The organism is Streptomyces sp. NPDC087300, assembly GCF_044744425.1.
Taxonomy (GTDB): Bacteria; Actinomycetota; Actinomycetes; order Streptomycetales; family Streptomycetaceae; genus Streptomyces.
This window is the reverse complement of the sequence record NZ_JBIUYI010000012.1, coordinates 1-54,508: the sequence shown is the minus strand read 5'-3', so window position 1 is coordinate 54,508 and position 54,508 is coordinate 1. Positions and strand designations below refer to the sequence as shown.

Genomic DNA, 54,508 nt, shown 5'->3' with positions numbered 1-54,508 from the left:
CGCTCGACGCCTCGTCCGCGGCGTCGCCGCAGCTGACGGGGGCGCTCTCGCCGACGCCGCGCGGGTCGAAGGAGACCACGTCGTACCCCTTGCTGAGGTAGCCGAACTCCTTCTGCGAGCCGGCGAGCGCGGAGACGCCGGGTCCGCCGGGGCCGCCGAAGTTCAGGAGCAGGGAGCCGCGCGGCTTGCCGCTCGCGCTGGAGCGCAGCCGGATCATCGCCAGGTCGACGGTGCCCTTGGCGGGCTTGCCGTAGTCGAGCGGCACGGTCACGTGCCCGCACCGGACGTCCCCGGCATGGCCGGTGGCCTCCGCGACGGCGCCGGTCGAGCCCTTGCAGGCGGACCACTTGATCTTCTGCGTGTAGTACCGCGACAGATCGGGCCGCCCGCCGTCCTCGTCGGCGGAGGCGACCGGGACGAGGCCCGGCACTCCCGCTCCCACGACGATCAGCACGGTGACGCCGGCGAGTGCACAGGCTCCGCGCACGGCAACCTCCCAGGGTGTGCCCCTCGCTCACCCTAAGCGCCGGTTGGACACCCCGCCCGTTCACACCGGTCACCCTGCGCACACGCCGATCACCCTCCGCGACACACCCACCCCTCGACCCCGCCCCCTAGCCCCGCCCTTCAGTCCCGCCCTTCAGTCCCGCTCCAGGATCGCCGTGACCCCCTGCCCGCCCGCCGCGCAGACAGAGATGAGCCCGCGCCCAGGACGCCCCCGCTCCGCGAGCAGCCGGGCGAGCGTGGCGACGATCCGCGCCCCGGTGGCCGCGAAGGGGTGCCCGGTGGCGAGCGAGGACCCGGCGACGTTGAGCCGCTCCCTGGGCACCGTGCCGATGCCCCGCTTCTCCCATGCGGCGAGCGTCGCGAGGACCTGCGAGGCGAACGCCTCGTGGACCTCCACGAAGTCGAAGTCGCCGAGCCCGAGCCCGGCCCGCTCCAGCATCCTGGGCACCGCGTGGGCGGGCGCCATGAGCAGCCCGTCGTCGCCGCCCGCGACGTCGCCGCGCACGAAGTCCACGGCGGCCGTCTCGCACGCGGTGAGATAGGCGAGCGGTTCGGCGCAGCGCCGCTCTGCCCACTCCTCTCCGGCCAGGAGTACGACGGCCGCCCCGTCGGTCAGCGGCGTCGAATTGCCCGCCGTCATCGTCGGGTCGGGCCCGTCGAGCCCGAACACCGGCTTGAGCCTGGCGAGTTTCTCCACCGAGGACCCCGGCCGCAGGTTCTGGTCCCTGGCCAGGCCACGGAACGGTACGACGAGGTCCTGGAAGAACCCGCGCTCGTACGCCGCGGCGAGCCGCTGGTGACTCGCCGCGGCCAGCTCGTCCTGCGCCTCGCGCGTGATGCCCCAGGCGCGCGCGGTCACGGCGGCGTGCTCGCCCATGGAGAGCCCGGTGCGCGGCTCGGCGTTGCGCGGGATGTCCGGCACGAGGTGCCGGGGCCGCACCCGGCCCAGGGCGCGCAGCCGCCCGCCCACGGAGGTGGCGCGCCGGGTGGCGAGCAGGATCTTGCGCAGCTCGTCGTTGACGCCGAGCGGCGCGTCGCTCGCGGTGTCGGCGCCGCCCGCGATGCCGGAGTCCAACTGCCCGGGCATGATCTTGTTGGCGACGGCGACGACGGCCTGGAGTCCGGTGCCGCAGGCCTGCTGGATGTCGTACGCGGGCGTCCTGGCGTCGAGCGTCGAGCCGAGGACGACCTCCCTGGCCAGGTTGAAGTCCCTGCTGTGCTTGAGCACCGCCCCGGCAACCAACTCGCCCACGACGCCCTCTCCTTGGAGGGAGTGACGCGCCGCGAGACCGTCGACGGCCGTGGTGAGCATGTCCTGGTTGGACGCGGTCGCGTACGGACCGTCGGCGCGCGCGAAGGGGATGCGGCTGCCGCCGATGACGGCGACGCGTCGTACGGAAGGGGAACTCATGTCTCGACCAGCTCCTGACCCTTGAGTAACCTTACTCAGAAGTAAATTTAGGACTCAGCTGGGAGTTGGACAATGGCCGACCGCTATCTGAACTTCACCGCCACCGCGCCCGGCCGCTTCCTCACCCGCCGCCTGGGCCTGCCCCAACCGGCCGCCCTACGCCGCTGGACACCCGAACACCCCTTCCTGGACGGCGACTTGCTGCTCCTGACCACGGGCGGCTCTCGCCACACGGACGCCCTCGTCGAACTCCTCACCGCTCAGGGCCTGCCGCCCGCCACAAAGTCCGAGCGCCCCGCGGCAGTTGTCCTCGACGCGACCGCGGCGGCCTGCGTCGCCGACCTCACCGAGGTGCACACCGCGCTGCACCCCGTGGTGCGTTCGGTCGCGGACAACGGCCGGGTGATCGTACTCGGCTCACCGCCCGACCCCGACGACCACCACCAGGCGGCCGCGCAGCAGGCACTCGAAGGCTTCGTACGCTCGCTGGCCAAGGAACTGGGCCGCGGCCGCACCGCCACGCTGGTACGCGTACCGGGCCCGGTCGGCTCCGCCGCGTCGACCCTGCGCTTCCTCCTCTCCCCCAGATCCGCGTACGTCACGGGCCAGGTCATCGAGACCGGACCCGACGCGGCGGTCCGCGACCCCGACGACTGGGCACGCCCCCTCGCGGGCCGTACGGCACTGGTCACCGGCGCCGCGCGCGGCATCGGCGAGGCCGTGGCGGAGGTGCTCGCCCGCGACGGGGCGCGCGTGGTCCTCCTCGACGTGCCCGCGGCCCAGCAGGACCTCGTACGCGTCGCGGACCGCCTGGGCGGCACGGCGCTGCCCCTGGACATCACGGCGGACGACGCGGGCGAACGCGTCGTCGCTGCGCTGCCCACCGGCGGCCTCGACGTCCTCGTCCACAACGCGGGCATCACCCGCGACCGCAAACTGGCGAACATGGAGCGCGAGCGCTGGAACGCGGTGCTCGACGTGAATCTCGGCGCGGTCCTCACCACCACGGACACGCTCCTGCGGACCGGGGTGCTCCGCCCCGGCGGGCGGATCGTCGCCACCTCCTCGATCGCGGGGATCGCGGGCAACGCGGGCCAGACGAACTACGCCGCCAGCAAGGCGGGCATCATCGGCCTGACCCGTTCCCTCGCGCCGCGCGCGCTCGCGGAACACGGCGTCACGATGAACGCGGTGGCACCCGGCTTCATCGAGACGAAGATGACGGCGTCGGTCCCGCTCCTGATCCGCGAGGCGGGGCGCCGGATGAACTCCCTCGGGCAGGGGGGTCTGCCGGGGGATGTGGCGGAGGCGACGGCGTGGTTGGCGACGGGGGGTGTGAACGGGCAGGTGGTCCGGGTATGCGGCCAAAGCCTCCTGGGGGCGTAGCCCCGAGCCGCTCCTGTCGGCGCGGATGTCCCCCTGTAGGAACGTTTCCCACCCACCCACCCGTTTCTCCGCGCCGATGGGTGGCCAGTAGGGGCCGGTGGCTCCTGTCGCGCCTCGGCTGCGTCGTGGGGCGGGGCCGCGGCGGTATGTCCGTCCTCGCTATCCCGGTGAGCCGTCGTCGTCATGCACCTCGGTACGCGGCCACTTGTGCTCCGGGCAGACATACCGCCACGTCCCCTCGGGTCGCGCTCGCGGGTGCGGGACGGTGGGGCACCGGGTGAACTAAGGGCATCGGCGCAGTCCGGGGTGTAGGGAAAAGCCACCCGCACCGGGGCGCGGTCGCGGGGACCGGCCCGACCTACCGCTACGCCTTCTCCGGTCACGCTGTCCGGACGTGTGTGGGGCGACCCCCACCTGCGCGTGGTCGCGGGGCCGGCCCGGCATGCCGCCGCGTCCCCTCGGGAGCGCTCGCGGCTGCGGGTCGGTGGGGCGCCCAGTGGGACCGGGGCAGCGGCACGGTCCGGGTGTGTGGGCTGCCCCCCGCCGTGGCGTGGCCGCGGGACCGGCCCGGCACACCGCCGCGTCCCCTCGGGCCGATTCGCGGCTGCGGGCCGGTGGGACACCGAATGGGACCGGGGCAGCGGCGCGGTCCGGATGTATGGAGGTCGGCCCCCACCGGGCCGCGGTCGCGCAACCGTCCCGAGGGGACGTGGGGGTATGTGCGCACGGAGCACAAGTGGCCACCGAGGCAAGGAAGCAAGTCCAAGTAACTCCCGCCCCGGGATAGCGAGTACGCACATACCCCCGCGGCCCCGCCCCACAGACGAACGAAGCGCACTCGCCCCAGCCCAACCCAGCCGGCACCCACCAAACAAACCCCAACCGGGCCAGCCACGCACCCGCACCGGCAACCACCCCCAGCCACACACCCACGCGACCCCACACGACGAACCCCGAAAGGACCAGCCCCCATGTCCCTCCTCCGCGCCGCCCTCGCCTCCCCCTTCAAGCGCCCCTCCCCGGACGCCCAGCCCCCCACCACCCGCCTACGCCGAACCGTCCGCGCCGACCCCGCCCGCCTGACCGCCTACACACACCTCTGCGGATTCCCCGAACTCCCCGACGGCATCGGCTCCACCCTGCCCCCGACCTATCCGCACGTCCTCGCCTTCCCCCTCGCCATGCGCCTGATGTGCGACCCCGAGTTCCCGCTCCCGTTGCTCGGACTCGTGCACACCTCCATCGGGATCACCCAGCACCAGGCCATCCACCCCACCGAGGAGCTTCAACTGGACGTACACATAGCCCACTTGGGACCGCACCGGCGCGGCACCGAAGTCACCCTCGTCACCGAAGCCCGAGCCGCCGACGGGACCCTCCTCTGGGAGTCGCAGAGCACCTATCTGGCCCGCCACAAGACACCGACACCCGCCACCAGCCCCACGCAGCAGCCCACCCCGGCACCGGGCATCCCCGGTCCCGGGACCCCGTGGCGCCTCGCTCCCGACCTGGGGCGTCGCTACAGCGCCGTCAGCGGTGACCGCAACCCCATCCACCTGCACCCACTCACCGCCCGCCCCTTCGGCTTCCCCCGAGCCATCGCCCACGGCATGTGGACCGCGGCCCGCTGCCTGGCGGAGCACGACACGGCGGACGACATGAAGCACGGCGCGAAGCGCAAGATCCGCGTCGAGTTCAAGGCACCCGTCCCCCTCCCCTCCACCGTGACCTACGCCTCCCGAGGCCCCGCCTTCGAGCTCCGGAGTGCCACCGGCAAGCCGCACCTCACGGGATCCAGCGTTGTCCTTCCATGAGCGAACCCAGGCCCGCCCAGGCGAAGTTCATGAGCGTCGCGGCCGCCTCCTTCGCGGAGGCGGACTCGTCCGTGTTGGCCCAGTCGGCCAGTGACTCCGCCGCTCCGACCAGCGCCTGCGCGAGCCCCGCGACCTCCCGGTCGGGCAGCGCCGGATCGCGGTGGGCCTCCCGGGCCGCCTCGGCGATCAGGAGCGTCACGAACGCGAGGATCTCCTCCCGCATCCGGGCGACCTCCGCGGCGAACGGCTCCCCGTGCGTACGCGCCTGCGCGTGCAGCACCGCCCACCCGTCGGGCCGCGCCGCGGTGTGCTCGAAGAACGCCGTGAGCCCGGACCAGAGCTGCCGGTCGGCCGGCTCCGCCGCCGACACCCCGTTCCGCACCGCGGCGACGAGCGCGGCGGCCTCCCGCCGGATGCAGGCGGTGAAGAGCTCTTCCTTGGAGTTCAGGTAGAGATAGACCAACGGCTTGGAGACCCCGGCCAGTTCCGCTATCTCGTCCATGGACGCGGCCCGGTACCCCCGCTGTCCGAAGATCCGCACCGCGGCGTCCAGCATCTGCTGCTCGCGCACGGCACGCGGCATCCGCTTCTGCCGGGGCACCCGCGGCTGCGCCGATCCCCGCTGCGGCACCGTCTTCTGCCGCGGCACCGTCGTCTGCCGCTGCTTCTCGCCCACGCCGGCCCCCGCCTTCCCACGCAACCCGTTCAAGGTCAGCGTACGGTCAACGGAGGCCGGGCCACGATTACCGGAGGAGCGACTCCGGCGCGTTCACGTCACCGGGGCGATCAACACCCCCACCCGGTCGCCCAACTTGGCGGCGATGTCGTCCCGCAGGGGCCCGTACACCTCCTCGTTGAGGTGGAGCGTCTGGGCGCCGCGGTGGAAGACGTCACCGGCGTGGAAATCGGTCCGGGGCAGTCGCCCCCGCGCCGTCTCCTCGTCCGCGACACGGAAGCGGAACCGCCCGAGCCGTACGGCCACGAGAGCGTCCGCCTCCTCGACCAGGGCGACCTGGAAATTGCCGGATTCTTCGAATTGCCCGTATTCGTCGAAGAGTTCTACGGCGCGTTCTCCGTCGGGGAGTCCGGCCAGTGCTTTCAACGCGTCGGAGAGCACATTCGACCCGGCATCATCCACGAGCGGCGGCCTCAGCGCCGCAAGCACCAACGAATCGATCCGATAAGGGAATGCGCGGGGCCGGTGTCTGACGAAACCTTCGTGGTCCTTGACGATCCAGCCGAGGCTTTGCAGGGTTTCCCCGAAAACTCCGTACCAATGCTCCGTGGCGGCGAACCGGTTGAACTTCCTGTTGGCCACGAGTTGCGCGAGCAGAAGCGCGTACGAGGCGTCGGTCCGGTGCTGCGCGGAGACTCCGGGGCCGAAGGCGAGGAGCGCACCCCCGTCCACCGCGGCCGTGGCCGCGGTGGACGGGACGTCCATCTCAGATCTCCAGGTCGTCGATGAACTGACTCGCCTTGTCGCCGAGCTTCTTGATGACGGCCTCGCGGACCTGCGCGTACACGTCCTCGTTGAGCGTCATCGTCTGGCGGGCCTGCTGCATCGTCGTACCGGAGCGCGGGAAGCTGAAGAACAGCACGCGGGTGACGCGTTCGGTGGTGGTGAAGTAGAACATGCCGATCTTCATGACCACGGTGTCGCCCGAGGAGACGCCGCACGCCGCGATCTGGAAGTTGCCCATCTTGTCGCTGTGCGCGTTGCTCTCGAACAGCACCACCCTGCGGTCCTTGTCCTGCAAGGACTTCAGGGAGTCGATCGCGGCCTTGGCCACGGCGATCTCGCCGGGCGACGCGATGGCCTGGAGCAGCGCGATGACGGCGCGGTCGACGGTGAACCGCGATCCCGCGACGGTGAGCTTGGCGAAGCTGAAGGACGGTACGACCCAGCCGACCTGCTCCAGGACGGAGCGGTAGTAGTCGTACCACTTCTTGGTGTTCTCGTCGCGGTCGAACTTCTTGTTGGCGGCGAGCTGGGCGAGCAGCGTCGCGTTGAGCACGTCGGACTTCTGCTGCCCGTTCAGGCCGTCGGTGAAGGCGACGACGCTGCCCGCGACGACCGCCGCGGACTCCTCTTCCTGGAGCGCGACTCCGGGTGGAACATAGCGCAATTCGGGCTGATCGAGTTCCAGGTTTTCGATGAACTGGAGCGCATCCGCGGCTTTCTGTTTTGCCTCGACCTCGATGTCGGAAGACGTCATGACGCCCCCTCTGTCACATGCCGGGTAAAGGGCGGGGTGAACCCCGCTGGTGTTCCTGGGAATCAGGAACTGTTCCCCCATCGGCCAGCTGTGCCCGCTGATCCGGGCGCTGGTGAGGGCCATATTAAACCCGCCCAAGAAACCGTCAAGTCCGTGCACAGAAACGGCGGAGCCCCGCTCCGGAATTGTTCCGGGGCGGGGCTCCAGGGTCACGAAGCGACCCGGGGACTCAGGCGGCCGCAGGCACCGCGCGCGACGAAGGCGACTCGTCGAAGTCGTCGAGCGGGGACGCCGACGCGCTCTCGTACGCCTCGTGGTCGAGGATCTTCTCGCGGGCGGCGACGATCACCGGGACGAGTGCCTGTCCGGCCACGTTGGTGGCGGTGCGCATCATGTCGAGGACCGGGTCGATGGCGAGGAGCAGACCCACGCCCTCCATCGGCAGGCCGAGCGTCGACAGGGTCAGCGTCAGCATGACCGTGGCGCCGGTGAGACCGGCGGTGGCGGCGGAGCCGACGACCGACACGAACGCGATGAGCAGGTACTCCTTGATGCCCAGGTTCACGTCGAAGATCTGCGCGACGAAGATCGCGGCGATCGACGGGTAGATCGCGGCGCAGCCGTCCATCTTCGTGGTGGCGCCGAAGGGCACCGCGAAGGACGTGTACTCCTTCGGGACGCCGAGGCGCTCGGTGACCTTCTGGGTGATCGGCATGGTGCCGACCGAGGAGCGGGAGACGAAGGCCAGCTGGATCGCGGGCCAGGCGCCCTTGAAGAACTGGAGCGGGTTGACCTTGGCGACGAAGGCGAGCAGCAGCGGGTAGACGCCGAACATCACCAGGGCGCAGCCGATGTAGATGTCCGCGGTGAACGTCGCGTACTTGCTGATGAGGTTCCAGCCGTAGTCCGCGATGGCGAAGCCGATGAGGCCGATGGTGCCGATCGGGGAGAGCTTGATGACCCACCACAGGGCCTTCTGGAGGAGGGCGAGGACGGACTCGCTCAGTTCCAGGATCGGCTGGGCCTTGTCGCCGATCTTCAGTACGGCGATGCCGGCGACGGCGGCCATGAAGACGATCTGGAGGACGTTGAGCTGGGTGAAGGGCGTGATGACGTCCGTCGGGATGATCCCGGTGAGGAAGTCGATCCAGGAGCCCGCGTGGTCGGGGGCCTTGCCGTCCTTCGGGGTCAGGCCGGTACCGGAGCCCGGGTTGGTGATCAGGCCGATGGTGAGGCCGATGGCCACCGCGATCAGCGACGTGATCATGAACCAGAGCAGGGTGCGGCTGGCGAGCCGGGCGGCGTTGTTGACCTTCCGCAGGTTGGTGATCGACACCAGGATCGCGAAGAAGACGAGCGGGGCGACCGCCAGCTTCAGGAGCCCGATGAAGGTGTCGCCGACCTTGGAGAGGGTGGTGACGAGCCAGTCGACGTCCTGGTTGCGGGCGATCCAGCCGAGCAGGACGCCGAGGACGAGGCCGCCGAGGATCTGCGCCCAGAAGGGGATCTTGAGGAACTTGGGTATCCGGAAGCCGGACTGGGGCTTCTCGGGCTGCCCGGCCTGGTCGGCGGGGGTCGCGGAATTCGCGGACACGGACACACTCCGGTGAGGAAAGTCAGGGGGTTGGGGACGTACGGGAGCGACGACCGCGAAGGGTCAGCGGCGCCACTGCATCGGGGGTCACGTTCAGATGTGACAGGCCGCGGACATGCAGCGGCAGAGGTCGACATGCAGGCGCGCCACGAGCGGGACGCTCATGGCGTTGCGGTGCGCTGCTGCTGTCTTCATGTCGAACACGTTAACACTCGTACTTTGAGAACATCAAAGGTCTTGTTTGAGGTAACCGGAGGGGCCAGCCCCGTTTGACGGTCTCCCCGGGGGCCCCAACTGCCCCGTGACGCACGGAACCCCGGCCCCCGGAGCGATGTGCTCCGGGACCGGGGTCCTCTGGTCGCGTGTGACGAAGCTTACGAGCCCTGCGCCTGCGTGCGGGAGACGTCGTCGGCCTCGTCCTCCTGGGTGCGGTTCGCCTCCAGGTTGGCCTTGGTGCGGTCCACGCGCGCGACGACCGTGGCCGAGGCGCGGTCGCGCTCCTTGCGCAGGGCCACGAAGCTGATGGGCGCGGAGATGACCAGCGAGAGCAGCAGCACCCACAGCATGTTCGACTCGCCGAGACCGCGCGGCAGGATCTCGGAGTAGACCAGGCCCCAGACGACCACGAAGCAAGCCACGAAGATACCGAGGCGCATCAGTGTGTAGCGGAGCATGTCAATCCACTCTTCCGTTCCGAAATGGGCCCGAGCTGGACGAGCATCTCCCAGTGAAGCACGCGAGGGCCCGCGCCCGGCAAGGGGGTGCCCCGTCCTACGCCAGCGGCAGCAGCATCGTGATGTCGTCGCGGTCGTCGCCCGGAGCCACCCGGATCGCCCCGGGCACCCGCCCGACCTCCTTGTATCCGCAGCTCGCGTAGAAGCGGTCGACGCCGGTGCCGCCCCGGCAGGTGAGCCGGATCGCCTCGACGCCCTCGAAGGAGCGGGCGGCGTCCGCGGCGGCGGCCATCAGGTCGCGCCCGTACCCCTTGCCCTGGTGGCGCGGGTGCACCATCACGACGTACAGCCAGATCCAGTGCTTCATCAGGCGGTGCTGGTTGTACGCGAGGAAGGCGGTCGCGGCGACGGCGCCCTCCTCGTCGTACCCCACGAGCAGCCGGATGCGGCCCTCGCTCAGCTCGGCCAGGCGCTTGAGCCACTCCGGGCGGATCTCGTCGACGGTCACGGGCGGCACGAAGCCGACGGCCCCGCCCGCGTTGGACACGTCCGCCCAGAGCGCGAGTACTCCGTCGCGCAGGGCGGGGTCGATCTCCGGGTCCATGCGGAATGTAAGCGTCATAGCAGGAGAGTAACCATTACGCTCGGGGTGCCTCAAGCGCATTCCGCATCCCGGACAACGCGGTGAGCCCCGGCCGTGACGGCCGGGGCTCACCGAAGGTCGCGCGCGACGGGCGGGGTCAGACCCGCATCGCCTGCGGCGTCTCCCGCAGCGCGAGGTCCGGGCCCTCGTACTCACGGATCGACTCGTAACGGGTGTTGCGCTCGACGGGACGGAAGCCCGCCTCGCGGATGAGGTCGAGCAGGTCGTCCCGCGTCAGCTTGTTCGGCGTACCGAAGTTGTCCGCGTCGTGCGTGATCTTGTACTCGACGACCGAGCCGTCCATGTCGTCCGCGCCGTGCTGGAGCGCGAGCTGCGTGGTCTGCAGGCCGTGCATGACCCAGAAGACCTTGACGTGCGGGACGTTGTCGAAGAGGAGGCGCGAGACCGCGAAGGTCTTCAGGGCCTCGGCGCCGGACGCCATGGTGGTGCGCGCCTGGAGCTTGTTGCGGACCTTGCCGTCCTGCATGTCCACGAAGTCGTGCTGGTAGCGCAGCGGGATGAAGACCTGGAACCCGCCGGTCTCGTCCTGGAGTTCACGCAGCCGCAGCACGTGGTCGACCCGGTGCCTGGGCTCCTCGATGTGGCCGTACAGCATCGTGCACGGGGTCTTCAGACCCTTCTCGTGCGCGAGCCGGTGGATGCGCGACCAGTCCTCCCAGTGGGTGCGGTGGTCGACGATGTGCTGCCGCACCTCCCAGTCGAAGATCTCCGCGCCGCCGCCGGTGAGCGACTCCAGGCCCGCCTCGATCAGTTCGTCCAGGATGTCGGACGCCGACATGCCGGAGATCGTCTCGAAGTGGTGGATCTCGGTGGCCGTGAAGGCCTTCAGGGAGACGTTCGGCAGCGCCTTCTTCAACTCGCTGAGCGAGCGCGGGTAGTAGCGCCACGGCAGGTTGGGGTGCAGGCCGTTGACGATGTGCAGCTCGGTGAGGTTCTCGCCCTCCATCGCCTTGGCGAGACGGACGGCCTCCTCGATGCGCATCGTGTACGCGTCCTTCTCGCCCGGCTTGCGCTGGAACGAGCAGTACGCGCAGGACGCGGTGCACACGTTCGTCATGTTGAGGTGACGGTTGACGTTGAAGTGCACGACGTCGCCGTTCTTGCGCGTGCGCACCTCGTGGGCGAGGCCGCCGAGCCAGGCCAGGTCGTCCGACTCGTAGAGCGCGATGCCGTCCTCACGGGACAGCCGCTCTCCGGCCCGGACCTTCTCCTCAAGTTCGCGCTTGAGCCCTGCGTCCATGCCTTCGCCCTTACCTCTCACCTGCGGCCTGCCACAAAACTCCGGCCAACGGTACTCCCCCGCCCACCGGGCGGGCGGTGCGCCCTACACCTCTTCGGGAAGCTCCCCGACCCGGTTCTCCCACTTGGTCGAGAGCACGATCGTGGTGCGCGTACGGGAGACCCCGCGGGTGCCGCTGAGCCGGCGGATCGTCTTCTCCAGGCCGTCCACGTCGCTGGCCCTGACCTTGAGCATGTACGAGTCGTCGCCCGCGATGAACCAGCAGTCCTCGATCTCGTGCAGGTCCTTCAGGCGCCGGGCCACGTCCTCGTGGTCGGCGGCGTCGGAGAGCGAGATGCCGATGAGGGCGATGACGCCGAGACCGAGCGACGCGGAGTCGACGGTCGCGCGGTAACCGGTGATGACTCCGGCCGCTTCGAGGCGGTTGATCCGGTCCGTGACGCTGGGCCCTGAGAGGCCCACGAGCCGCCCGAGTTCGGCGTACGAGGCCCGGCCGTTCTCCCGCAGGGCCTGGATGAGCTGCCTGTCCACGGCGTCCATAGGTGCGATGCCTTTCATTATTCAGCGATACCGCGAGTCTATGTGTAGAATCTAAGGCGTAACAGGGTTTCGGCCCTGCGAATCTTTCACAATCTCAGCCGATCAACGACGATCCTTCAGGAGCGTGTCACCGTGTACTCGATCGAGATGGCCTACGCCCGCATGCGCGAGCTTCAGGACCTGGCCAACCGCTCGCGTGCCCACCAGCCCACCGCGCGCAAGGCCGGCGCCCTCAGGAAGCGCGCCGCCAAGAAGCGCTAATCCCCCCGGGAGCCCGAGCCGCCTCCGGATCCGGAGCCGAGCTCGCCCTCCCATCGGCGGTACAGGCCGTGCGGCACCCCTGCCGCGTCGAGCACCCGCCCGGCGACGAAGTCCACCAGATCCTGGATGTGCGTCGCCCCCGCGTAGAACGCCGGAGAGGCGGGCAGCACGATCGCGCCCGCCTCGTCCAGGCTCACCAAGTGCTTCAGCGTCTGCCCGTTCAGCGGCGTCTCGCGTACGCAGACCACGAGCCGTCGGCCTTCCTTGAGCGTCACGCTCGCCGACCGCTGGAGCAGATCCTTCGAGAGTCCGAGCGCCACCCCGGCCACGCACGCCGTGGACGCCGGGACGATCAGCATCCCCTTCGTCGCGTACGACCCCGAAGAGGGCCCCGCCGCCAGATCACCGGCGGCCCAGTACCGCACCCCGTCCAGGGACTCCGGCCGCACGTCGAACGTGCCCGGCTTCCCGTCCGCGCCGCGCGAGAGCCAGGCCGCCAGGTCCTCGCGCCAGTGCGCGTCCCGGAAGGAGATGCCGGTCTCGTCGAGCAGCGTGAGCCGTGAGGCGCGCGAGACCACGAGGTCCACGCTCTCCCCCGCCGCGAGCAGCGCACGCAGCGCGGCAGCGGCGTACGGGGTACCCGAGGCGCCCGACACCCCCACGATCCAAGGCCTACGCTGCGTATCTCCTGGGTTCACGCTGTGAAGCCTATCCCCGGGCCGTTCAGACGGTGAGCCCGCGTACGAGCAGATCGAGCAGCGCACAGACGAACAGGGCGATTCCGATGAAACCGTTCACCTGGAAGAAGGCGCGGTTCAGCCGGGACAGGTCGTTCGGCTTCACGATCGAGTGCTCGTACACGAAGGCACCCGCGACGATCGCGAGCCCGAACCAGAAGAACCCGCCCGCGTCGCTGGCCGCGGCGTACCAGACGAGCAGCGCCGTGGTCACCAGGTGGCAGGCGCGCGCGCCCCAGATGGAGGCCGGGATGCCGAACCGCGCGGGCACCGACATCACGCCGACCTCGCGGTCCGTCTCCACGTCCTGGCAGGCGTAGATCAGGTCGAAGCCGCCGATCCAGACACCGACCGCGAGCCCGAGGATCACCGCCTGCCCCGACCACTCGCCGGTGATCGCGATCCACGCGCCGACCGGGCCCATCGCCTGCGCGATGCCGAGGATCGCCTGCGGGAAGTTCGTGAACCGCTTGCCGTACGGATAGACGACCATCGGGACCACCGCGACCGGCGCGAGCGCCAGGCACAGCGGATTGAGCAGCGCGGCCGAGCCGAGGAAGATGACCAGCGCGATCAGCGCGCCGGTCCACGCGGACTTCACCGACACCGCGCCCGTGACGAGCTCGCGGTGGGCCGTCCTCGGGTTACGGGCGTCGATCTCGCGGTCGATGATCCGGTTCGCCGCCATCGCGAACGTCCGCAGCCCCACCATGCAGATGGTGACCAGGAGCAGCCGCCCCCAGTGGATGTTCTCGTCCAGCTGGAACATGGCGGTGAGCGCGGCGATGTACGCGAAGGGCAGCGCGAAGACCGAGTGCTCGATCATCACGAGGCGCAGGAAGGCCTTGGTGCGCCCCGGCTGCGGGATCGCGGCTGATGCTGAACTCACGAGAGTCCGTACTCCTTCCAGCGGCGGTCGACCTTCGCCGCCGTGTCCGGGTCGGACTCGACCATGTTCGGCCAGCCGCCGTCCCGTACGTAGCCCTCTTCGGGCAGCTTCCTCGTCGCGTCGATGCCCGCCTTGCCGCCCCAGAACTGCTGGTAGGAGGCGTGGTCGAGGTGGTCGACCGGGCCCTCCACGACGGTCAGGTCGCGCGCGTAGTCGGTGTTGCCGAGCGCGCGCCAGGACACCTCGTGCAGGTTGTGCACGTCGCAGTCCTTGTCCACCACGATGATCAGCTTCGTCAGGGACATCATGTGCGCGCCCCAGATGGCGTGCATCACCTTCTGCGCGTGCTTCGGGTACTTCTTGTCGATCGAGACGATCGCACAGTTGTGGAAGCCGCCCGACTCCGGCAGGTGGTAGTCGACGATGTCCGGGACGATCACCTTGAGGAGCGGGAGGAAGAACCTCTCCGTCGCGCGGCCCAGCGGGCCGTCCTCCGTCGGCGGGCGGCCCACCACGATCGACTGGAGCAGCGGCCGCCGCCGCATCGTCACGCAGTCGATCTTCAGCGCGGGGAACGGTTCCTGCGGCGTGTAGAAGCCCGTGTGGTCGCCGAAGGGACCCTCCGGGAGCATCTCGCCCGGCTCCAGCCAGCCCTCGATGACGACCTCGGCGTGCGCGGGCACCTGGAGCGGCACCGTCTTGCAGTCGACCATCTCGACGCGCTTGCCCTGGATGAACCCGGCCAGCATGTACTCGTCCATGTCGCCGGGCAGCGGCGCCGTCGAGGCGTACGTCACGGCGGGCGGGCAGCCGAAGGCGATCGCGACGGGCAGCTTCTCGCCCCTGCGCGCGGCCACCTGGTAGTGGTTGCGGCTGTCCTTGTGGATCTGCCAGTGCATGCCGATGGTGCGCTTGTCGTGGCGCTGGAGGCGGTACAGGCCGAGGTTGCGCACCCCGGAGTCCGGGTCCTTGGTGTGGGTCAGGCCCAGGTTGAAGAACGAGCCGCCGTCCTCGGGCCAGGTGAAGAGCGCGGGCAGCTGCTCCAGGTCCACGTCGTCGCCGGTGAGGACGACCTCCTGGACGGGCGCGCTGTCGGACTTCACCTTCTTCGGCGGTACGTGCGTCATCGCGCCGAGCTTCCCGAACGCCTCGCGCACCCCGACGAAGCCGTGCGGCAGCTCCGGCTTGAGCAGGCCGCCGATCTTCTCGCTGATCTCGCCGTACGACTTCAGTCCGAGCGCCTTGAGCAGGCGCCGGTCCGTGCCGTACACGTTCATCGCGAGGGGCATCGCCGAGCCGCGCACGTTCTCGAACAGGAGCGCGGGGCCGCCGGCCTTCTGGACGCGGTCGGTGATCTCGCCGACCTCCAGGTAAGGGTCGACCTCGGCCTTGATGCGCTTGAGATCGCCCTCGCGCTCCAGTGCCCGGAGCAGGGAGCGAAGATCGTCATAAGCCATGCGTTCCAGTATCCGGCACCGGCTACCCTGGCCCCGTCACCGGGGGCTCGCACGCCTCTTGCCGCCACCGCTTGGGGGATCGCACCACCATGCTCAGGTATCTGCCGTTCCTGCTGGTCCTGGCGGTGTGGATCTATGCCTTCATCGATGTCCTGAACACCCCGGAGAAGGAAGTCAGGCACTTCCCCAAGGTGGTGTGGGTCATCCTCGTGCTGCTCTTCGGCGAGGTGCTGCTCGGCCCGATCGCCTGGTTCGTCACGGGCAAGAAGCGCCGGGCGCCCGGCGCGGGCGCCGCCGGAAGGGGACGTACCCAGTGGGTGGCGCCCGACGACAACCCCGAGTTCCTGAAGTCCCTCAGGGACGAGCGCCCCGACAAGGGCGACGACGACAACGACGGTGACGGCGGGAAGAAGCGCGACCGGGGCAGCGAGAGCTGATGGAGCTCCGGCTGCTCGTGACGTTCGAGAAGGTCGCCACCGTCCTCAGCTTCACCCGCGCCGCCACCGAGCTGAAGTACGCCCAGTCCAGCGTGACCAGCCAGATCCGCGCCCTGGAGACGTCCCTCGACACCGAGCTCTTCGACCGGCTCGGCAGCCGCATCCGGCTGACCGAGGCGGGCGAGCGGCTGCTGCCCTACGCCCGCCGGCTCATCGAACTCGCCGACGAGGCACGCGCCGCGGTCGTCGGCGCCGGCGAACCGTCCGGCGCGATCACGGTCGGCACCATGGAGTCGCTGACCTCCTACCGGCTCCCGCCGCTCCTCGAACTCTTCCACCACCGCTACCCCGGCGTACGGCTCTCGCTGCGTACGACGATCGGTGACGCCACCAAGGAGGCGCTGCGCCAGGGCACCTACGACGTGGGCTTCCTCATGGAGCGCGAGCGTGAACACGCTGGCCTGGAGACCGAGGTGCTCGGCGCCGAGCCGCTCGCCCTGGTCGCCGCGCCCGGACACCCGCTGGCCGCCGAGGACGCCGTGGTGACGACGGCCGGGCTCCTCGACGCGGCGCTGCTCGCGACCGAACCGGGCTGTGCCTACCGGGACCTGTTCGAGCAGGAGCTCGGTTCGGTTTCTCCGCACGGGGTCTCCTTCATGGAGTTCGGCACGATCGAGGCGACGAAGCAGGGGGCGGCGGGCGGACTCGGTGTGGCGCTGCTGCCCGCCGTGACGGTCGCGCGCGAGCTGGCGGACGGCACGCTCGTACGGCTGCCGTGGGAGCCGCCGTTCACCTTGTGGACGCAGCTCGCGTGGCGGTCGGGGAAGCGCCTTCCCGCGCAGGTGCGGCTGTTCGTGGAGCAGGCCGTGCGGCTCGTGCGGGAGCAGGCCGCGCCGCCCGGCCGAGGGTGACCTTCAGGCTGGCGAGCACGATCAGCGGGACGCCGAGCGCCTGGACGAGCCCGATGTGGTGGCCGTAGACCGCCCAGTCGGCGACCATCGCGACGGCCGGGTAGGTGAAGGCGAGCACGGCGATCTTGGCGGTGGGCAGCTTGGCGTACGCCGCGTACATCAGGACGTACATGAGGCCGGTGTGGATCACGCCGAGCCCGGCGAGCCAGGCCCATCCCGTGCCGGTGCCGCGCATCGCGCCGAAGTCGGTGAAGGGCAGCAACAGCGGGATGCCGACGAGGACTTGGACCAGGGCGACGAGGTGCGGGCGGACGCCGGTGACGCGCTTGGTGACCAGCGTGGACAGGGCGTAGAGGACGGCGGCGAGCAGCGCGAGGCCGATGCCCGCGAGGGAACCGGTGTCGCCGGGGCGCACCCCGGAGACCAGCAGGAGTCCCCCGAACGCGGCGGCCAGCCAGCCCAGTTGGGAGCGGGACAGTCGTTCGCGCAGCACGAGGGCGCTGAGCAGCACGAGGAAGAACGGCTGGGTGTGGTAGACGACGGTCGCCAGGGAGATCGAGGTGGCCTCGTACGCCTTGAAGAGGAACACCCAGTTGAAGACGATGAACACGCCGCCGAGCGCGGCGAGTCCCAGCTTCTTGAGGGTGAGTCCGTGGTCGCGGAAGTAGCCGCGGGCGAAGGCGTAGCCGCCGAGGGCGAGGGCGCCGAACAGGACGCGGAAGAAGACGACGTTGAAGGCGCTCGCGCCGGATTCGACGACGAAGATCCCGAGGGTTCCGGAGAGCGTCATGGCGGCGGTGAGCTGGGCTGTGCCCCGGTTCTCCAGGGCGTTCCTTGTGGTCATGACAGGAACGTACGAGCGGACGTACGTGCTGGTCCACGCGCTGGTGGGGCGTCCTGCCGATGGGCCGATCGGCCCCGTCGATGAGGCCTGACAGGGGGCTCGCGCGGGCACGATGGGAGGCATGAGCAGCGCATCCCGCATCCCGGCCGTCGACCTCGCCGCCTGGCTCTCGGGCGATGCCGAGGCCCGCGCGCGTACGGCACGGACCGTCGACGAGGCCCTGCGCACCGCCGGGTTCCTCCTGGTGACCGGGCACGGTGTCGAGCCCGCTCTGCGCACCGCGATCCGCGAGTCGGCGCGCGCCTTCTTCCATCTGCCGGGCGACGCGAAGCGGCCCTACGCGGTGCGGGTCGGCGAGCGCGGCTGGCTGGGTCCTGGGGCCGAGGCCAACAGCTACGCGGAGGGCACGGCCGCGCCGCCCGACCTCAAGGAGTCGCTGTCCTTCGCGGCGGACGAGCCGACGGGGGACGCGGCGGTGGACGCCGAGTGGTTCGCGCCGAACACCTGGCCCGACCAGACCCCGGAGCTGCGGGCCTTGGTCGAGACGTACCTGCGGCGGATGCGGGCGCTCTCGGACCGTCTGCTCGAACTGCTCGCCGCCGCGCTCGGCGAGCCCGCGGACTTCTTCACCCGCCATACGGGGCACCCCACGTGGGGCTTCAACATCAACTGGTATCCGGGCCGGGAGACGGTGGGCGAGCCGGAGCCGGGGCAGTTCCGCATCGGCCCGCACACCGACTTCGGCACGGTCACGGTCCTCGACCGGCAGGCGGGCCGGGGCGGGCTCCAGGTGTTCACGGACGAGGGCGGCTGGGAGGACGCCCCGTTCGACGCGGCGGCGTTCACGGTCAACATCGGCGACCTGATGGCCCGTTGGACCTCCGGCCGCTGGCAGTCGGGCCGCCACCGCGTCCTGCCGCCTCCCGCGGAGGAGCCCGCGGAGGAGCTGATGTCCCTCGTCTACTTCTACGAGTGCGACCCGGGCACGGACGTCAGGGGCGTCGACTCGCACGTGTACCTGCGGGGACAGCTGGACGCGATCGCGGTGGCGGAGCCCGACGGGGACCCCGCGCACGGCGAAGGCCGGTTCCCGTGACCTGAGGCCACGGGAACCGGCCTCGCGGGACGGCGGTGGTACGCGGGGGTCAGACCCCGGCGTACGAGTGCTTGCCGGTCACGAAGATGTTCACGCCGTAGTAGTTGAACAGCCAGCAGCCGAAGGCGATCAGCGCCAGGTAGGCGGCCTTGCGGCCCTTCCAGCCCGCCGTCGCGCGGGCGTGCAGGTAGCAGGCGAACGCGACCCACGTGATGAACGACCAGACCTCCTTGGGGTCCCAGCCCCAGTAGCGGCCCCAGGCGTCGCCCGCCCAGATCGCGCCCGCGATGATCGTGAACGTCCACAGCGGGAAGACGGCCGCGTTCACGCGGTAGGAGAACTTGTCGAGCGAGGCCGCCGAGGGGAGCCGCTCCATGACGGAGGTGGCGAACTTGCCGGGCTGCCCGCCGCGGAGCAGCTTGGACTCGTAGCTGTCGCGGAAGAGGTAGAGCAGCGTCGCGACGAACCCGACGTAGAAGACCGCGCCGCAGAAGATCGCGGTGGAGACGTGGATCCACAGCCAGTACGAGTGCAGGGCGGGGACCAGCTGGTCGCTGGCGGTGTACAGGACGGTGACCGCGAGACCGAGGTCGAGCAGGACCGTGGTGACCAGCGGGAGGCCGAGCCAGGCGATGTTCTTCTTCAGCGCCATCAGCACCAGGTACACGGCGACGGCGACCGTGGAGAAGGTGATGCTGAACTCGTACATGTTGCCCCACGGCGCCCGCTGCACCGACAGGGCGCGGGTGAGCACACCGCCGAACTCCAGGAGGAACGCGAGGACGGTGAGGGACACCGCGATGCGGCCGTAGAGGTCGCCCTTCTCGTCGCCCGCGGCGGCGCCGGGCCCGTCGGGCACGTCACGCGAACCGGCGACGGACCGGGTGACGACCTGCGGCCGTTCCAGGGTGGCGGTGCCGCCCTTGGCCTTGGCGGTGACGGCGGGCGCCTCGGCGGCGGCCGTCGTGCCCGGGGTGAGCGCGGCGGCGGTGCGGGCGACCTTGCTGCGGCTGCCGAACAGCCACTCCGCCATGTGCGCGAAGAAGGCCAGGAGGTAGACGGCCATCGCGGAGTAGATCAGCACATTGCTGATGTGCGCGAGGTTCTCGTTGGGTTCGGCGGCCAGGGTGGTGGCGAGATTCACTTCTCAGCCCCTTCGGCAGGAACAACATCGGGGTCGGAGTCGGAGGCCGAAGAGGCTTCCGGGTCGGGTGCGGGCGCGCTCGGCGCCTTCTCGTGCAGCAGGGCGGCGAGCTCGGACAGTTCCTCGGGGACCTTGGCGGACTCGCTGCGGCCCAGGCCCGCCATCTCCACGACGGTCACGCCGTCGGCGCCCCGCACCGCCCGCACCCAGACGCGGCGGCGCTGGATGAACAGGGATCCCGCGAGGCCCGCGATGGCGGCGATCGCGGCACCGAGCGCCCAGCCGGAGCCGGGCTGCTGCGAGATCTGGAAGGTCGCCCACTCCTTCATGCCCTTCTCGAAGGTGATGGAGCCCTCGCCGTCGGGCAGCTTCATGGTCTCGCCGGGCAGCAGCCGCTTCTTGAACAGCTCGCCCTGGGCGTCCTTGAACTTGGTCATCTTCCGGGTGTCCAGCTGGTACACGTTCTGCGGGACGCCGGAGTCGACGCCCAGGCTGCCGTGGTACGCGGAGAGCGCGAGCACCGGGAAGTCGGGGGCGGGGAACTGCGAGAACATCTGGCCCTTGCCCTCGCCCGCGAACGTCGGGACGAAGAAGGCGTTGAAGCCGAGCTGCTCCTTCTTGCCGCTCTTGTTCTTGTAGCCGTCCAGGACCTTGATGGCGCCGGTCGCGGTGCCGTTCTGGTCGATGGGCAGCAGCGGCACGGAGGCCCGGTAGACGGTCTTGCCCTTGGCGTCGCGGACCGTGACGGTGGGGGCGTAGCCGTGACCGATGAGGTAGACCTTCGAGCCGTCGACCTCAAGGGGCTTGTTGACCTCGATGGCCTTCTTCTTCTCGGCCCCGTGGGCGCCCTCGGAGTAGGTGACGTTGGCCCGGTAGGTGCGCGGCGTGCCGCGGTTGGGGCCGGACTTCTGGTACGTCCCCTCGAAGTCGTCGAGCTTGAAGCTGAAGGGCGCGAGTTCGTCCGAGTCGAAGAGGCTGCCGGACTTGAAGTCGTCGTACTGCGAGAGCGTGTTGGCGAAGCCGTCGCCCTCCATGATCAGCTTGCCGCCCTCGGACTTGAAGAGCTGTCCGGCGGCGAAGGCGATCAGCATCACGATCAGCGCGACGTGGAAGAGCAGGTTGCCCGCCTCGCGCAGGTAGCCCTTCTCCGCGGCGACCGAGGTGCCCGCGCCGGAGCCGGAGTCCGAGCCCGCGGTGTGCACGCGGAAGCGGCGCTCCTTGAGGAGCGCGAGCGCGGTGGCGTGCACCTGCTCGGGCTCGGCGTCGGTGCGCCACGTCGCGTACGCGGGCAGCCGCGTCAGCTTCCTGGGAGCGCCCGGCGGGCGGCCGCGCAGCTGGCCGACGAACTGCCAGGTGCGGGGCACGATGCAGCCGATGAGGGAGACGAACAGCAGGATGTAGATCGCGGAGAACCACACCGAGCTGTAGACGTCGAAGAGCTGCAGCTTGTCGTAGAGCGGGCCGAGCGTGGTGTGCCGGTCCATGAAGTCCTGGACCTTGAGCTCGTCGACGTTGCTCTGCGGGATCAGCGAGCCGGGGATCGCGCCCAGGGAGAGCAGCAGGAGCAGGATCAGCGCGACCCGCATCGAGGTGAGCTGCCGCCAGAACCAGCGCAGCCAGCCGATGACGCCGAGCGCCGGGAGGTTCGGCGCGTCCTCCTTGGGTGCGGTGGACAGCTGTGCGCCCGCCGCGCCGAGGTCGTTCTGCTCGCTCTGTTCCTCGGGGACTTCGGTCTTGCTCATGGATCAGATCCCCACCGTGTAGCCGTTTGACCAGACCTGCATCTGCTGGATCATGCTGTCCCACACTCCGGTGACGAGCAGCAGGCCGGTCGCGATCATCATGATGCCGCCGACGCGCATCACCCACGCGTAGTGCCGCTTGATCCAGCCGAAGGCGCCGAGCGCCTTGCGGAAGGCGACGGCCGCGAGGATGAACGGGATGCCGAGCCCCAGGGAGTAGGCGACCCCCAGGATGGCACCGCGCTGCGGGTTGGCCCCGTCGGCGGCGAGGGCGAGGACGGAGGCGAGCGTCGGGCCGATGCACGGCGTCCAGCCGACGGCGAAGAGGGCACCCACTATCGGGGCGCCCGCGAGACCGATCGCGGGCCGCTTGTGGAAGCGGAACTCGCGCTGGGTCAGCCAGGGCATCAGGCCCATGAAGAAGACGCCGAGCACGATCATCACCGCGCCGAGCACGGTGTTGATGGTGCCCTGGTGTTCCTTCAGGGTGCGCCCGATGGCCCCGAAGAAGACGGTCGCCGAGACGAAGACCACCGTGAACCCGGCCACGAAGAGACCGGCTCCCGCGGCCATCCTGCCGCGCCGGGCCTCCGCCAGGTCCTGGCCGCCGACCCCGGTGACGTACGACAGATAGCCGGGCACGAGCGGCAGGACGCACGGGGAGAAGAAGGAGACGAGCCCGCCGAGTACGGCGACCGGCACGGCCAGGAGCAGCGCCCCGCTCATGACGGTCTGGTTCGGGCCCGTGATGGCCGCGAGGGTGGACATCACTTCTCCGCGAGCACGGGGTCGATCATCTTGCGCAGCTTCTCTTCGTTCAGCGGCTGCTGCGAACGGGCCGCGATCTTGCCGTCCCGGTCGACGACGAGCGTCGAGGGGATGAAGTTCGGGTTCATCGAGCCCTGTGGGAAGCGCAGGAGCAGCTTGCCCGTCGAGTCGTGCAGGCTCGGGTAGGTGATCTTGTGAGCCTTCTCGAACTCGATCGCCGGGCCGCGCTCGGGGTCACGGGTGTTGATGCCGACGAACTCGACGCCCTTGGCCTTGGTGTCGGCGGCGACCTTCACGAAGTTCGGCGCCTCGGCCCGGCACGGCGCGCACCAGGATCCCCAGACGTTGATGACGAGGACCTTGCCCTTGTACGCGTCGGTGAGGTTGAGGTGCTTGCCTTCGAGGGTCTCGCCGTCGAGTTCGGGCAGTGGCTTGCGGTCCGCCTTCGCGGCGGTGGCGATGCCGTCCGATCCGGCCACGAAGTTGGTGTTGCCCGAGCCGCCCGACGTGCCGCCCGAACCGCAGGCCGTGAGGGCCAGGGCTCCGGCCGCGGCCCCGGCGGCGAAGAGGACCGCTCGGCCGCGGCGGCCGCCGGGGCGGCGGCTACGGCTGCGGTTCGCGGTCTGGGGGGCGCGGCAGGCGGCACTCATGTGAAAAGTTTCGCATGCCCGTTTCGGGGATCTTCCGCACCCCCCGGGGTTGCGGAAAGTCCCATTTCAGGCGGCCTTTCCGAGCCCCTTCCAGCCACCGGAGGGCGCCTGGCCGACTTCGAGTCCCTGAAGGTCGCGCAGCACCTTGGGGTCCTGCACGTCCAGCCAGTCCACGAACTGCTTGAAGGAGACCAGGCGGACGTCCTTCTTGCCCGCGATGTGCTTCAGGGCGGCCTCCACGGCATCCATGTAGATGCCGCCGTTCCACTCCTCGAAGTGGTTGCCGATGAAGAACGGCGCGCGGTTGGACTCGTAGGCCCGCTTGAATCCGGCGATGTAGGACTCGGTGGCCTGCTTGCGCCAGCCCGGGTAGTTGTGGGCCGGTGCCTTCGTGGAGTTCTGCGACTGGTTGGCGAGGATGTTGTAGTCCATCGAGAGGACCTCGAAGGAGTGCCCGGGGAAGGGCATGGCCTGCAACGGCAGGTCCCAGACGCCCATCTTCTTCTCGGGCCAGCGCTGCCGGCCGCCGGGCGAGGACGCGTCGTAGCGCCAGCCGAGCTTCTTGGCCGTCGGCAGCAGATTGTTCTGGCCGAGCAGACAGGGGGTGCGGCCGCCGACGAGTTCCTTCTCGTAGTCGAAGGGCAGCGACGGCAGATCGGTCCAGCCGGTGTTCGTACGCCACTTCGTCACAAAGGACTTGGCCTGGTCGATCTCGTCCTGCCACTGCGCGGACGTCCAGTTGGCGACCGATCCGGTTCCCGCGCAGAAGTGCCCGTTGAAGTGCGTGCCGATTTCATGGCCGTCGAGCCAGGCCTGCCGGACGTACTTCAGCGTCTCCTTGACGTGACCGTCGGTGAGATAGCCGATGTCGGAGGCGCCGACCGCGTTGTTCGGCGGCCGGTACATGCGCTTCTTCGATTCGGGAAGCAGATAAAGCCCCGAGAGGAAGAACGTCATGCGTGCGTCGTGTTCCTCGGCGAGCTTCAAAAAGCGCGGGAAGAGACCGTTGCCGACCTCGCCCGCACCGTCCCAGGAGAAGATCACGAACTGAGGGGGCGTCTCGCCCGGCTGCAACGGCACGGGCTTGCCGGGCTGATTGGGCTGCTTTCCGGTGTAGGCGGTCGAACCGTCACCGATCGGCTTCGCGGGGTGCTTTTCCGCACCCGCCTGCCCGTCCTTGCCCTTTCCCGAACCGCCGGAGTTGCTTCCGCTTCCGCAGCCCGCAAGTCCGAGCGCGGCCACCGCACCGGCGCCGAGCCCCATCATTCCCCTGCGGCTGATGTCGCGCATTCCATCCCCATTCGTCGCGCCCTGGGTCCGTGCCTGCTGTATCTGCCATGCAAGACGGACAACCACTTAGAGGGCGCGACGAACACGAGGGTTCCGACAAGTCGCACATATTTATGGTGCTTTTGCCTTGAAGGGACCTACAGTCGCGACGCGATTACTCGACGTCGATCTCCCAGGGAATTTCAGGCGCCGAACGCCTTGGCCTTCCCCTTCACCGGCTTGGCGCCCGCGAGAAGGTGCGCGGGCACGAGATCCCGCGCGGGTTCGGTGTATCCCACCGAAACGATCTTGTCGCCGCGGTAGGTGAACGTCGTCAGCGAAGCGAGCGTGCACTGCCGCTTGCGCGGGTCGTGCCACAGCCGCCGCTTCTCCACGAAGCTGCGCACGATCCAGATCGGCAGCTGGTGGCTGACGCAGACCGCCTCGTGCCCGCGCGCCGCGTCCTTCGCCGCGTCCAGGGCGCCCATCATCCGCACGACCTGCTCGATGTACGGCTCGCCCCAGGAGGGCTTGAACGGGTTGACGAGGTGCTTCCAGTTGTCCGGGTTCTTCAGCGCGCCGTCGCCGACGCCGAAGGTCTTGCCCTCGAAGACGTTGCCCGCCTCGATGAGCCGCCCGTCCGTGGCCAGGTCGAGACCGTGCACCTTGGCGATCGGCGTGGCCGTCTCCTGGGCGCGGTCCAGCGGGGACGCCACCACGTGCGTGACGTCGCGCTGGGCGAGGTGCTCGGCGACCCGGTCGGCCATCCGCCGGCCCAGCTCGGACAGGTGGTAGTCGGGCAGGCGCCCGTAGAGGATGCCTTCGGGGTTGTGCACCTCGCCGTGGCGCATCAGGTGGACGACGGTCAGCTCGTCGCCCGCTGCCGTGCCGGTCATGCGGTGGCCTCCGTTGCTTCCGCGGCAGCGCGCGCGGCACCCGGCAGGGCGGCGGCGATCCGCTCGATCGCCCGCTCGTCGAGGGCGGTGGACACGAACCAGGACTCGAAGGACGAGGGCGGCAGATAGACGCCCTGCGACAGCATCGAGTGGAAGAACGGGGTGTAGCGGAAGGACTCCTGCGCCTTCGCCCCGTCGTAGTCACGGACCTCCGCGTCGGTGAAGAAGACGGAGAACATGTTGGAGGCGTTCTGCACCCGGTGCGCGACGCCCTCCTTGCTCAGCGCGTCCGACACCAGGGCGCGCACCCGCGCGGAGACGGCGTCGATCTTCTCGTACGCGGCGTCGTCCAGGAGCCGCAGCTGGGCGAGGCCCGCGGCCGTGGCGACCGGGTTACCGGAGAGCGTGCCCGCCTGGTAGACCGGACCGGCGGGGGCCAGGTGCGCCATGACGTCGGCGCGGCCGCCGAACGCCGCGGCGGGGAAGCCGCCGCCCATGACCTTGCCGAAGGTCATCAGGTCGGGCGTGACGCCGTCGACGCCGAACCAGCCCGCCTTCGACGTACGGAAGCCGGTCATCACCTCGTCGGAGATGTAGAGCGCGCCGTTCTCCCTGCAGAGGTCGGCGAGGGCCTGGTTGAAGCCCTCGCGCGGCGGCACGACGCCCATGTTGCCCGGCGAGGCCTCGGTGATCACACAGGCGATCTGCCCGGCGTTCGCGGCGAACGCGGCGCGCACGGCGTCCAGGTCGTTGTACGGCACGACGATGGTGTCGCCCGCCTGCGCACCGGTCACCCCGGGGGTGTCGGGCAGGCCGAGGGTGGCCACGCCCGAACCGGCGGCGGCCAGCAGGGCGTCGACGTGGCCGTGGTAGCAGCCGGCGAACTTGACCACCTTGGCGCGGCCGGTGAAACCGCGCGCCAGACGGATGGCCGACATGGTCGCCTCGGTGCCGCTGGAGACGAGCCGCACCTGCTCGACGGGGGCGACGCGGGCCACGATCTCCTCGGCGAGGGCGACCTCGCCCTCGCCCGGCGTACCGAAGGAGGTGCCGCGCGCGACGGCCTCCTGCACGGCGGCCGTCACCTCGGGGTGCGCGTGGCCGAGGATCATCGGACCCCACGAGCACACGAGGTCGACGTACTCGCGGCCGTCGGCGTCGGTCAGGTACGGACCGGTACCGGACACCATGAAACGGGGCGTACCACCCACAGCGCGGAACGCGCGCACGGGAGAGTTCACACCGCCGGGCGTCACGGCCGCCGCACGGTCGAAAAGAGTCTGCGAAACTGGGGCGCTATACGGGAAGCTCACACGAGCCATGGTGTCAGAGGGTTCGGAGATCCTGCGGACAGGTGTTTCACCCCACGTTTTAGCGGGTGACCGTGGGGGAGGTCACTGACACGATGATCGGGTTGCGTGGCGGGGTCCGCGGGGCCTAGAAAAGACAGGGCCGTGCCGCCCTGGCAAAGCAGTCGGGTGGAGATATGCATCGCGGTGGCGGACTGGGCGAGGGGACCGACGGCCTGGGCCCCCGGCGTGCCCGGCGTGGCAAACACCGGCGCGAGGCGGAACCGGCGCAGACGCCCGAACAGGCGCGGAGCGGGTCCGGCGGGACCGGGCGGGACGGGGCGAGCAGCAGGAGTGGCGGGGTGGGGGTGACCTACAAATACTTCGGCGCCCCGGACGGTGCGACGGCCGCCCGCGTGCCGATCTCGATGCGCCCCGAGGAGCTCGGCGGCGATGAGCTCGGCATGGGCGGCATGTTCACGAAGATCAAGCCGGAGACGGTGGCCGCGATGGTCCTCACCGGCATCGAGGGCATACCCCTGCACCGGGTCCCCCCGCTGGAACTGGTCGTCCTGCACCCCGACTACGCCGTGGTGAAGCTCCCCATGACCGTCGTCGACCCGCTGCGCGGCATCGGCGAGGAGTCGGTGGGCGCCGCGGCGTTCATCTGGTCCACGGTCCCCGACCGCGGCGGCCCGCGTGACGCGTTCAACGTCTACCAACTCCTGCACGAGTGGCAGGATTTCAGCCACCGTCTGCACGACGCGGGCCACCAGGCGTACTGCCTGGTCTGGCCCTGAGGCCCGCGCCTCGCCCCTGACCTCCCCTACTTCCCGCGCAGCGCGGCCAGTTGCTCCTCGAAGGGCACGACGGTCCCGAAGGCGCCCGGGGTCTCCTCGCGCGCGGGCCGCGCGGGCCGCACGATCCCGGCCAGCTCGGCCCCCGCCCGCCCGATCCGCTCCGCGAGCCCCTGCGCACCCCAGTCCTCCGAGGCCGCGTAGACGCCGGTGGGTACGACGACGGCGCGCAGGGCCGGGCCCGGGAACCCGGTGGTGAGGGACTGGGCGATCTCCACGGCGAGGTCGCGCAGTTCGACGAACTCCACCTCCGTGCCCGTACCCGCGTGCTCCCGCACCGCCGCGGCCAGCCGGTCGGCAAGGAGCCGGGTGGAGGAGGGCACGCTCAGCCCCGCCGGGACGACGACGAGCTTCATGCGGAGACTCCTTGCTGGGACGGGGACTGGGCCTGGGACCGTGCCTGGCTCTGGCCCTGCGCCTCGGCGACGCGGCGGGCGTGCGTCGGTGCCTCGGGAACGCCGGCCGGACGGTTCTTGGCGAACTCCTCGCGCAGCACGGGGACGACATCCTCGCCGAGGATGTCGAGCTGTTCGAGGACGGTCTTCAAGGGGAAGCCCCTCTATTCCCGGCCACGGCTCCCCCGCCGTCCCCGCCGTCCCCGCCGCTTACGTCACTCCCCACTCCCCCAGTACGGATCACGCCCCGTGGCCGCCAGCAGCCGCTCGAACCCCGAAGCGCCCTCCCGCACGGCCACCGGCTCCCCGAAGACGCCCATCTTGCGGGCCATCGGCGCCATCCCCTCGACGGCCTCCGCCAGCCGCCGCAGCACGCGCTCGTCCACGGCGGGGAGCTCCTGCCCTGTGGCGCGGGCCAGGTCCCAGGCGTGCACCGTCAGGTCGAGCAGCACCATGCAGCCGACGGTCGCGGCCGGCATGTCCATCGCCCCCGTGGTGCCCTCGTCGGCACCGGGCTCACCCCACGCCGCGACGAGCCGCCCCGCCTCACCCTCGAAGCGGGCCCGCCACTCACCACTCCCCTCGCCCACGTAGTCGGGCACGGCCGAGAAGTCGGAGTCGCGCTTGGCGGCGAGCTCCTGGAACTGCACGACGACCTGGAGGAGATGGTTGACCAGAGCGCGTACGTCGTAGTCGGCGCACGGCGTGGGAGCGCCGAGGCGGCCGTCGGGAATCGCGTGCACGACGGGGACGGCGCGCGCGGCGGCGACGGCGATCAGGTCACCGACCTTGTCCGCGTCGCCTGCGGCGTCCACGCCGCGTGTGGCGTCCACGCCGCCTGAGGTGTCTGAGCTGCCTGAGGTGTCTGAGCTGCCTGAAGTGTCCATATCCGAACGGTACGAAGCCGGCCCCCGCCCCGGCTTGAAGAAACGCGACACCGCGCGCGTCCACCGGCGCCGTCCTACGATCCCGGCATGGAGTCGGCCTACGATCCCGACATGGACACGCCGCCACCCGGGACGCCCCGCCGCGACACCCGGGGCATCGTGGACGCCGCCGGACTCCTCTCCCGGGTACGTTTCCGCCGCCACGCACCCGCCGAGGCGCTGCGCCCCTACCTGGAGCACTACTGGCTGATCGACTGGGACCTCCCCGAGCCGTACGCCTCCCACGTGGTCCCGCACCCGTCCGTGAACGTGGTCTTCGAGACGCCCGAACCCCCCGCGTCCCTGCCCACCGGCGAAGTGGCGGGCATCGGCCTCGGCCTCTTCACCAAGAAACTGACGGGACGGGGGCGGGTCTGCGGGGTGCAGTTCCGGCCGGGCGGCTTCCGCCCGTTCGCACCGCACCTGAAGGTGGCGTCGCTGACCGGCCACCGCCGCCCGCTGCCCGAGGTCTTCCCGCACCTGGCCGCTCCCCCCGACGAGACGGCACGGCGGATCGTCACCCCCGAGGACGAGCACGCGCGCGTGGCGGCGCTCGACGCGTTCCTCACGGCACTCTGCCCGGCCCCCGACCCACGGGCGGACCTCGCGATGACCCTGGTCGACCGCGTCCGCGAGGACCGCTCGGTGCGCCGCGTGGCCGCGCTCGCGGGAGCGGCGGGCCTCTCGGTCAGATCGCTCCAACGCCTCTTCGCCACGTACGTGGGGGTCGGGCCGAAGTGGATCATCCTGCGCTATCGGATCCACGAGGCCCTGGAACAGGCGGAGTCGGCGCCCCACGCCATCGACTGGGCCGACCTCGCCGCCTCGCTGGGCTACGCCGACCAGGCACATCTCGTACGGGACTTCACGGCGACGGTGGGAGTGCCGCCGACGGCGTACGCCCCGCACTGAACTCCCGTGCGGGGGCCCGATGTCAGACCCTCCCTCTACGGTGCCCCCATGGACGAACACCAGCGGATCCCGCACCCGCCCTCACCCGCCGTGACACTGGCCCCCTGGTCGGACGAGGGCGGCCTGGAGCTGCTGCTCGCGCTCAACACCCCCGAGCTGACCGAGCACTTGGGCGGCCCCGAGACCCACGAGAAGGTGGTGGACCGGCACCGCCGCTATCTCGCGCTCGACGGCCGGGGCCAGATGTTCCGCATCACCCTGGACGGCGAGGTCGCGGGCTCCATCGGCTACTGGGAGACGACCTGGCAGGGCGAACAGGTCTGGGAGACGGGCTGGGGCGTCCTGCCCGCGTTCCAGGGCAGGGGCCTGGCGGCGACGGCGGCACGCCTGATCGTCGCCGAGGCACGGGCGGCGGGACGCCACGCCTCCCTCCACGCGTTCCCCGCGACGGAGCACGGGGCGTCGAACGCGGTCTGCCGCAAGGCGGGCTTCACGCTGGTCGGCGAGGCGTCCATCGAATACCCGAAGGGCAACTGGCACCCCTGCAACGACTGGCGCGTCTCGCTGACCTCCGGGTAGCCGCCGCGCGCGGGAGGAGGAGACCGGCGCCTCACACTGCCCCACCCCACATAGCCCGGCGCTCACCGCTTCCGGGACCGCGCGTCAGAGAACCGCGAGCCGGTCCACCAGTACCTCCACCCGCACCGCGGTGTCCTCCGGCGGCAGCCGTCCCGCGCGGGTCAAGGTCGCCTGACCGTGCAGGGCGGCCCAGAACACCTCGGTGAACAGGCCGGGGTGGACGCCCTCCCCCGCCACCTCGCCGAGCGTCTCAAGCAGCGCGGCGAAGGCGTCCTTGAGGGGCTCGGGGGTGTCCTCCCGCGCATAGGCGAGGCCGCCGTCCAGCTGGAAGATGGCGTCGTAGACCGCCGGGTGGCGCGCGGCGAAGTCCAGGTAGGCGCGGGCGAGGGCGGCGACGCGCTCACGCGGTCCTTCCGCCGCCGCGGTCGCCGCCCGCATCGCGACGGCCATCTCGGTGGCGCCTTGGAGGGCAACGGCGCCGATGATCTCGCGCTTGCCGCGGAAGTGGCTGTAGAGGACGGGCTGGCTGTACTCGATGCGTTCGGCGAGCCGGCGGGTGGTGACCGCGTCCCAGCCCTGCTGCTCGGCGAGTTCGCGGGCCGTCGCCACGATGAGGCGTTCGCGGCTCGCCCGTTCGCGTTCCTTGCGTTCCTGTACCGACATGACTCGATGCTAGCACCGCTAGACATTCGAGCGCGGATAGGTCTAGCGTTGACCCGTCACCTAGCGGCGCTAGATTCGCAGCGCTGGATCCCAGAAGGAGTCCACCATGCTCACCACACTTGAGGTCCTCACCACCGTGGTCGTCGGCGTGATGGTGGGGGTGGAGTTCTCGGTCGCCTTCGTCATGAACCGGATCCTCGACGCCCTGCCGGAGGACAGCGGCCAGCTCGGCCACGCCCACGGAGGCCGGATGCTCGGCAGGGTCATGCCGTTCTGGTACATCGGCTCGCTCGTCCTCGCCGGCGCCTGGGCCACCGCCGGACGGCACGACGCAGGAACCGGCCTCGTCGTCACCGCCGCCGGACTGCTCATCCTCAGCGTCGTCATGTCGGTCCTGCTGCTCGTCCCGATCAACAACCGCAACAGGACCTGGACCCCCGAGAACCGCCCCGCCGACTGGAAGCGGCAACTGGACCGCTGGGGCCGCTTCCACTACGTCCGCCTCGCCGTCATCCTCGCCGCGTTCGCCTTCCTGGCCACGGCACTCACCCGCTAGCGGCGGCCCCCGCCCCCACTCCCCCCCCCATGCCACCCTGTTGACCATGGTCACCACCCGCTCCATCGCCCTCTTCCTCCTCGCCGCCCTCTTCGAGATCGGCGGCGCCTGGCTCGTCTGGCAAGGCGTCAGGGAGCACCGGGGCTGGGCCTGGATCGGAGCGGGCGTCATCGCACTCGGCGTCTACGGATTCGTGGCCACGCTCCAGCCCGACGCCGAGTTCGGCCGCATCCTCGCCGCGTACGGCGGCGTCTTCGTCGCCGGATCCCTCGCCTGGGGCATGGTCGCGGACGGCTACCGGCCCGACCGCTGGGACGTCCTCGGAGCGCTCGTCTGCCTCGCGGGCGTAGCCGTGATCATGTACGCCCCACGAGGCCGCTGAGACCGCCCGCCTATCCTGGCTGACGGACCGATCTCACCAGTACGGATACCGCACCGGATCCGCCTGCCCGAGGAGCGCACCATGACCGCCGTCGCCGCCACCCGCATCGCGATCGTCACCGGCGCGAGCAGCGGTATCGGTGCCGCCACCGCACGCGGCCTGGCCGCCGCCGGCTACCGCGTGGTCCTCACCGCGCGCCGCAAGGACCGCATCGAGGCGCTCGCCGCCGAGCTCACGGAAGCCGGGCACGACGCGATGGCGTACGCGCTCGACGTGACGGACCGCAAGGCCGTCGACACCTTCGCGACGGCGTTCAAGAAGATCGCCGTCCTGGTGAACAACGCGGGCGGCGCGCTCGGCGCGGACTCCATCGCCACCGGCGACCCGGCCGACTGGCGCCAGATGTACGAGACGAACGTCATCGGCACGCTGAACGTCACCCAGGCCCTGCTGCCCGCGCTCACCGCGAGCGGCGACGGCACGGTGGTGGTGCTTTCGTCGACCGCCGGCCACGGCACGTACGAGGGCGGCGGCGGCTACGTGGCCGCCAAGCACGCCGAGCACGTCCTCGCCGAGACGCTCCGCCTGGAGATCGTCGGCACGCCGGTCCGCGTCATCGAGATCGCGCCCGGCATGGTCAAGACGGACGGCTTCGCGCTGACCCGCTTCGGCGGCGACGCCGAGAAGGCCGAGAAGGTCTACGCGGGCGTCGCCGAGCCGCTCACCGCGGACGACGTCGCGGACACGATCACGTGGGCGGTCACGCGCCCGCCGCACGTGAACATCGACCTCCTGGTGGTCCGCCCGCGCGCCCAGGCGTCCAACACCAAGGTCCACCGGGACCTGTGACGATGCGCCTCCCCGGCGACGACCCCGGCACCCCCGCCTACTCCGCCGACGCCCCCGACCCCCTCCACCGCCTCACCCACGAACACGAGTCCCGCCGCCTCGCCGAGGAGAAGAAGAACGAGCGGATGGTGTGGTGGTACCTCGCGTACTTCCTCTTCGGCATCCACATCGTGGCGTTCGTGATGATCTACGCGGTGAAACACGCGAAGTAGGCGTCCCGCCTTGGGCGTTCACACACGCGAGTCACCCACATCGGTGAACGCGTCCTATCGCCATTCCTGTTGATGCCCGGTCTGCCTAGGCTCGGACCGACAACATCACATGAGACGGCCCCCGGCCGGGCGGCGGCCGCAAGTCCAAGACGGTCGCCCCACCGACCACCGACTTCTCTCGCCGTGACTACCTACGTGGGATCCTCGACGCCGACGGCTCTGTTGGCTACACGAGCCAGGGTTACCCCTTTGTCTCGCTGACCACTGCGAGCACTCCCCTCGGGTCCTACTTCAGCAGTTACGCACAGCAACTCACCGGTACGGAGCGCCTGATTCAGCGCAACACGCGCGATGAGGTCTACACCATCACCTACGAGAAGGAGACGGCCAAGTCGCTCACGGCAGACCTCTACCCCCCAGGCTGCCTCTCCCTGGGGCGCAAGCAGGTCAAAGCCGACTCCATCTCCTCGTGGTCTCGCCCAGCAGGGATGCGGGCCGCGCACTCCCAGCGCCGCTGGGAGGCGTGGGAAGACGAGGTCCTTCTCCAACTCGGCGACGCCGTAGCCACAGCCGAGAAGCTCGGCCGCCCCGAGAAGAGCTGCCACATGCGGCTGTGGCGACTCCGCACCGGCCGATTGTTGCTGCCGAACAATCGGTGAGGGGTTACTGGGGCCCGGCCGACAACAACCAGGCCCCATAACCACTTCAGCCCTTCACACAGACGACCTGCTTCAGCTTCGCCACGACCTCCACGAGGTCGCGCTGATGCTCCATCACCTGCTCGATCGGCTTGTAGGCGGCCGGGATCTCGTCCACGACGCCCGAGTCCTTGCGGCACTCGACGCCCCGCGTCTGCTCCTCCAGGTCCTTCGTCGAGAAGCGACGCTTCGCCGCGCCACGGCTCATGCGCCGACCGGCCCCGTGAGAAGCCGAGTTGAAGGACGCCGCGTTGCCGAGGCCCTTCACGATGTACGAACCGGTACCCATCGAGCCCGGGATGATCCCGTAGTCACCGCTGCCGGCACGGATCGCGCCCTTCCGGGTGACCAGCAGGTCCATGCCGTCGTAGCGCTCTTCGCTGACGTAGTTGTGATGGCAGGAAATGACCTCGCCAAAGGTCACCTTGGCCTTCTTGAACTCACGGCGGATCACGTCCTGCGACAGCGCCATCATCATGGCCCTGTTGTGCTTGGCGTACTCCTGCGCCCAGAACAGGTCGTGCCGGTATGCCGCCATCTGCGGGGTGTCCGCGACGAAAACAGCAAGGTCGCGATCCACGAGGCCTTGGTTGTGCGGCAACTTCTGCGCCTGGCCTATGTGGTGGTCAGCCAGCTCCTTGCCGATGTTCCGGGATCCGGAGTGCAGCATGACCCAGACCGAATTGTCTGAATCGAGGCATAGTTCCCAGAAGTGATTCCCAGAACCAAGTGTCCCCATTTGTGCAACGGCTCGCCCTCGACGGAACTTGACCGCCTCAGCAACCCCCTCGAACCGCCCCCAGAACTCCCCCCACCCAGCCGTAGCCATCCCATGGAAGCGCCCCGGCTCGACGGGGTTCTCATGCATGCCGCGCCCCACCGGAATCGCCTGCTCGATCTTCGAGCGCAGCCTCGACAGGTCACCCGGAAGGTCATTCGCGGTCAGTGACGTCTTGACGGCGCTCATTCCGCAGCCGATGTCGACCCCGACCGCCGCCGGACACACCGCACCCCGCATCGCGATGACCGAGCCGACCGTCGCGCCCTTGCCGAAGTGGACGTCCGGCATGACGGCCAGGCCCTTGATCCAGGGCAGCGTCGCCACGTTCTGGAGCTGGCGCATCGCCGCGTCCTCGACCGACGTCGGGTCCGTCCACATCCGGATAGGGACCTTCGCCCCGGGAACCTCTACGTACGACATATCGTCCTCATTACCCCGTAATCAACTACAAGCCTTGAAGCGCAAATACCGGAGCCAAGGTCAACGAAAGGGGTAACGGACCGGCATCCACGGCAGCGCGTGCGATAGACATTGTGTCCACCGGTCACTGATCGGCGGCAACCGAATATCCCGGCGGGACCAGCGGAACCAGCGAGAGGAGCCATCACGGTGCAGCGGAAGGCCAAGGCCTGTGTACCCGGTGCGGCCGCGCTCCTCGCGGCGCTGCTCGCCGGTTGCAGCGGCGGCTCCGGGATCGGCGACGGCGCGGACGACTCGAAGCCCGGCGACACCGGCAGCTCCAGCGCGCCCGCGCAGCCCGGCAAGTACCGCACGCTCCCCGAGCCCTGCGGCGAGGTCGACACCGGCACGCTCGACGCGATGCTGCCCGGTATCAAGGAGATGCCGGAGGAGGAGCAGCGCGAGAAGGCGTACGAGGGCACGCCCACGGTGACGTACGACACCGACCGGCGGGTGGGCTGCCGGTGGAAGGTCGAGTCGTCCAACGCCTCGCACCACCTCCTCGTCGACTTCGAGCGCGTGGTCTCGTACGACGGGGCGGTCAGCGACGACGAGCGCGCGGCCGCCCTGTACGCGCAGAAGCTGAAGGACGCCGATCTCCCGGAGCCGCCCGCCACGGAGGCCACCGAGTCGGAGGGCGCTGATCCGGAGGACGCCAGCGACGAGCCGTCCGGCAAGGGCGAGGACAAGGGCAAGGGTGTGGACAAGGGCTCCGAAGGGTCCGAGTCCGGTGACAAGGCCCAGGGCGCGGCGGCCGACGACCCCACCACCTCCGACGGGAAGGGTGGCGGCAAGAAGGGCGAAAAGGGCGGCAAGGGTGAGAAGGGGGCGGATGGCGCCAGTGATGGTTCCTCCCTGCCCGCCACTCCGCCCGCCGGCCTTGAGCCCCGCTCCCTCGACGACCTCGGCGACGAGGCCTTCATCGACGACGCCTTCACGACGGCCACATCGGCGACCCGGCACCGCACCGTGACTGTGGTGTTCCGCACGTCGAACGTCATCGTGACGATCGAGTACGACGAGCAGCCGGGGCGCCGCACGGACGTGCCCGACAGCAAGGAAATGCAGGACAAGGCACGGGATCTGGCCGACAGCCTCTCCGGGAAGTTCGACGAGTAGCGATCGCGAAGTGCGGGGGCGGCGGGGCCCTCGGGTCGGGTGAAGCGGAGCCGTCCGGCGTCCCGTACGCGTACCGTGGCCCCTCGGACCCGACGACGTCACGAGACGAACTGGACGTCACGAGACGAACTGAGTGAAGGAACCATGCACCGACCTGCACAGCGAAAGCGACAGCTCCGCAGCCGCCTCCTCGTCTGCGCGGCCGCCGTACCGGTGATCCTCGTCGCCTCCGGCTGCTCGTCCGACTCCGACTCCGGCTCCGGCTCCGACGGCGCCAAGAAGGACTCGGGCTCGAAGGCGTCGGCATCGGCGGAGGCCGGTGGCGACAAGGCCGCGGCGGTGGAGAAGGCCGTGTACGGCAAGCTCCCCGAGCCCTGCGAGGTCCTGTCGAAGAAGACGCTTGAGGAGCTCGTCCCGAAGGCCAAGGACAAGTCGGGCAAGGCGGGCACGTCGAGCGACACCTCCACGCGGGGCAGCTGCTCGTGGGACAGCCTGGACAACAACGGCGTGGACGGCTCGCAGTTCCGCTGGCTGCGCGTCTCGACGCTGCGCTTCGAGTCGGACGCCTCGCTGGGCAGTGGTGCCAAGCGCGCGCAGGACAACTTCGCCAAGCAGGTCGCCGACGCGGAGGCGACCAAGGAGGCCAAGGGCGTCAAGACGGAGCCGGTGCAGGGCGTCGGCAACCAGGCGACCCTGGTGAAGTACGACCTGAAGAAGGACAAGGACACCTTCAAGCAGCAGACGTTCGTGACGCGCGTGGAGAACGCGGTCGTCACGGTCGACTACAACGGCGCGGGTCTGGCGGGCGACAAGTCCCCGGACGCGGGTGAGCTGGGCAAGGCCGCGCAGAAGGCCGCGAAGGAGGCCGCCGAGGCGGTCGTCGCGGCCAACGAGGGCGGCGGCAAGCCGGCGGGTTCGGGCGAGAAGCCCAAGGACGACGGCAAGAAGGACGACAGCAAGAAGGACGACGAGAAGAAGTCGGACGACAAGAAGTCCGACGACAAGGGCTCCTCGGACGACAAGAAGTCCGATGACAAGAAGGCTTCCGACAAGTCCTAGGACGTGTGCGGCGGTTGATGTCGCGAAGGCCCGGCCCTGTGGGGCCGGGCCTTTCGCGTTCCGGTGGCCGCGTTACGCGGGGCGTCCGGCCCCGCTCCCCTCGGCCACCGACTCCCAGAGCCGTACGGTGGCCTCTTCCAGCTGCTCGAAGCGCTGCCCGATGCGCTTGAGCACCGCGGGCGAGGACGTCGCCTCGTAGCGCAGTGCGAGGACGCCCATGGCCTCCCAGTGCCGCACGGTCTCGTCGTGCAGGGCGAGGCTGCGCTCGGTGGCTCCGGAGGCGTGCAGGGAGCGGGCGAGGAGCTTGAGGCTGGGCACCGCGTAGAGGACCGACGCGTGGTGGAAGAGGCGGCGGGCGCCGTGGGTGGCGCGCTCGGGGGGTCCGGCGAAGCACTCCTCGCACAGGGTCCGGTAGCGGCGGATGGCCTCGCGGAAGCGGGGTTCGGCGAAGAAGCGCTCGGCCTGGCGGGTCAGGGCGTCGCCGAGTCCGCTCTCGTCGGAGGTTCCGCGCCCGTCGGAGTGTCCGGCGTCGGGCTGTCCGGCGTCGGGTCCGGTGGCCAGGTCGTCGGTGACGGCGTAGAAGAAGCCCATCGCGTCGTGGGCCTCGCTCCTGATCCGGTCCGACGCGGCGCCGACGAGGTCGTCGAGGGTGACGAGGGCCCGGCAGCTGAAGGGCTTCATGTCGACGACGAGGGTGTCGTGGACCTTGACGTGGCGGTGGTCGTCGGCGATGCCTTCGACGACGACGGCGTGCAGGTAGGGCGCGTTGTCGCGGTACACGTCGGCGTAGTTGAGGTGGGCGGTGTTGACCCACACGATGACCGCGCGGTGGCGTTCCAGGAGCGTGGCGAGCTGGGGTCCTGGCGCCTGGAAGTCGATGGGGTCCTTGTGCACGGTGAAGGCGGAGCGGGTCATGCCGAGGGCGCCCGCCTCCTCCACCGGGAAGATGTACTCGGGGTAGCCCGACTCGTCCAGGCCTGCCTGGAAGAGGTAGCCGTCGCCGCGTTCGAAGACGGCCTGTTCCTCGACGGGCCGGCCCGCGATGCCCGCGAGGACGGAGTAGCTGCCGGTGAGGCAGTTGACGGCGGTGTCGTCGTAGCGCTCGACGATGTGGCTTTCCATCCGGGTCCCCCTGTGGTTCTCCATCGGTGTCAGCTCCGCAGTTCGAGCGTGCAGCACTTCACGCTGCCGCCGGCCTTGAGGAGTTCGGTCAGGTCGACGCCGATCGGCTCGAAGCCGCGCTCGGAGAGCTTGCGCGCGAGGTCCGTGGCGGCCTTGGGGAGCAGGACGTGGCGGCCGTCGGAGAGCATGTTGAGGCCGAACACGGCGGCGTCCTCGTCGGTGGCGAGGATCGCGTCGGGGAACATCTCGCGCAGTACGGCCTGGCTGCCTTCGGAGAACGCGGCGGGGTAGTACGCCACTTCGTCGTCGGAGAGGACGGCGAGGGCGGTGTCCAGGTGGTAGTACGAGGGGTTGACCAGGCGCAGGCTGGTGACGGGCAGGCCGAAGAACTCCTGGGCCTCGAAGTGCGAGCGCGGGTCGGTGCGGAAGCCGGTGCCCGCGAGGAGGCGGCGGCCGACGGTCAGGTAGTCGCCCTCGCCTTCGTTGATGTGCTCGGGCCAGTAGAGCTCGTCGAATCCCTGGCGCTGGAACCACTCCAGGTAGGCGGGTCCTTCGGCGGTGCGCTCGACGTGGCGGAAGCGGGCGCCGAAGACCTTGCCGTCGACGACGGTGGCGCCGTTGGCGGCGAAGACCATGTCGGGCAGGCCGGGTATCGGGTCGATGTCGAGGACGGTGTGGCCGAGTTCCCGGTAGAGGTCGCGCAGGCCTTCCCACTGGCGCAGCGCGAGCGGGCCGTCGACGGGCTTGGAGGGGTACATCCAGGGGTTGATGGAGTAGGTGACGTCGAAGTGGCGCGGGGCGCACATCAGGAACCGGCGCGGGATCGCCGTGCGGGTCCTGTGCGGTGCGGTGGACTGGTTCGCAGTCATGCGTGCTGTTCTCCTGGGTGAGTGGTACGGGTCCGGCCGGAGCTGTCGGCGGTGATGGTGCGGGTGACGGCGGCGGCGACGAGGCGGTCGTCGTGACCGGTGGTGGCGTGGAATCTGGTGCCGGGCGGCGGCGCGGGGCCGGTGAGGTCGAGTTCGCGGAGTCGGCCGAGCGTGCCGAGGCCGACTTTGACGAGCGCCTCCTTGCGCACCCACAGGCGCAGGAAGGCGCGTGCGGGGTCGGGGTCGGCGCGGACCGCGGTGAGTTCGGCGGGGGTGAGGACGCGGGCGGCGATTGCCGGGTCGAATACGGCGGCGGAGGCGTCCTCGACGTCCACGCCGACGGGTTCGGGTCCCGCGGCGGCGGCGACGGCGCCGGTGGTGTGGGAGAGGCTGACGTGGAGGTCGGGGTGGCCGGGCAGGAAGGGTCTGCCGTGGTCGTCGCGGCCGCAGTCGTCGCAGTGCTGTGCGAGGACGAGGGTGTCGGCGTGGGTGCCGGTGAGCCGTGCCGCGCAGAGCCGGACGAGGACGTGTGCGGCCAGGTAGTCCTGGCGACGGGGTCCCGCGGGCAGCCGGGCCGCGCGCCGTCTCTCGTACGGGGCGAGTCGGCTCTCGTCGACGTAGGGCAGGAGGTCCGCGGTGGGGCGGACCAGGACGAGCGGGTCGGGTACGGGCGGGTGGAACGGGTCGGGTACGGGCGGGGCGAACTGTCTGGCGCGCGCGGCCTGTTGGTGTCGCATGGGTGCGTCAGTGGCCCATGCCGAGGCCGCCGTCGACCCGGAGCACGGTGCCGGTCACGTAGCCGGCGTCTTCGCCGGTGAGGTAGCCGACGGCTCCGGCGATCTCCTCGGAGGTGGCCATGCGGCGCATCGGCACGGTGGTCAGCAGGTTCTCGCGCTGTGGTCCTGGCATGGCGGCGACCATGTCGGTGTCCGTGTAGCCGGGTGCGACGACGTTGACGGTGATGCCGTACCCGGCGACTTCGAGGGCGAGTGATCGGGCGAGGCCGATGAGTCCGGCCTTGGACGCGGCGTAGTTGGTCTGTCCGACGGCGCCGGAGAGGGCGACGGTGGAGGACATCAGGACGATCCGCCCCCACTTGGCGCGCATCATGCCGCGCAGGACCGGCCTGATGCCGTGGAAGGCGCCGATGAGGTTGGTGTGCAGCGGGGCCGTGAAGTCGTCGGCGGTCATGGCGGCGAGGGGCCGGTCGCGGGTGATGCCCGCGTTGAAGACGAGCACCTCGACGGGTCCGAGTCCTTCCTTGACCCGGGCGCAGGCGGCGCTCACGGCGTCGGCGTCGGTGACGTCGCAGTGCACTCCGAAGAGCTCGTCGGGCGGGGTGCCCGTGCGGTGGCTGACCGCGACCCGGTCGCCGCGTGCGGCGAGGTGCCGGGCGACGGCGAGGCCGATGCCGCGGTTGCCGCCGAGGACCAGGGCGGTACGGGGCATGGGAGTTCCTTGTCGGTTCGGTGAGGGTGAAGTGCGAGGGAGGGAGGGAGGGAGGTCGAGGGCGTCGGGTTCAGTGCGCGTCGACGGCGTCGAGCGCCTTGCCCAGCAGGTCGCCGATCTCGCGGGCGGGGCGGGCCTTCATCATGTCCAGGTGGGCGCAGTCGACGCGGTGTTCCACGAGTCGTCCGTCCACGTGCGGCTGCCACGGTTCGCTGACGGATTCCGGCCGGCCTGGTTCGTTCGCGGCGGTGAAGTAGAGCAGGTCGCCGCGGTACGGCGCGGGGCGGAACTGGGCGCGCAGCCGGATCAGGTTCTCGACGACGGCGGTCAATCGTGTGCCGTCGGGGACGACTTGGCGTATGTCGGCGGTCTCGGTCTCGATGAGTGCGCGCGTCTCGTCGGGTGCCAGGTCTTCGTCGGTGCCCACGAGGACGGAGTCGAGCATGGCGAGGAGTTCGACGTCGTGGCCTTCGGCCTGGAGGCGGGCGGCCAGTGAGTGGGCGACGAGTCCGCCGAAGGACCAGCCGAGCAGCCGGTAGGGCCCTTCGGGCTGGATGGTGCGCACCTGTCGTGCGTAGTCGTCGAGCAACTCGTCGTAGGTTGCTGGGAGTTGTTCGTCGCGGCCGATGCCGCGCGCCTGGAGCGCGTACACGGGCTGGTCCTGGTCGAGCCTGCGGGTCAGGGCCGCGTAGCTCCAGCTGAGTCCGAATCCGGGGTGGAAGCAGAACAGCGGGGGCTTGTCGCCTCGGGTGCGCAGCGGCAGCAGGACGGCGAAGTCGTCGGTCTTGGCGGGGGCGGGCGCGTCTGCGGGCGTGGTGGCGTCGGGGCGCAGTCGTCTGGCGAGTCCTTCGACGGTGGGCGTCTCGAACAGGTCGCGCACGGTGAGTTCGGCGCGGAGTTCGGTGCTGACGCGGGCGGCGAGGCGCATCGCGAGCAGGGAGTGTCCGCCGAGGTCGAAGAAGCTGTCGGTGGCCGAGACGCGGTCGAGGCCGAGCGCGTCGGCGAAGAGCGCGGCGACGGCGATCTCGTCGGGGGTGTGGGGCGCGCGGCCTTCGGAGGTGCCGAAGCCGGGGTCGGGGAGCCGGGCGCGGTCGAGCTTTCCCGCGGGTGACAGGGGCAGTTCGTCCAGGAGTACGACGGCGGCGGGGACCATGTACGCGGGGAGCAGCCGGGCGGCGGCGGTGCGCAGTCGTGCCGGGTCGGGTGTGGTGCCGGGCGCGGCGGTGACGTAGGCGACGAGGCGGTGTTCGCCGTGCCGGTCCTCGTGCGGGACGACGACGGCCTGGGTCACGTCGGGCTGTTCGGCGACGACCGCTTCGATCTCGCTGGGTTCGACGCGGAAGCCGCGCAGTTTGACCTGGTCGTCGGAGCGGCCGACGTAGCGGAGTTGTCCGTCGGGGCGGCGCAGGACGATGTCTCCGGAGCGGTACATGCGCGCGGTGCCCGCGTCCTGGGCCGTGAACGGGTCGGGTACGAAGCGGGATTCGGTGAGGTCGGGGCGGTGCAGGTAGCCCTGGGTGACGCCCGCGCCCGCGATGTAGAGCTCGCCGGGTATGCCGACGGGGACCGGTCGCATCCGGTCGTCGAGGACGTAGAGGCGGGTGTTGCGCAGAGGTCCGCCGATGGGCGGGGTGTCCTCCTCGGTCCGGTCGTCGCCCTTGCCGCCGGTGGCGGAGGTGCTGGCGTAGACGGTGGTCTCGGTCGGTCCGTAGGCGTTGACGAGGCGGGCCCCGGGCACGGCGGCGCGCAGGCGCGCGGCGACGGGTGCGGTCAGGGCCTCGCCGGCGAGGACGAGGTGGTCGGCGCGCAGGTCGGGGGCGCCGTCGGCGACGAGTCTGGCGAGGACGGAGGGGACGCCGGAGACGAGGGTGCCGTGCCAGCCGCCGCGTTCGCCGATCTCCAGGAGGTCGCGGACGAGTTCGATGCTGCCGCCGTTGAGCAGTGGTCCGAGGATCTCGAAGACGGAGACGTCGAAGTTGAGGGAGGTCGCGGCGAGGACCCGGGCGAGTCCGTCGCCGAAGGCGTCGGCGGCCCAGGCGGCGAGGTTGGCGACGTTGCGGTGGGTGACGGGGACGCCTTTGGGGCGGCCGGTGGATCCCGAGGTGTAGATGACGTACGCGGTCTGGTCGGGTGTCACCGCGGGCGCGAAGGGGGTGTCGTCGTCCGTGTCGAGTGCGGCGGTGACGGCGGGGTCGTCGAGCAGGAGCCGGGGCGGCGTGCCGGGCCCTTCGGGCAGTCCGCCGACCGCTGCGGATTCGGTGAGCAGCAGGGCGGGGGCGGCGTCGGCGAGCATGTGGGCGAGCCGTTGGGCGGGGTAGGCCGGGTCGAGCGGTACGTAGGCGGCGCCTGTCCTGAGGACGGCGAGCAGGGCGACGACGGTGTCGGCGGTGCGGCGCAGGGAGAGGCCGACGAAGGTGCCGGGTGCCGCGCCGCGGGCGGCGAGCAGCCGGGCGAGGCGGGCCGAACGCCGTTCCAGTTCGCGGTAGTTGAGGCTCTGGTCGCCGCAGATGACGGCGGTCCGCTCGCCGTGCAGGGCGGCCTGGCGGGCGAAGAGGCTGGGGACGGTGTCGTCGGTGAGGGGCGCGGCGGTGTCGTTCCAGTGGTGCAGGACCCGCAGGCGTTCCGTCTCGTCCATCAGCTCGATGTCGGCGAGGGGGGTGCGGGGGTCGTCGGCGGCCGCGGTGAGGAGGTGGGCGAGGTGGCGGGCGAGGTCCTGGACGGTGTCCTGGCCGAAGCGCTGGGTGTCGTACTCGACGTAGACGCGGACGTCGTCCGCCGTCTCGACGAAGGTGAGCATGAGTTCGAAGGCGGCGGTCGCGTTGGCGACGGGCAGCGGTTCGACGCGCAGGTCGGTGCCGGGTGTCGGGGCGGGTTCGGCGCGCATGTGGTTGAGGCCGAGCTGGAACACCGGCTGGCGGCCCGCGGTGCGGGGCGGGTTGAGGGTGTGGACGAGTTCGTGGAAGGCCACGCCCTGGTGGCGCAGGGCCTGAAAGGTGCGGCCCTGAACGGTGTGCAGGAGGGTCAGGAAGTCCTGGTCGGGGGCCCAGTCGGCGCGCAGCGGCATGGTGTTGACGGTGAGCGCGACCAGTCCTTCGGAGCCCGGTGCGATGCGGGTGGACAGGGGGACGCCGAGGACGATGTCGCTCTCGCCGGTGTAGCGGCCGAAGAGCGCGAAGGCGCCGGCGGCGAGTACGGAGAAGAGGCTGGTGCGCTGGGCGTCGGCGAGGGCGCGCAGCCGGGCGACGGTGGGGCGCGGCAGGTCGTGGCGGTGGGTGGCGGCCTGTCTGCGGGTGGTGCCGCCCAGGTCTGCCATGGGCAGGTCGAGGGTGGCGGGGGCGCCGTCGAGGGTGGTGCGCCAGTACTCCAGGGCGCGGGTCCTGCGGCGTTCGGATCCGCCGGTGAGCGCGGCGTCGACGTGGTCGGTGTAGCGCAGGGCGGGTGGCCCGAGCGGGTCGGGCAGGCCCTGTGCCGCGGCTTCGTACAGCGTGGTGAGTTCGCGGGCGATGACGTCCATGGAGTGGCCGTCGGCGACGCTGTGGTGGACGACGAGCAGGAGTACGTGGTGGTCGTCGCCGAGCCGCAGGAGGCTGACGCGCAGGAGGGGTGCCGTGTCGAGGCGGAAGGGCTGGTCCTGGGCGCGGGTGAAGTGTGCGGCGAGGACGGCGTCGAGGGTGTCGTCGCCGGTGGCGGTGAGGTCGACGTCGGTGGCGGTGAGGTCGACGTCGGTGGCGGTGAGGTCGACGTCGGTGACGGTGACGTGGGCCTCGGCGGTGACGGTCTGGGTGCGCTCGCCCTGGTCGGTGTCCTCGGGTCCGGGTCCGGGTCCGGGTGCGGTGATGCGGACGCGCAACGCCTCGTGGCGCGCGAGGAGTTGGCGCAGCGCGGTGTCGAGTGCGGTCCTGTCGAGGGGGCCGGTGAGCCGCAGGGCCAGGGCCAGGTTGTGGGTGCCGGTCCTGCCGTGCGCCGTCTCGGCGAACAGCACGCTCTCCTGGGCGGGGAGCAGGGGGAGGTTCCTGACCTCGTGGTTCATGAGAAGTCCCGTCGGCGTGGGGCGGGCGGCGCGCAGGTCCTGGCGGCGCGGGGGCGGGCCGTGCCCCGGGGAGCACGGCCCGCGGGCGGACTAGGCCGGGGCGAGGGCCGGGGTGTTCGGGTCCGTGGCGAGGAGCGCGACGGCGCGGGCGGCGAAGTCCTCGAGGGTCTCGTCGGTCGTCTCGGCGGAGACGTACATCGGCTCCTCGATGTCGGGCGCGAGGTGGTATCCGGCCGTGCGCAGGCCCTTGTACATGGTGGTGTACGGCGACTCCGCCTGGGCGGCGACGTCCGCCTTGACGCGGACGGGAGCAGCCTGCGGGACGAAGATGAACGCGAAGATGCTGCCGGTCCTGGTGAAGGTGAAGTCGAGTCCCTTCGCGGCCCGGTGGCGTTCCACTTCGGCTTCCAGGAGGGCGCCCTTGCGTTCCAGTTCCTCGTAGAATCCGGGCTGTGCGAGGGCGTCGAGGGTGGCGAGTCCGGCTGCCATGGTGAGCGGGTTGCCGGCCAGGGTGCCGCCCTGGAGGACGCGCTCCTCGTCGAGCAGGCGCATGATGTCGCGGCGGCCGCCGAACGCGCCGACGGGCGTGCCACCGCCGATGATCTTGCCGAAGGCGGTGAGGTCGGGGCTGACGCCGAGCAGGTTGCTGGCGGGGCCGTAGGTGAGCCGGAAGCCGGTGATGACCTCGTCGAAGATGAGCACCGCGCCCTCGCGGTCGCAGATGCGCCGCAGGTCGGCGAGGAAGCCTTCCTCGGGCAGCACGAGGGACATGTTGCAGGCGATGGGCTCGACGACGACGGCCGCGATCTCGCCGGGGCTCTCGGCGAAGGCCCGCTCGACGCTGGCGGCGTCGTTGTACTCGGCGAAGACGTTGGAGCGCATGGCGGCCGGGTCGAGTCCGGCGTCGCGCATCCGCGTCTCGTCCTTGTTCTGGACCAGGTCGAAGTGGCCGTGGTAGCCGCCGTTGAAGCGCAGCACGCGGGTGCGGCCGGTGTAGGCGCGGGCCAGGCGCAGGGTGGACATGACGGCTTCGGTGCCGCTGCACACGAAGCGCAGCTGCTCCAGGTGGTCGGCGGTGGCGGTGATCCGCTCGGCGAGCTCGATCTCCTGGGTGCTGTACGTGCCGAACAGCGTGCCGTTGGCGGCCTGGGCGGCGATGGCGGTGCTGACGGCCTCGGGGGCGTGGCCGAGGATCAGCGGGCCGAAGCCGTACATGAAGTCGATGTAGCGGGTGCCGTCGACGTCGTGGAGGTACTGGCCGTGCGCCTCGGCGACGACCAGCGGGTCGGTGTCCACGTTGCGGCACGCGCGCAGCGGCGAGCTGGCGCCGACGGGGATGGTGTCCTGTGCACGCTTGATTTCCGGCCTCATGAGGTCTTTTCCGTTTCGGTGTCGATCGTGCAGTCGGTCATCAGGACGTCGAGGAGTGCCTCGGCCTCTTCGCGGGTGTCGCGGGCGAAGTAGGCGGTCAGGACCGTCTCGAAGTTGAGCGGCGGGGCGAGCACGAACTGGCCGTCGGCGCGGTGCAGGTGCACGGTGGTGACGTCGTTCTTGTGGCACACCTCGACCGCGCGCGCGGTGTTCTTGAGGAAGCCGCTGCGTTCGATGGGCGCGTCGTATTCGAGGGCGACCTTGTGGTGGGTGGGCTCGGGTGCGAGGGGTTCCCTGCCCAGCTGGTGGAGCAGGCCGTACGCGTCGAGGCCGGTGCAGATGCGCAGTTGCTGGTAGGTGGTGGTGCCGCCGCCGCAGAGCCGGGGCGCGAGTTCCAGGACGCGCAGGCCGCCCTGGCCGTCGTAGCGGAACTCGGCGTGGAAGGGCGAGTCGTCCAGGCCGACGCCGGGGATGACGCTCTCCAGGAGTGCGGTGAAGTCGCGGCCCTGTTCGGCGTCGAACGGCTCGGTCAGGTAGGCCACTTCGTGGAAGAGGGGGCCGACGAGCGGGGGCAGCTTGCGGTGGATCTGGAGGGGGATGACGCGGCCGCCGCTGACGAAGCCGTCGATGGCGTACTCGTTGCCGTCGAGGTATTCCTCGGCGAGCATCCGGGACTGGCCCGCGCCCTCGCGCAGGACGGTGCAGACCCGCTTGGTCTGGAGGAACGCCTTGGGGAATTCGGCGGGCGTCTCGGCCTTGACGACGCCCGCGCTGTAGAAGCCGTTGGACGGCTTGACCACGACGGGGAAGCTGAGGGCTTCGGTGACGGCGGCGAGCGCGGCGGGGGCCTTCGCGGAGGGGTCGAGCTCGATGTGGCGGGTGATGTGGTCGCGGACGGCGGGGTGTGCCTTGAAGCGGGTCTTGTCGGCGAGGCACAGCAGGGTGTCGATGTCGCGGGTGGGCATGCCCAGTTCGCCGCGGATCAGCTCCAGTTGGATCTGGTAGCTGTCGTGGAAGGAGATGGCGTCGTCGAGTCCTTCGAGGTCGACGGCGGCACGTGCGGCGTCGACGACGGTGGCGCGCCAGTTCTCCCGGTCGTCGGCGGCGAGTTGCGGCGGGTCGAAGAACCGCACGGTGAAGCCGTGCCCGTGCGCGTAGTCGAGGTAGTCGCGGCAGTCTTCCTCGCGGCCGAGGAGCAGTACGTTCACGGAAGGGGCCACACTCTCTGTCTGGCTGTCTGATGGTTCGGTCTGGCGGACCGCCGGACGTGCGCGGTCAGGCGGTCTGCTCGGCCTTTTCGGTGGTGTGGAGCCGGTTCTCCTGGTTGCTGACGGCCCGCTTGACGCGCCACAGGCAGACCGCGGCCATCACCGCCTCGAAGGCGGAGAAGATCACCCACATCGCCGGGAGCATGTCCGGGTCGTCGCGGTTGAGCAGCACGAACGCGATGATCGTGGGGACGCACAGGCACCACATGAGGACGATCCGCGCGACGAATCCGAAGCGCGCGAGGCCCAGGCATTCCAGGACGGCGGAGCCGACCATGGAGAACATGAAGGCCAGGGAGTACGTCCACAGGACGCGTGAGGCGTCCACGGCGTGGGAGGTCACGGCGGAGTCGGCGCCGTCGAGGCCGAAGGGGCTGAGGAGCAGCGTCGGGGTGGCGATCTGGAAGACGGCGATCACGGCCACGTAGACGCCGGAGATGGTCAGGGTGACGCGCATGATGTGCGGGATGTCGCGGTGCAGGCCTGCGCCGACGGCTTTGCCGCACAGGATGTTGCAGCCCATGCCCAGGCCGATCAGGGGAATGACGGCCGCGTAGTTGAGGGACAGCGCGACGTTGTTGGCGGCGAGCGCGACCGAGCCGAGCACGCCGGCCAGCCAGACGAACGCGGTCTGGCCGAGCTCCTCCAGGCTGAGGGAGCCGCCGGCGGGCCCGCCGCGCCGCAGCCGCAGCCACAGCACGTCGGCGATCCGTCGGCCGCCCTTGCGCCAGAGCCTGCCGAAGCCGGCGGCGTAGCCCTTGGGCAGGAAGACGGCGTAGCCGACGAACATGACGGACACGGCGCTGAGCGTGCCGAGCGCGGAGCCGCGCATGCCGAGCTCCGGGAGTCCGAAGCGGCCGAAGACCAGGCCGACCGTCATGACGACGCCGACGATCTGTCCCGCGATGCCGACGGCCATGGGCACACGGGTGCGGCCCATGCCGTTGAAGTACGAGGACAGCGCCATGTTGAGCGTCATGACGGTGCCGTAGAGCGTGGACAGGCCGAGGAACTGCGCTTCGAGTTCCTGGATGTGTTCGGGCTGTCCGCTGAGCGTCGGCACCCACATCAGGAGCGGGGTGGAGAGCAGGAGCAGGACGGACAGGAGCAGGCCGACGACGAAGCCGTTGGCGCCCTCGTCCATGGCGTCCCGCTCGTCGCCGCGGCCGTGTGCCTGGGCGACGTAGGAGCGGGTGATGCCGACCGCCCCCGTGGTCACCATGATCACCGTGGTGGCGGTGAAGACGGCGGGTCCCGACGCCTTGAGGGCGTCCTCCGAGTAGCGGGCCAGGCAGATCCGGTCGACCAGCATCAGGATCAGATTGCCGACCATGCCGAACATCAGCGGCACCGAGACGCGGACGACCTCGCGCACCGTGGCCAGGTCGAACAGCCGGGCCCGCTGGGTCACGGAGTCACCCCGGACTCGACGAGCAGGTCGTGGACGCTCTTGAGCAGCGCGTCGCGGCTGGACAGGTCGAAGGGCAGGACGTCGCCGACGTCGAGCATCACGTCGAGGCGCTCCTCGATGCCGACGAGGAACCGCATCTGGTCGAGCGAGCTGACGACGATCTCGGCGGGTTCGGCGTCGGCGGGTACGTCCCGCGCGGCGGCGAGCTGTTCGAGCAGCGCGTCGACGGTGTTCTTCAGGTCTTCCATGACTTCATCCCCCGGTGGGTGGTGTCGCGGGACCGGTGGGCCGGTCCTCGGTGCCGAGCAGTCCGTACGACAGCAGGGCGTAGGTGAGGCGGTCCAGGCCGATGCCCGCGCAGCAGGTCGCGTCGGCGCCGAGTCCGCGCAGGCCGAACGCGTCGGCGAACACCTCGCCGTGCGCGTTGACGCTGGCCACGGAGAGTTCGCCGTCGGCGAGCGGCACCCGCACCTCGAACTTGCTCTTGTTGAGCAGCTGGGCCTCGCGGGTCATCGTCGGCGCGTCCCCGAAGAACGCGTCGGATGCGCTGACGATGCGGTGCGGGACGCCGAGTTCGGCGAAGAAGGCGGTGAACGCCTTCAGCATCCGCTCGAAGTCGTGCGCGACCTCTTCGGCGCTGCCGAGCCTGACGAGTTCGAACATCCTGAACTCGCCGAGCCGGGTGGCGCTGTGGTTGCGCGACTCGTGCCGGAAGACCGGTCCGTCGATCGCGAACAGGCCGGTGCCGTAACGGCTGTTGAGCTCCGCCGCGTTCTCGTACACGTGGTAGCAGGTGACCGGGGTGAGGACGGTCTCCGCGGGGGCGTAGAACGAGTCGAGCGCCTCGGCCTGGTGGGGCCGCAGCTGGGCGACGGTGACGCCGTCCCAGTACTGGTCACGGATGCGGGCGACGGCGTTCACCAGGTTCGGGAACTTCTGGTAGTAGCCGGCCCGTACGAGTACGTCCCTGGAGATCTGGGCCGCACCGGCCAGGAGCGGCGCGCCGAAGGGTTCGGCGAGCCGTTCGCGGCACAGCCGGCGCACGTGGTCCATGGCCGCGGTCCACTCGGGTCCGTGCAGATAGGCGCCCCTGGCGACGGCGATCCTGTCGTCGTCGGGCAGGGTGCGGATAAGGCCGGGGTGGCCCGCGTGTTCGGTGATGACCGTGGCGGCCACCGCGCGGTGGCCGCGCAGGAAGTGCCGGACCATCTCCCCGAGTTCGGGCTCGGTGGGTCCGGCGGGGACGGCCACCTCGACCCCCTTGTCCAGGAGTTCCACGGTGACGCCGTCGTAGTGGAACCCGAGGGCCTTGCGCAGTTCGTCGGCGGTCCCGGCGTCCACCGGGCGCTCGTGGCGGTATCGCACGCCGTTCACCTCGTGCCCCATCTCAGATGCGGTGACGCATCGGGACCCAGTCGGCGAGCAGGATGGCCCGCTCGCCCGGCTCGGGGGCGCTGCCCTTGCGGATGGGGCCGACGTAGTGGCTGACCAGGTCGTCCGTGATGGCGTACGCCTCCAGGGGGCGCTCCATCTGGAACTCGGCGAGCCGGTCGGCGGGCGGCACGTCCTCGGGCTGCTTGCCCCGGTAGTCGGGCGTGGCGATGAGGTTGGCGCCGCCCTCGGCGTTGTGCCGGTAGATCATGTGGGCGAACACGTAGGGCTCGCCGTCCTGGTGCAGCTCGTTGGGCGAGGACACGGCCTCGTAGCCGTCCTCCGCGATGTGCAGCTTGATCAGGTGGACCCCTACGTAGAGGGGCCAGACCGAGTCGTCCTCGTTCCAGTGCGTCTGCGAGTAGTCGAACTGGATCATGTCGAGGAGAAGCTTGTTGTTGCACACCTCGTCGCTGATCGCGGGGAGGTCGCGGGTGACGTTCACATACTCGGGATTGTTGTCGCCCTGGTAGTAGCCATTCATGCCGTCGCGGGCCTGGCTCTCCGTGGCGGGCATCCAGAAGAATTCCTTGGACCACGGCAGGAATACACCGCGCGCATAGCGGCGGTAGCGGCCGGAGCCGGTCGCGTAAGGGTCTTCGGGGAGATCGTCGTAAGCCGCCCTGAGCGCCTTGTAGTCGGCGTCTTCCTCGCCTATTCCGAAATGGGAACCGAGGTCCCATCGGTCGTATCCCTGACGGGCGAGAGTAGAGATGTTTTCGGGCACAGCGAATATCCCCCGTGAATCGTTGAACGCTCCGATGCGGCAGACAGTAGCCGGGCGAACACGGCATCTCAACGTGATGCAGGTCACGGAAATCGCTCACTATCGATGCTGGTGACAGGAGGTGCGCGCCCGTTATGACCGCTATGCACGCCTTTTTTGGCGCGCCCGCCCTGGAAACACCGGGAAAAGTCGCCCGGAGTTCATGACGGCGACCGCGCGGACGGCATCTTTCAGCCCCTCCCGGAGGTGGTTGAAGATTGACCGATCGGCATGGGAAGAACCAGGGAAACTCTTGACCCTGGGTTTCGTTGACAGCCGGACCACCCCGTGATTACATCCGTGACCGACAAGCAGCCTGAAAACATGGGGGAATAATGTCGAGCATTGTCATCGACGGGCGCATTTCCGAGGTTCTCAAGGAGATCGCCGAACTTCCGGAATCCTTCGAGATTTCCGCCGAGCAGGACCTCAAGGCCGATCTGAACATCGACTCCCTCAAGCTGATCGACATCGTCGTTCAGGTGGAGGCCGTCCTCGACGTCGAACTCGGCGATGAATTCTCCCGTGATCTGGTCACGGTCGGAGATCTCCAGCGCCAGGTGAGCGAGCACGTCGGAGCCTGACGGTTCCGCACGTCGGAGCCTGACCGTTCCGCACGTCGGAGCCTGAGGTTCCGCGCGCCCGCCCACCCGATTCCAGCGCTACGGAGCATGCGTTGTTTGAGTTCACCCTGGGCCCGGTCGCGCTGTGCGCGCCGGGCCCCGCGGACGGCACGGACGAACACGAGGGCCTGCCCCCCGATCTGCACGAGGTCATCGGCACCGCCGGCGACAAGTTCCGCGACGCGTTCACGCGCGTCTGCCTCTACCTCGTCCTCGGCGGAGGCGGCAGCGACGGCCACGGCGACGGCGGCAGCGGCGCGGGGGGCGCCGCAGCGGAACCCGAGGAACGCACCGACGACACCATCGTGATCGGCACCGAGTACGGCAACACGGCCGCCCTCGCGGGCCTGCAACGCGCCGCGGCCGAGAAGGGGCGGCTCCTGTCCGCCCAGTACTTCCCCAACGCCACGTCCAGTTCGGCGTCGGCGTTCGTCAACATCCGCACCGGGGCGACCGGCCGCAGCATGACGATCAACGCGGGCGTGCTCACCCCGGTCGTGGCCCTCTGGCAGGCCCTCTCGACCCTGGACCAGGGCCGCTCCGACGTCGGCCGGCTCCTGATCGGCGACGTCTACGCGCCGGAGGCCGTCGCCGACGCGGCCCTCGACGCACCCGAAGCCCCCTGCCGCGACGGCATCACCCACGCCTTCCTGCACAGGGGCGCCGAGTTCACCGCCGAGTTCGCCTTCGGCGCGGCCGACGAGCCGGACAAGGGCGCGCTGCGCACGGTACGCAGGATCGCCGCCACCGGCACGGAAGACACCGGGAGCACGGGGAGCACAGGGAGCACGGGGAGCGCCGGGAGCACCGACACCGCCCCCGTCGCCTTCGCCGAGCGCAACAGCGCCTTCGCCACCCGCGCCTTCCTGGACCTGGCCCGTTCCCTGGCGCACGGCGAGCGCGCGGTCCTGGAGTGCCGCGCCCCCGACGGCAGGCACGCCACCGTGACGGTGACCCGGCAGCAGCAAGCGAACAGTACGAGCGGGAGGTCCCTGTGAGTCAGGTGGATCGGGGCGCGGCGCGGGTCTTCATCACCGGGCTCGGCGTCATCTCGCCCGCGGGCGCGGGCGTCGACCCCTTCTGGGCGGACCTGTGTGCGGGCCGCAGCCGCTTCGAGGAACTGCCGCCGCTGTACGCCGGGATGAAGCCCGGCATCCTCGGCGGGCGCGTGCCGCGGGAGGCCCGCGAGACCGCGCTCGCGCAGGTGGACGCCGTCACCAGGGAACAGCCGCGCGCCGCCTCCCTGTTCGCGGAGTTCGCCGCGCTTGAGGCGCTGCGGGACGCCGGGCTCACCCCCGGTGACGCCGCGCTGCGCGACGCCGTCGTCTGCGTCGGCAGCAGCGACGGCCAGGCCGAGGCGCTGGAGGACGTGGTCGCGGGGCGCAAGGACAACGCGGGCACCGGAGGCTTCGCCAGCTACTCCATCGCCCAGGGCGTGGCCCGCACCGTCGGCGCCTCGGGACCCGCCTATCTGCTCCAGAGCACCTGCGCGTCGGCGAACGTGGCGCTGTCCTGCGCCCTGGAGATGCTCCGCGCGGGCATCGCGGACACCGCCGTCGTCGGCGGCTGCGACCCGTACTCGGAGAAGAACATCATCGGGTTCAACACCCTCCAGGCCATCGGCCCCAAGCCCTGCAAGCCCTTCACCAAGGGGCGGCGCTTCGTCACGCCGTCCGAGGGCTCGGGCATGTTCGTGCTCCAGACCGAGCGCGCCCTGCGTCCAGGAGCGACCCCGTACGCCGAGGTGCTCGCCACCGCCATCAGTAACGACGCGAGCCACCCGACCGCACCCGACCGCGAGGGCGTCGCCGCCTGCCACCGGCGCTCGCTCGACGAGGCGGGGCTCACGGCGGACGACATCGACGTGATCTTCGCGCACGGCACGGGCAGCCGGGCCAACGACACCATCGAGGGCGGCATCTTCGCGGAGCGCTACCCGCGGGCGGCCGTCACCGCGATCAAGAGCACCATCGGGCATCTGATGGGCGCGGCGGGCGCGGCCGGTGTCGTGGCGGCCTGTCTGGCGCTGCGCCACCGCCAGGTGCCGCCGACCGCGGTCGACCCCGACGACATCGAACTGGACATCAACCTGGTCACCGGGGAGCCGCTCGCCGTACCGGACCTGCGGCACGTCCAGAACAACGCGTTCGGCTTCGGCGGCAACAACGCGATCAGCATCTTCCGGAGCGTGTCATGACGCTCCCCGCGCCCGACCCCTCGTCCCTCCCCGAACCCGACCCCTCATCCCTCCCCGCACCCCTCCCCCCTTCCCTCACCGGCGAGAAGGCGGTGCTGCGCCTCACCTTCGACGGGCCGCTCGCCGTCCTCACCATGGACAGCGCGCCGATGAACCTGTTCGACGAGGCGATGTGGGGGGCGTGGGCGGACGCGGTGGCGTGGCTGACCGCCCGTCCGCCCCGCGCGCTCCTGGTCCGCGCCGAGGGCCGGGTCGTCAGCGCGGGCGTCGACGTCCAGGTCTTCGCCGACCTGGATCCGGCGGACGCGGAGTCCTTCTGGCGTACGCAACTGGGCATCACCCGGGCGCTTGAGGCACTGCCCTGCCCCACCGTGTTCGCCGCGCACTCGCTGACCCTCACCGCCGCCTTCGAACTGGCCCTGGCCTGCGACCTGGTGGTGGCCACGGCGCAGGCCAGGTTCGGCCTGGTCGAGCGGAAGGTCGGGTTCACCCCGTCGATGGGCGGCACCCAGCGCCTCGCCCTGCGGGCGGGCCCGTCCCGCGCCCGCGAGCTCGTCATGACGGGCGACCTCTACCGGGGGTCCGTGCTCGCCGACTGGGGCGTCGTCAACGCCCTGCTGCCGCAGGCGACCTTCGACACCGACGCCCGCGCGTACGCGATGCGCCTGGCCACCGGGCCGACCCGCGCCCACCGGGCCACCAAGGAGATCGTGCGCAGGTACCTGGCCGACGGCCTCGCGGCGGCGGACGACGCGCTGCCCGGCATCGCAGCCGACGTCACGGGGAGCGCCGACCACCGGCGTGCCGTCGCGGCGTTCCTGACGGACGGTCCGGAACACCGAACGGAGTACGAGGGACGCTGAAAAACCCCTCGTCACCGCCCTCCGCACCGGCCCCGCGCCCCCCTTCCCGTACGCATGTGCCAGGCTGTCGCTCGCAACAACAGCCGATACAGGCCGTACAGGGAGGGGTTCGCGGGTGGCCGCGATGCAACTGACACGCACCCACCGGATACTCATCGGGGTGGTCGTAGCCGGTGCCGTCGTCATCGCCGGCATCGGTTTCGCGGGGTCGTACGCGGCCGTGCG

54 protein-coding genes and 3 pseudogenes (1 of these 57 cut by a window edge) are annotated in these 54,508 nt (G+C 70.4%); 20 read left to right on the top strand and 37 right to left on the bottom strand.

The features are described 5' to 3' along the window. Together ACIO9J_RS37525 and ACIO9J_RS37520 are read right to left on the bottom strand one after the other, a co-directional pair. Window positions 1-487, bottom strand: the 5' end (the start) of a protein-coding gene (locus ACIO9J_RS37525; protein ID WP_402009473.1) for an alpha/beta hydrolase. Its footprint begins 1,088 nt before the window's first position; the window shows 487 of its 1,575 coding nt (coding positions 1-487); its start codon is at window positions 485-487; its stop codon lies beyond the left edge, outside the window. 153 nt (window positions 488-640) lie between these two features. Continuing rightward, the gene (locus ACIO9J_RS37520; RefSeq protein ID WP_402009471.1) at window positions 641-1,918 is read right to left on the bottom strand and encodes an acetyl-CoA C-acetyltransferase; all 1,278 of its coding nucleotides are present in this window, start codon (window positions 1,916-1,918) and stop codon (window positions 641-643) included. A gap of 72 nt (window positions 1,919-1,990) precedes the next feature. Between ACIO9J_RS37520 and ACIO9J_RS37515 the strand changes: the two genes are divergently transcribed. Next, window positions 1,991-3,304 (top strand): 3-oxoacyl-ACP reductase, encoded by a 1,314-nt coding sequence (locus ACIO9J_RS37515; RefSeq protein WP_402009469.1) that lies wholly within the window; start codon window positions 1,991-1,993, stop codon window positions 3,302-3,304. A gap of 971 nt (window positions 3,305-4,275) precedes the next feature. Continuing rightward, entirely contained in the window at window positions 4,276-5,118 is an 843-nt protein-coding gene (locus tag ACIO9J_RS37510; RefSeq protein ID WP_402009468.1) for a MaoC/PaaZ C-terminal domain-containing protein, read from the top strand. Here the strand turns inward: ACIO9J_RS37510 and ACIO9J_RS37505 are convergent. The 8 genes from ACIO9J_RS37505 to ACIO9J_RS37470 form a co-directional block, all read right to left on the bottom strand. Continuing rightward, window positions 5,090-5,701: a TetR/AcrR family transcriptional regulator gene (locus ACIO9J_RS37505; RefSeq protein WP_402009763.1), complete on the bottom strand. Its 612-nt coding sequence runs from the start codon at window positions 5,699-5,701 to the stop codon at window positions 5,090-5,092. The genes ACIO9J_RS37510 and ACIO9J_RS37505 overlap by 29 nt on opposite strands. A gap of 186 nt (window positions 5,702-5,887) precedes the next feature. Then, window positions 5,888-6,559 (bottom strand): hypothetical protein, encoded by a 672-nt coding sequence (locus tag ACIO9J_RS37500; RefSeq protein ID WP_402009467.1) that lies wholly within the window; start codon window positions 6,557-6,559, stop codon window positions 5,888-5,890. A 1-nt stretch (window position 6,560) separates the two neighbouring features. Further along, the gene (locus tag ACIO9J_RS37495; RefSeq protein ID WP_402009465.1) at window positions 6,561-7,334 is read right to left on the bottom strand and encodes a hypothetical protein; all 774 of its coding nucleotides are present in this window, start codon (window positions 7,332-7,334) and stop codon (window positions 6,561-6,563) included. Window positions 7,335-7,563: 229 nt separating this feature from the next. Continuing rightward, window positions 7,564-8,928: a dicarboxylate/amino acid:cation symporter gene (locus ACIO9J_RS37490; protein WP_402009463.1), complete on the bottom strand. Its 1,365-nt coding sequence runs from the start codon at window positions 8,926-8,928 to the stop codon at window positions 7,564-7,566. Between the two features lie 374 nt (window positions 8,929-9,302). Then, a complete protein-coding gene (locus tag ACIO9J_RS37485) occupies window positions 9,303-9,602 on the bottom strand; it encodes a DUF4229 domain-containing protein (RefSeq protein ID WP_402009462.1) in 300 nt (99 codons plus the stop codon). 97 nt (window positions 9,603-9,699) lie between these two features. Further along, window positions 9,700-10,224: a GNAT family N-acetyltransferase gene (locus ACIO9J_RS37480; protein ID WP_402009460.1), complete on the bottom strand. Its 525-nt coding sequence runs from the start codon at window positions 10,222-10,224 to the stop codon at window positions 9,700-9,702. Between the two features lie 118 nt (window positions 10,225-10,342). Continuing rightward, complete coding sequence (gene mqnE, locus ACIO9J_RS37475) at window positions 10,343-11,506, bottom strand: aminofutalosine synthase MqnE (RefSeq protein WP_402009458.1); 1,164 nt, start codon at window positions 11,504-11,506, stop codon at window positions 10,343-10,345. An 84-nt stretch (window positions 11,507-11,590) separates the two neighbouring features. Further along, window positions 11,591-12,046: an Lrp/AsnC family transcriptional regulator gene (locus ACIO9J_RS37470; RefSeq protein WP_055549590.1), complete on the bottom strand. Its 456-nt coding sequence runs from the start codon at window positions 12,044-12,046 to the stop codon at window positions 11,591-11,593. Between the two features lie 132 nt (window positions 12,047-12,178). On the opposite strand from ACIO9J_RS37470, the gene ACIO9J_RS37465 reads away from it, so the two are divergent. Continuing rightward, window positions 12,179-12,307, top strand: coding sequence for a hypothetical protein (locus ACIO9J_RS37465; RefSeq protein WP_402009783.1), 129 nt, complete (start codon window positions 12,179-12,181; stop codon window positions 12,305-12,307). Here the strand turns inward: ACIO9J_RS37465 and ACIO9J_RS37460 are convergent. The 3 genes from ACIO9J_RS37460 to ACIO9J_RS37450 are packed head-to-tail and all read right to left on the bottom strand — an operon-like array spanning window position 12,304 to window position 15,390. Continuing rightward, window positions 12,304-13,005: a UbiX family flavin prenyltransferase gene (locus ACIO9J_RS37460; RefSeq protein WP_402009457.1), complete on the bottom strand. Its 702-nt coding sequence runs from the start codon at window positions 13,003-13,005 to the stop codon at window positions 12,304-12,306. The genes ACIO9J_RS37465 and ACIO9J_RS37460 overlap by 4 nt on opposite strands. Before the next feature lie 25 nt (window positions 13,006-13,030). After that, complete coding sequence (mqnP, locus tag ACIO9J_RS37455; RefSeq protein ID WP_055549594.1) at window positions 13,031-13,933, bottom strand: menaquinone biosynthesis prenyltransferase MqnP; 903 nt, start codon at window positions 13,931-13,933, stop codon at window positions 13,031-13,033. Then, window positions 13,930-15,390 (bottom strand): menaquinone biosynthesis decarboxylase, encoded by a 1,461-nt coding sequence (locus ACIO9J_RS37450; protein ID WP_402009455.1) that lies wholly within the window; start codon window positions 15,388-15,390, stop codon window positions 13,930-13,932. The genes mqnP and ACIO9J_RS37450 overlap by 4 nt, the downstream gene beginning before the upstream one ends. An 89-nt stretch (window positions 15,391-15,479) precedes the next feature. Here ACIO9J_RS37450 and ACIO9J_RS37445 point away from each other — a divergent pair, with 89 nt between their 5' ends. Both ACIO9J_RS37445 and ACIO9J_RS37440 read left to right on the top strand, forming a co-directional pair. Beyond that, window positions 15,480-15,827: a PLDc N-terminal domain-containing protein gene (locus ACIO9J_RS37445; RefSeq protein ID WP_402009453.1), complete on the top strand. Its 348-nt coding sequence runs from the start codon at window positions 15,480-15,482 to the stop codon at window positions 15,825-15,827. Continuing rightward, a pseudogene (locus tag ACIO9J_RS37440) lies at window positions 15,827-16,714 on the top strand (LysR family transcriptional regulator); the annotation flags it as partial. The gene ACIO9J_RS37445 and the pseudogene ACIO9J_RS37440, both read left to right, overlap by 1 nt. On the opposite strand, the gene ACIO9J_RS37435 reads toward ACIO9J_RS37440, so the two are convergent. After that, complete coding sequence (locus ACIO9J_RS37435; RefSeq protein WP_402009451.1) at window positions 16,617-17,582, bottom strand: DMT family transporter; 966 nt, start codon at window positions 17,580-17,582, stop codon at window positions 16,617-16,619. The pseudogene ACIO9J_RS37440 and the gene ACIO9J_RS37435 sit on opposite strands and share 98 nt — an antisense overlap. A 121-nt stretch (window positions 17,583-17,703) precedes the next feature. Here ACIO9J_RS37435 and ACIO9J_RS37430 point away from each other — a divergent pair, with 121 nt between their 5' ends. Further along, window positions 17,704-18,678: an isopenicillin N synthase family dioxygenase gene (locus ACIO9J_RS37430; protein WP_402009450.1), complete on the top strand. Its 975-nt coding sequence runs from the start codon at window positions 17,704-17,706 to the stop codon at window positions 18,676-18,678. Between the two features lie 49 nt (window positions 18,679-18,727). On the opposite strand, the gene ccsB is transcribed toward ACIO9J_RS37430, so the two are convergent. The 7 genes from ccsB to hemL form a co-directional block, all read right to left on the bottom strand. Then, window positions 18,728-19,822 carry a c-type cytochrome biogenesis protein CcsB gene (ccsB, locus tag ACIO9J_RS37425; protein WP_402009448.1) on the bottom strand — a complete coding sequence of 365 codons (1,095 nt, stop codon included), beginning with the start codon at window positions 19,820-19,822 and terminating at the stop codon, window positions 18,728-18,730. Further along, complete coding sequence (locus ACIO9J_RS37420; RefSeq protein ID WP_402009446.1) at window positions 19,819-21,564, bottom strand: cytochrome c biogenesis protein ResB; 1,746 nt, start codon at window positions 21,562-21,564, stop codon at window positions 19,819-19,821. The genes ccsB and ACIO9J_RS37420 overlap by 4 nt, the downstream gene beginning before the upstream one ends. 3 nt (window positions 21,565-21,567) lie before the next feature. Further along, on the bottom strand, window positions 21,568-22,332 hold the full coding sequence (locus ACIO9J_RS37415; protein WP_402009444.1) for a cytochrome c biogenesis CcdA family protein: 765 nt from the start codon (window positions 22,330-22,332) through the stop codon (window positions 21,568-21,570). After that, complete coding sequence (locus ACIO9J_RS37410) at window positions 22,332-22,982, bottom strand: TlpA family protein disulfide reductase (protein WP_402009442.1); 651 nt, start codon at window positions 22,980-22,982, stop codon at window positions 22,332-22,334. Before ACIO9J_RS37410 ends, ACIO9J_RS37415 begins: the two co-directional genes overlap by 1 nt. A 66-nt stretch (window positions 22,983-23,048) precedes the next feature. Then, window positions 23,049-24,272, bottom strand: a complete 1,224-nt coding sequence (locus tag ACIO9J_RS37405; RefSeq protein WP_402009441.1) for a hypothetical protein — start codon at window positions 24,270-24,272, stop codon at window positions 23,049-23,051. Between the two features lie 182 nt (window positions 24,273-24,454). Continuing rightward, window positions 24,455-25,147, bottom strand: a complete 693-nt coding sequence (locus ACIO9J_RS37400; RefSeq protein ID WP_402009439.1) for a histidine phosphatase family protein — start codon at window positions 25,145-25,147, stop codon at window positions 24,455-24,457. After that, on the bottom strand, window positions 25,144-26,469 hold the full coding sequence (gene hemL, locus ACIO9J_RS37395; protein ID WP_402009437.1) for a glutamate-1-semialdehyde 2,1-aminomutase: 1,326 nt from the start codon (window positions 26,467-26,469) through the stop codon (window positions 25,144-25,146). Before hemL ends, ACIO9J_RS37400 begins: the two co-directional genes overlap by 4 nt. 164 nt (window positions 26,470-26,633) lie before the next feature. Here hemL and ACIO9J_RS37390 point away from each other — a divergent pair, with 164 nt between their 5' ends. Next, the gene (locus ACIO9J_RS37390; RefSeq protein ID WP_402009435.1) at window positions 26,634-27,236 is read left to right on the top strand and encodes a hypothetical protein; all 603 of its coding nucleotides are present in this window, start codon (window positions 26,634-26,636) and stop codon (window positions 27,234-27,236) included. 26 nt (window positions 27,237-27,262) lie between these two features. Here the strand turns inward: ACIO9J_RS37390 and ACIO9J_RS37385 are convergent, their stop codons facing one another. The 3 genes and pseudogenes from ACIO9J_RS37385 to ACIO9J_RS37375 form a co-directional block, all read right to left on the bottom strand. After that, window positions 27,263-27,649, bottom strand: coding sequence for a hypothetical protein (locus ACIO9J_RS37385; RefSeq protein WP_402009433.1), 387 nt, complete (start codon window positions 27,647-27,649; stop codon window positions 27,263-27,265). Then, a pseudogene (locus ACIO9J_RS37380) lies at window positions 27,646-27,849 on the bottom strand (5,10-methylene tetrahydromethanopterin reductase); the annotation flags it as partial. The gene ACIO9J_RS37385 and the pseudogene ACIO9J_RS37380, both read right to left, overlap by 4 nt. A gap of 54 nt (window positions 27,850-27,903) precedes the next feature. Continuing rightward, window positions 27,904-28,521: a TIGR03086 family metal-binding protein gene (locus ACIO9J_RS37375; protein ID WP_402009431.1), complete on the bottom strand. Its 618-nt coding sequence runs from the start codon at window positions 28,519-28,521 to the stop codon at window positions 27,904-27,906. A 141-nt stretch (window positions 28,522-28,662) separates the two neighbouring features. Here ACIO9J_RS37375 and ACIO9J_RS37370 point away from each other — a divergent pair, with 141 nt between their 5' ends. Continuing rightward, window positions 28,663-29,526 carry a DUF6597 domain-containing transcriptional factor gene (locus ACIO9J_RS37370; protein ID WP_402009429.1) on the top strand — a complete coding sequence of 288 codons (864 nt, stop codon included), beginning with the start codon at window positions 28,663-28,665 and terminating at the stop codon, window positions 29,524-29,526. A gap of 48 nt (window positions 29,527-29,574) precedes the next feature. Beyond that, on the top strand, window positions 29,575-30,105 hold the full coding sequence (locus ACIO9J_RS37365) for a GNAT family N-acetyltransferase (protein WP_402009427.1): 531 nt from the start codon (window positions 29,575-29,577) through the stop codon (window positions 30,103-30,105). 84 nt (window positions 30,106-30,189) lie between these two features. Here the strand turns inward: ACIO9J_RS37365 and ACIO9J_RS37360 are convergent, their stop codons facing one another. Then, entirely contained in the window at window positions 30,190-30,768 is a 579-nt protein-coding gene (locus ACIO9J_RS37360; RefSeq protein ID WP_402009425.1) for a TetR/AcrR family transcriptional regulator, read from the bottom strand. Window positions 30,769-30,874: 106 nt separating this feature from the next. On the opposite strand from ACIO9J_RS37360, the gene ACIO9J_RS37355 reads away from it, so the two are divergent. The 5 genes and pseudogenes from ACIO9J_RS37355 to ACIO9J_RS37335 form a co-directional block, all read left to right on the top strand. Further along, window positions 30,875-31,324, top strand: coding sequence for an anthrone oxygenase family protein (locus ACIO9J_RS37355; RefSeq protein WP_402009424.1), 450 nt, complete (start codon window positions 30,875-30,877; stop codon window positions 31,322-31,324). Between the two features lie 46 nt (window positions 31,325-31,370). Continuing rightward, window positions 31,371-31,706 (top strand): YnfA family protein, encoded by a 336-nt coding sequence (locus tag ACIO9J_RS37350; protein WP_402009422.1) that lies wholly within the window; start codon window positions 31,371-31,373, stop codon window positions 31,704-31,706. 81 nt (window positions 31,707-31,787) lie between these two features. Then, window positions 31,788-32,555 (top strand): SDR family NAD(P)-dependent oxidoreductase, encoded by a 768-nt coding sequence (locus ACIO9J_RS37345; RefSeq protein ID WP_402009420.1) that lies wholly within the window; start codon window positions 31,788-31,790, stop codon window positions 32,553-32,555. Between the two features lie 2 nt (window positions 32,556-32,557). Further along, window positions 32,558-32,767 carry a hypothetical protein gene (locus tag ACIO9J_RS37340; RefSeq protein ID WP_402009761.1) on the top strand — a complete coding sequence of 70 codons (210 nt, stop codon included), beginning with the start codon at window positions 32,558-32,560 and terminating at the stop codon, window positions 32,765-32,767. A 194-nt stretch (window positions 32,768-32,961) separates the two neighbouring features. Further along, window positions 32,962-33,426 (top strand): annotated as a pseudogene (locus ACIO9J_RS37335) (hypothetical protein); the annotation flags it as partial. A gap of 46 nt (window positions 33,427-33,472) precedes the next feature. On the opposite strand, the gene ACIO9J_RS37330 reads toward ACIO9J_RS37335, so the two are convergent. Further along, window positions 33,473-34,666: an RtcB family protein gene (locus ACIO9J_RS37330; RefSeq protein ID WP_402009418.1), complete on the bottom strand. Its 1,194-nt coding sequence runs from the start codon at window positions 34,664-34,666 to the stop codon at window positions 33,473-33,475. A gap of 189 nt (window positions 34,667-34,855) precedes the next feature. On the opposite strand from ACIO9J_RS37330, the gene ACIO9J_RS37325 reads away from it, so the two are divergent. Together ACIO9J_RS37325 and ACIO9J_RS37320 are read left to right on the top strand one after the other, a co-directional pair. Continuing rightward, window positions 34,856-35,824, top strand: a complete 969-nt coding sequence (locus ACIO9J_RS37325; protein WP_402009417.1) for a DUF3558 domain-containing protein — start codon at window positions 34,856-34,858, stop codon at window positions 35,822-35,824. 144 nt (window positions 35,825-35,968) lie between these two features. Beyond that, a complete protein-coding gene (locus ACIO9J_RS37320) occupies window positions 35,969-36,883 on the top strand; it encodes a DUF3558 domain-containing protein (RefSeq protein ID WP_402009415.1) in 915 nt (304 codons plus the stop codon). A gap of 72 nt (window positions 36,884-36,955) precedes the next feature. Here ACIO9J_RS37320 and ACIO9J_RS37315 read toward each other — a convergent pair whose 3' ends face one another. From ACIO9J_RS37315 to ACIO9J_RS37265, 11 genes are all read right to left on the bottom strand, one after another. Next, the gene (locus ACIO9J_RS37315) at window positions 36,956-38,005 is read right to left on the bottom strand and encodes a hypothetical protein (protein ID WP_402009413.1); all 1,050 of its coding nucleotides are present in this window, start codon (window positions 38,003-38,005) and stop codon (window positions 36,956-36,958) included. Between the two features lie 29 nt (window positions 38,006-38,034). After that, on the bottom strand, window positions 38,035-38,874 hold the full coding sequence (gene ddaH / locus ACIO9J_RS37310) for a dimethylargininase (protein WP_402009411.1): 840 nt from the start codon (window positions 38,872-38,874) through the stop codon (window positions 38,035-38,037). Next, window positions 38,871-39,611, bottom strand: a complete 741-nt coding sequence (locus ACIO9J_RS37305; RefSeq protein ID WP_402009409.1) for a 4'-phosphopantetheinyl transferase family protein — start codon at window positions 39,609-39,611, stop codon at window positions 38,871-38,873. The genes ddaH and ACIO9J_RS37305 overlap by 4 nt, the downstream gene beginning before the upstream one ends. Before the next feature lie 7 nt (window positions 39,612-39,618). Beyond that, a complete protein-coding gene (locus ACIO9J_RS37300) occupies window positions 39,619-40,323 on the bottom strand; it encodes an SDR family oxidoreductase (RefSeq protein WP_402009407.1) in 705 nt (234 codons plus the stop codon). 70 nt (window positions 40,324-40,393) lie between these two features. Beyond that, window positions 40,394-44,353: an amino acid adenylation domain-containing protein gene (locus tag ACIO9J_RS37295; protein ID WP_402009406.1), complete on the bottom strand. Its 3,960-nt coding sequence runs from the start codon at window positions 44,351-44,353 to the stop codon at window positions 40,394-40,396. A gap of 90 nt (window positions 44,354-44,443) precedes the next feature. Beyond that, window positions 44,444-45,724, bottom strand: a complete 1,281-nt coding sequence (locus ACIO9J_RS37290) for an aspartate aminotransferase family protein (protein ID WP_402009404.1) — start codon at window positions 45,722-45,724, stop codon at window positions 44,444-44,446. Further along, the gene (locus tag ACIO9J_RS37285; protein WP_402009402.1) at window positions 45,721-46,932 is read right to left on the bottom strand and encodes an acetyl-CoA carboxylase biotin carboxylase subunit family protein; all 1,212 of its coding nucleotides are present in this window, start codon (window positions 46,930-46,932) and stop codon (window positions 45,721-45,723) included. The genes ACIO9J_RS37290 and ACIO9J_RS37285 overlap by 4 nt, the downstream gene beginning before the upstream one ends. A gap of 67 nt (window positions 46,933-46,999) precedes the next feature. After that, window positions 47,000-48,403, bottom strand: coding sequence for an MATE family efflux transporter (locus tag ACIO9J_RS37280; RefSeq protein WP_402009401.1), 1,404 nt, complete (start codon window positions 48,401-48,403; stop codon window positions 47,000-47,002). Next, window positions 48,400-48,651 (bottom strand): hypothetical protein, encoded by a 252-nt coding sequence (locus ACIO9J_RS37275; RefSeq protein WP_402009399.1) that lies wholly within the window; start codon window positions 48,649-48,651, stop codon window positions 48,400-48,402. Before ACIO9J_RS37275 ends, ACIO9J_RS37280 begins: the two co-directional genes overlap by 4 nt. Before the next feature lie 4 nt (window positions 48,652-48,655). Then, the gene (locus ACIO9J_RS37270; RefSeq protein WP_402009397.1) at window positions 48,656-49,768 is read right to left on the bottom strand and encodes an aminoacyl--tRNA ligase-related protein; all 1,113 of its coding nucleotides are present in this window, start codon (window positions 49,766-49,768) and stop codon (window positions 48,656-48,658) included. Window positions 49,769-49,790: 22 nt separating this feature from the next. Next, complete coding sequence (locus tag ACIO9J_RS37265; RefSeq protein ID WP_402009395.1) at window positions 49,791-50,561, bottom strand: 2OG-Fe dioxygenase family protein; 771 nt, start codon at window positions 50,559-50,561, stop codon at window positions 49,791-49,793. 374 nt (window positions 50,562-50,935) lie between these two features. Between ACIO9J_RS37265 and ACIO9J_RS37260 the strand changes: the two genes are divergently transcribed. The 4 genes from ACIO9J_RS37260 to ACIO9J_RS37245 all read left to right on the top strand — a co-directional run bounded on the left by ACIO9J_RS37260 (window position 50,936) and on the right by ACIO9J_RS37245 (window position 54,283). Continuing rightward, window positions 50,936-51,184 (top strand): acyl carrier protein, encoded by a 249-nt coding sequence (locus ACIO9J_RS37260; protein WP_402009393.1) that lies wholly within the window; start codon window positions 50,936-50,938, stop codon window positions 51,182-51,184. 92 nt (window positions 51,185-51,276) lie between these two features. Beyond that, on the top strand, window positions 51,277-52,221 hold the full coding sequence (locus tag ACIO9J_RS37255) for a hypothetical protein (RefSeq protein ID WP_402009391.1): 945 nt from the start codon (window positions 51,277-51,279) through the stop codon (window positions 52,219-52,221). After that, entirely contained in the window at window positions 52,218-53,420 is a 1,203-nt protein-coding gene (locus ACIO9J_RS37250; protein ID WP_402009389.1) for a beta-ketoacyl synthase N-terminal-like domain-containing protein, read from the top strand. The genes ACIO9J_RS37255 and ACIO9J_RS37250 overlap by 4 nt, the downstream gene beginning before the upstream one ends. Then, entirely contained in the window at window positions 53,417-54,283 is an 867-nt protein-coding gene (locus ACIO9J_RS37245; RefSeq protein ID WP_402009387.1) for an enoyl-CoA hydratase/isomerase family protein, read from the top strand. The genes ACIO9J_RS37250 and ACIO9J_RS37245 overlap by 4 nt, the downstream gene beginning before the upstream one ends. The last annotated feature ends 225 nt before the right edge of the window (window positions 54,284-54,508 follow it).

What these genes read in the sequence shown, in the direction of transcription:
- ACIO9J_RS37520 (WP_402009471.1), bottom strand. Translation starts at nt 1,918, where the DNA reads ATGAGTTCCCCTTCCGTACGACGCGTCGCCGTCATCGGCGGCAGCCGC.
- ACIO9J_RS37515 (WP_402009469.1), top strand. Translation starts at nt 1,991, where the DNA reads ATGGCCGACCGCTATCTGAACTTCACCGCCACCGCGCCCGGCCGCTTC.
- ACIO9J_RS37510 (WP_402009468.1), top strand. Translation starts at nt 4,276, where the DNA reads ATGTCCCTCCTCCGCGCCGCCCTCGCCTCCCCCTTCAAGCGCCCCTCC.
- ACIO9J_RS37505 (WP_402009763.1), bottom strand. Translation starts at nt 5,701, where the DNA reads ATGCCGCGTGCCGTGCGCGAGCAGCAGATGCTGGACGCCGCGGTGCGG.
- ACIO9J_RS37500 (WP_402009467.1), bottom strand. Translation starts at nt 6,559, where the DNA reads ATGGACGTCCCGTCCACCGCGGCCACGGCCGCGGTGGACGGGGGTGCG.
- ACIO9J_RS37495 (WP_402009465.1), bottom strand. Translation starts at nt 7,334, where the DNA reads ATGACGTCTTCCGACATCGAGGTCGAGGCAAAACAGAAAGCCGCGGAT.
- ACIO9J_RS37485 (WP_402009462.1), bottom strand. Translation starts at nt 9,602, where the DNA reads ATGCTCCGCTACACACTGATGCGCCTCGGTATCTTCGTGGCTTGCTTC.
- ACIO9J_RS37480 (WP_402009460.1), bottom strand. Translation starts at nt 10,224, where the DNA reads ATGACGCTTACATTCCGCATGGACCCGGAGATCGACCCCGCCCTGCGC.
- mqnE (WP_402009458.1), bottom strand. Translation starts at nt 11,506, where the DNA reads ATGGACGCAGGGCTCAAGCGCGAACTTGAGGAGAAGGTCCGGGCCGGA.
- ACIO9J_RS37470 (WP_055549590.1), bottom strand. Translation starts at nt 12,046, where the DNA reads ATGGACGCCGTGGACAGGCAGCTCATCCAGGCCCTGCGGGAGAACGGC.
- ACIO9J_RS37450 (WP_402009455.1), bottom strand. Translation starts at nt 15,390, where the DNA reads ATGGCTTATGACGATCTTCGCTCCCTGCTCCGGGCACTGGAGCGCGAG.
- ACIO9J_RS37445 (WP_402009453.1), top strand. Translation starts at nt 15,480, where the DNA reads ATGCTCAGGTATCTGCCGTTCCTGCTGGTCCTGGCGGTGTGGATCTAT.
- ACIO9J_RS37435 (WP_402009451.1), bottom strand. Translation starts at nt 17,582, where the DNA reads ATGACCACAAGGAACGCCCTGGAGAACCGGGGCACAGCCCAGCTCACC.
- ACIO9J_RS37430 (WP_402009450.1), top strand. Translation starts at nt 17,704, where the DNA reads ATGAGCAGCGCATCCCGCATCCCGGCCGTCGACCTCGCCGCCTGGCTC.
- ACIO9J_RS37420 (WP_402009446.1), bottom strand. Translation starts at nt 21,564, where the DNA reads ATGAGCAAGACCGAAGTCCCCGAGGAACAGAGCGAGCAGAACGACCTC.
- ACIO9J_RS37415 (WP_402009444.1), bottom strand. Translation starts at nt 22,332, where the DNA reads ATGTCCACCCTCGCGGCCATCACGGGCCCGAACCAGACCGTCATGAGC.
- ACIO9J_RS37410 (WP_402009442.1), bottom strand. Translation starts at nt 22,982, where the DNA reads ATGAGTGCCGCCTGCCGCGCCCCCCAGACCGCGAACCGCAGCCGTAGC.
- ACIO9J_RS37405 (WP_402009441.1), bottom strand. Translation starts at nt 24,272, where the DNA reads ATGCGCGACATCAGCCGCAGGGGAATGATGGGGCTCGGCGCCGGTGCG.
- ACIO9J_RS37400 (WP_402009439.1), bottom strand. Translation starts at nt 25,147, where the DNA reads ATGACCGGCACGGCAGCGGGCGACGAGCTGACCGTCGTCCACCTGATG.
- hemL (WP_402009437.1), bottom strand. Translation starts at nt 26,469, where the DNA reads ATGGCTCGTGTGAGCTTCCCGTATAGCGCCCCAGTTTCGCAGACTCTT.
- ACIO9J_RS37390 (WP_402009435.1), top strand. Translation starts at nt 26,634, where the DNA reads ATGCATCGCGGTGGCGGACTGGGCGAGGGGACCGACGGCCTGGGCCCC.
- ACIO9J_RS37385 (WP_402009433.1), bottom strand. Translation starts at nt 27,649, where the DNA reads ATGAAGCTCGTCGTCGTCCCGGCGGGGCTGAGCGTGCCCTCCTCCACC.
- ACIO9J_RS37370 (WP_402009429.1), top strand. Translation starts at nt 28,663, where the DNA reads ATGGAGTCGGCCTACGATCCCGACATGGACACGCCGCCACCCGGGACG.
- ACIO9J_RS37365 (WP_402009427.1), top strand. Translation starts at nt 29,575, where the DNA reads ATGGACGAACACCAGCGGATCCCGCACCCGCCCTCACCCGCCGTGACA.
- ACIO9J_RS37360 (WP_402009425.1), bottom strand. Translation starts at nt 30,768, where the DNA reads ATGTCGGTACAGGAACGCAAGGAACGCGAACGGGCGAGCCGCGAACGC.
- ACIO9J_RS37355 (WP_402009424.1), top strand. Translation starts at nt 30,875, where the DNA reads ATGCTCACCACACTTGAGGTCCTCACCACCGTGGTCGTCGGCGTGATG.
- ACIO9J_RS37350 (WP_402009422.1), top strand. Translation starts at nt 31,371, where the DNA reads ATGGTCACCACCCGCTCCATCGCCCTCTTCCTCCTCGCCGCCCTCTTC.
- ACIO9J_RS37345 (WP_402009420.1), top strand. Translation starts at nt 31,788, where the DNA reads ATGACCGCCGTCGCCGCCACCCGCATCGCGATCGTCACCGGCGCGAGC.
- ACIO9J_RS37340 (WP_402009761.1), top strand. Translation starts at nt 32,558, where the DNA reads ATGCGCCTCCCCGGCGACGACCCCGGCACCCCCGCCTACTCCGCCGAC.
- ACIO9J_RS37330 (WP_402009418.1), bottom strand. Translation starts at nt 34,666, where the DNA reads ATGTCGTACGTAGAGGTTCCCGGGGCGAAGGTCCCTATCCGGATGTGG.
- ACIO9J_RS37320 (WP_402009415.1), top strand. Translation starts at nt 35,969, where the DNA reads ATGCACCGACCTGCACAGCGAAAGCGACAGCTCCGCAGCCGCCTCCTC.
- ACIO9J_RS37315 (WP_402009413.1), bottom strand. Translation starts at nt 38,005, where the DNA reads ATGGAAAGCCACATCGTCGAGCGCTACGACGACACCGCCGTCAACTGC.
- ddaH (WP_402009411.1), bottom strand. Translation starts at nt 38,874, where the DNA reads ATGACTGCGAACCAGTCCACCGCACCGCACAGGACCCGCACGGCGATC.
- ACIO9J_RS37305 (WP_402009409.1), bottom strand. Translation starts at nt 39,611, where the DNA reads ATGCGACACCAACAGGCCGCGCGCGCCAGACAGTTCGCCCCGCCCGTA.
- ACIO9J_RS37300 (WP_402009407.1), bottom strand. Translation starts at nt 40,323, where the DNA reads ATGCCCCGTACCGCCCTGGTCCTCGGCGGCAACCGCGGCATCGGCCTC.
- ACIO9J_RS37295 (WP_402009406.1), bottom strand. Translation starts at nt 44,353, where the DNA reads ATGAACCACGAGGTCAGGAACCTCCCCCTGCTCCCCGCCCAGGAGAGC.
- ACIO9J_RS37290 (WP_402009404.1), bottom strand. Translation starts at nt 45,724, where the DNA reads ATGAGGCCGGAAATCAAGCGTGCACAGGACACCATCCCCGTCGGCGCC.
- ACIO9J_RS37275 (WP_402009399.1), bottom strand. Translation starts at nt 48,651, where the DNA reads ATGGAAGACCTGAAGAACACCGTCGACGCGCTGCTCGAACAGCTCGCC.
- ACIO9J_RS37260 (WP_402009393.1), top strand. Translation starts at nt 50,936, where the DNA reads ATGTCGAGCATTGTCATCGACGGGCGCATTTCCGAGGTTCTCAAGGAG.
- ACIO9J_RS37245 (WP_402009387.1), top strand. Translation starts at nt 53,417, where the DNA reads ATGACGCTCCCCGCGCCCGACCCCTCGTCCCTCCCCGAACCCGACCCC.